The organism is Pseudomonas sp. IPO3774 (genome assembly GCF_013386835.1).
Taxonomy (GTDB): Bacteria; Pseudomonadota; Gammaproteobacteria; order Pseudomonadales; family Pseudomonadaceae; genus Aquipseudomonas.
This window is the reverse complement of sequence record NZ_JACAQY010000013.1, coordinates 461,381-516,798: the sequence shown is the minus strand read 5'-3', so window position 1 is coordinate 516,798 and position 55,418 is coordinate 461,381. Positions and strand designations below refer to the sequence as shown.

58 protein-coding genes (1 of these 58 cut by a window edge) are annotated in these 55,418 nt (G+C 60.5%); 21 read left to right on the top strand and 37 right to left on the bottom strand.

Features of this window, described 5'->3' with window-relative positions; all coding sequences use genetic code 11:
- Positions 1-44: 44 nt before the first annotated feature.
- The 5 genes from HYE77_RS08385 to HYE77_RS08365 all read right to left on the bottom strand — a co-directional run bounded on the left by HYE77_RS08385 (position 45) and on the right by HYE77_RS08365 (position 4,431).
- Positions 45-1,274 (bottom strand): nucleoside recognition domain-containing protein, encoded by a 1,230-nt coding sequence (locus tag HYE77_RS08385; RefSeq protein ID WP_003214785.1) that lies wholly within the window; start codon positions 1,272-1,274, stop codon positions 45-47.
- Positions 1,275-1,373: 99 nt separating this feature from the next.
- Complete coding sequence (gene gltP, locus HYE77_RS08380) at positions 1,374-2,705, bottom strand: glutamate/aspartate:proton symporter GltP (protein ID WP_003214787.1); 1,332 nt, start codon at positions 2,703-2,705, stop codon at positions 1,374-1,376.
- A gap of 729 nt (positions 2,706-3,434) precedes the next feature.
- Complete coding sequence (locus HYE77_RS08375) at positions 3,435-3,902, bottom strand: inhibitor of vertebrate lysozyme family protein (RefSeq protein WP_177022440.1); 468 nt, start codon at positions 3,900-3,902, stop codon at positions 3,435-3,437.
- A gap of 2 nt (positions 3,903-3,904) precedes the next feature.
- Positions 3,905-4,069, bottom strand: coding sequence for a DUF1328 domain-containing protein (locus HYE77_RS08370; RefSeq protein WP_003170804.1), 165 nt, complete (start codon positions 4,067-4,069; stop codon positions 3,905-3,907).
- A 77-nt stretch (positions 4,070-4,146) separates the two neighbouring features.
- The gene (locus HYE77_RS08365) at positions 4,147-4,431 is read right to left on the bottom strand and encodes a hypothetical protein (RefSeq protein ID WP_087694545.1); all 285 of its coding nucleotides are present in this window, start codon (positions 4,429-4,431) and stop codon (positions 4,147-4,149) included.
- 392 nt (positions 4,432-4,823) lie between these two features.
- Here HYE77_RS08365 and algB point away from each other — a divergent pair, with 392 nt between their 5' ends.
- Together algB and HYE77_RS08355 are read left to right on the top strand one after the other, a co-directional pair.
- The gene (algB, locus tag HYE77_RS08360; RefSeq protein WP_003214793.1) at positions 4,824-6,170 is read left to right on the top strand and encodes a sigma-54-dependent response regulator transcription factor AlgB; all 1,347 of its coding nucleotides are present in this window, start codon (positions 4,824-4,826) and stop codon (positions 6,168-6,170) included.
- 10 nt (positions 6,171-6,180) lie between these two features.
- Positions 6,181-7,968, top strand: a complete 1,788-nt coding sequence (locus HYE77_RS08355) for a KinB sensor domain-containing domain (RefSeq protein WP_008439641.1) — start codon at positions 6,181-6,183, stop codon at positions 7,966-7,968.
- 17 nt (positions 7,969-7,985) lie between these two features.
- On the opposite strand, the gene HYE77_RS08350 is transcribed toward HYE77_RS08355, so the two are convergent.
- The 6 genes from HYE77_RS08350 to HYE77_RS08325 all read right to left on the bottom strand — a co-directional run bounded on the left by HYE77_RS08350 (position 7,986) and on the right by HYE77_RS08325 (position 13,605).
- On the bottom strand, positions 7,986-8,762 hold the full coding sequence (locus tag HYE77_RS08350) for an N-acetylmuramoyl-L-alanine amidase (protein ID WP_003214798.1): 777 nt from the start codon (positions 8,760-8,762) through the stop codon (positions 7,986-7,988).
- Positions 8,763-8,864: 102 nt separating this feature from the next.
- Entirely contained in the window at positions 8,865-10,970 is a 2,106-nt protein-coding gene (locus HYE77_RS08345; protein ID WP_177068654.1) for a GGDEF domain-containing protein, read from the bottom strand.
- On the bottom strand, positions 10,967-11,845 hold the full coding sequence (locus HYE77_RS08340; RefSeq protein ID WP_003214803.1) for an endonuclease/exonuclease/phosphatase family protein: 879 nt from the start codon (positions 11,843-11,845) through the stop codon (positions 10,967-10,969). The genes HYE77_RS08345 and HYE77_RS08340 overlap by 4 nt, the downstream gene beginning before the upstream one ends.
- Positions 11,846-11,855: 10 nt before the next feature.
- Positions 11,856-12,494 carry a thiol:disulfide interchange protein DsbA/DsbL gene (locus tag HYE77_RS08335; protein WP_063033700.1) on the bottom strand — a complete coding sequence of 213 codons (639 nt, stop codon included), beginning with the start codon at positions 12,492-12,494 and terminating at the stop codon, positions 11,856-11,858.
- Positions 12,495-12,663: 169 nt separating this feature from the next.
- Complete coding sequence (locus tag HYE77_RS08330) at positions 12,664-13,269, bottom strand: cytochrome c4 (RefSeq protein ID WP_003214807.1); 606 nt, start codon at positions 13,267-13,269, stop codon at positions 12,664-12,666.
- Positions 13,270-13,302: 33 nt separating this feature from the next.
- Positions 13,303-13,605, bottom strand: coding sequence for a cytochrome c5 family protein (locus tag HYE77_RS08325; RefSeq protein ID WP_003214809.1), 303 nt, complete (start codon positions 13,603-13,605; stop codon positions 13,303-13,305).
- A 192-nt stretch (positions 13,606-13,797) separates the two neighbouring features.
- Between HYE77_RS08325 and yihA the strand changes: the two genes are divergently transcribed.
- Positions 13,798-14,439: a ribosome biogenesis GTP-binding protein YihA/YsxC gene (gene yihA, locus HYE77_RS08320; protein ID WP_003214811.1), complete on the top strand. Its 642-nt coding sequence runs from the start codon at positions 13,798-13,800 to the stop codon at positions 14,437-14,439.
- A gap of 266 nt (positions 14,440-14,705) precedes the next feature.
- Here yihA and polA read toward each other — a convergent pair whose 3' ends face one another.
- Positions 14,706-17,498, bottom strand: coding sequence for a DNA polymerase I (gene polA, locus HYE77_RS08315; RefSeq protein WP_177068653.1), 2,793 nt, complete (start codon positions 17,496-17,498; stop codon positions 14,706-14,708).
- Positions 17,499-17,572: 74 nt separating this feature from the next.
- Between polA and HYE77_RS08310 the strand changes: the two genes are divergently transcribed.
- Together HYE77_RS08310 and HYE77_RS08305 are read left to right on the top strand one after the other, a co-directional pair.
- The gene (locus tag HYE77_RS08310; protein ID WP_003214814.1) at positions 17,573-17,863 is read left to right on the top strand and encodes a DUF2782 domain-containing protein; all 291 of its coding nucleotides are present in this window, start codon (positions 17,573-17,575) and stop codon (positions 17,861-17,863) included.
- 56 nt (positions 17,864-17,919) lie between these two features.
- Positions 17,920-18,873, top strand: a complete 954-nt coding sequence (locus HYE77_RS08305) for a homoserine kinase (RefSeq protein ID WP_102367835.1) — start codon at positions 17,920-17,922, stop codon at positions 18,871-18,873.
- 127 nt (positions 18,874-19,000) lie between these two features.
- Here the strand turns inward: HYE77_RS08305 and HYE77_RS08300 are convergent, their stop codons facing one another.
- Positions 19,001-19,930 carry a zinc ABC transporter substrate-binding protein gene (locus HYE77_RS08300; protein WP_008439631.1) on the bottom strand — a complete coding sequence of 310 codons (930 nt, stop codon included), beginning with the start codon at positions 19,928-19,930 and terminating at the stop codon, positions 19,001-19,003.
- 58 nt (positions 19,931-19,988) lie between these two features.
- On the opposite strand from HYE77_RS08300, the gene HYE77_RS08295 reads away from it, so the two are divergent.
- The 4 genes from HYE77_RS08295 to HYE77_RS08280 are packed head-to-tail and all read left to right on the top strand — an operon-like array spanning position 19,989 to position 22,794.
- Positions 19,989-20,471, top strand: coding sequence for a Fur family transcriptional regulator (locus HYE77_RS08295; RefSeq protein WP_003214819.1), 483 nt, complete (start codon positions 19,989-19,991; stop codon positions 20,469-20,471).
- Complete coding sequence (znuC, locus tag HYE77_RS08290; RefSeq protein ID WP_008439630.1) at positions 20,471-21,256, top strand: zinc ABC transporter ATP-binding protein ZnuC; 786 nt, start codon at positions 20,471-20,473, stop codon at positions 21,254-21,256. Before HYE77_RS08295 ends, znuC begins: the two co-directional genes overlap by 1 nt.
- Positions 21,249-22,037 (top strand): zinc ABC transporter permease subunit ZnuB, encoded by a 789-nt coding sequence (gene znuB / locus HYE77_RS08285; RefSeq protein WP_003214823.1) that lies wholly within the window; start codon positions 21,249-21,251, stop codon positions 22,035-22,037. Before znuC ends, znuB begins: the two co-directional genes overlap by 8 nt.
- A gap of 37 nt (positions 22,038-22,074) precedes the next feature.
- Positions 22,075-22,794 (top strand): PA5502 family lipoprotein, encoded by a 720-nt coding sequence (locus tag HYE77_RS08280; protein WP_177068652.1) that lies wholly within the window; start codon positions 22,075-22,077, stop codon positions 22,792-22,794.
- 112 nt (positions 22,795-22,906) lie between these two features.
- Here the strand turns inward: HYE77_RS08280 and katE are convergent, their stop codons facing one another.
- The gene (gene katE, locus HYE77_RS08275) at positions 22,907-25,048 is read right to left on the bottom strand and encodes a catalase HPII (protein ID WP_177068651.1); all 2,142 of its coding nucleotides are present in this window, start codon (positions 25,046-25,048) and stop codon (positions 22,907-22,909) included.
- Positions 25,049-25,316: 268 nt separating this feature from the next.
- Here katE and HYE77_RS08270 point away from each other — a divergent pair, with 268 nt between their 5' ends.
- Genes HYE77_RS08270 through HYE77_RS08260 form a run of 3 tightly spaced genes read left to right on the top strand, consistent with a single transcriptional unit; the run spans position 25,317 to position 27,823 of the window.
- Positions 25,317-26,324 carry a methionine ABC transporter ATP-binding protein gene (locus HYE77_RS08270; RefSeq protein WP_003214829.1) on the top strand — a complete coding sequence of 336 codons (1,008 nt, stop codon included), beginning with the start codon at positions 25,317-25,319 and terminating at the stop codon, positions 26,322-26,324.
- A complete protein-coding gene (locus tag HYE77_RS08265) occupies positions 26,324-26,998 on the top strand; it encodes a methionine ABC transporter permease (RefSeq protein WP_003214831.1) in 675 nt (224 codons plus the stop codon). The genes HYE77_RS08270 and HYE77_RS08265 overlap by 1 nt, the downstream gene beginning before the upstream one ends.
- Positions 26,999-27,049: 51 nt before the next feature.
- Entirely contained in the window at positions 27,050-27,823 is a 774-nt protein-coding gene (locus tag HYE77_RS08260) for a MetQ/NlpA family ABC transporter substrate-binding protein (RefSeq protein WP_003214835.1), read from the top strand.
- 212 nt (positions 27,824-28,035) lie between these two features.
- Here the strand turns inward: HYE77_RS08260 and HYE77_RS08255 are convergent, their stop codons facing one another.
- The 5 genes from HYE77_RS08255 to HYE77_RS08235 are packed head-to-tail and all read right to left on the bottom strand — an operon-like array spanning position 28,036 to position 31,953.
- Entirely contained in the window at positions 28,036-28,671 is a 636-nt protein-coding gene (locus HYE77_RS08255) for an SCO family protein (protein ID WP_177068650.1), read from the bottom strand.
- Positions 28,668-29,567: a heme o synthase gene (gene cyoE, locus HYE77_RS08250; RefSeq protein WP_003214839.1), complete on the bottom strand. Its 900-nt coding sequence runs from the start codon at positions 29,565-29,567 to the stop codon at positions 28,668-28,670. The genes HYE77_RS08255 and cyoE overlap by 4 nt, the downstream gene beginning before the upstream one ends.
- A complete protein-coding gene (locus HYE77_RS08245) occupies positions 29,555-30,634 on the bottom strand; it encodes a heme A synthase (protein WP_177068649.1) in 1,080 nt (359 codons plus the stop codon). Before HYE77_RS08245 ends, cyoE begins: the two co-directional genes overlap by 13 nt.
- A 10-nt stretch (positions 30,635-30,644) precedes the next feature.
- Entirely contained in the window at positions 30,645-31,244 is a 600-nt protein-coding gene (locus HYE77_RS08240; protein ID WP_023659276.1) for a hypothetical protein, read from the bottom strand.
- Positions 31,210-31,953 (bottom strand): SURF1 family protein, encoded by a 744-nt coding sequence (locus tag HYE77_RS08235; RefSeq protein WP_023659275.1) that lies wholly within the window; start codon positions 31,951-31,953, stop codon positions 31,210-31,212. Before HYE77_RS08235 ends, HYE77_RS08240 begins: the two co-directional genes overlap by 35 nt.
- Positions 31,954-32,037: 84 nt before the next feature.
- Between HYE77_RS08235 and HYE77_RS08230 the strand changes: the two genes are divergently transcribed.
- Positions 32,038-32,241, top strand: coding sequence for a twin transmembrane helix small protein (locus HYE77_RS08230; RefSeq protein ID WP_010168612.1), 204 nt, complete (start codon positions 32,038-32,040; stop codon positions 32,239-32,241).
- A gap of 6 nt (positions 32,242-32,247) precedes the next feature.
- On the opposite strand, the gene HYE77_RS08225 is transcribed toward HYE77_RS08230, so the two are convergent.
- From HYE77_RS08225 to coxB, 4 genes are all read right to left on the bottom strand, one after another.
- Entirely contained in the window at positions 32,248-33,135 is an 888-nt protein-coding gene (locus tag HYE77_RS08225; RefSeq protein ID WP_003214849.1) for a cytochrome c oxidase subunit 3, read from the bottom strand.
- A 35-nt stretch (positions 33,136-33,170) separates the two neighbouring features.
- The gene (locus HYE77_RS08220) at positions 33,171-33,722 is read right to left on the bottom strand and encodes a cytochrome c oxidase assembly protein (RefSeq protein WP_008439615.1); all 552 of its coding nucleotides are present in this window, start codon (positions 33,720-33,722) and stop codon (positions 33,171-33,173) included.
- 141 nt (positions 33,723-33,863) lie between these two features.
- Entirely contained in the window at positions 33,864-35,453 is a 1,590-nt protein-coding gene (gene ctaD, locus HYE77_RS08215) for a cytochrome c oxidase subunit I (RefSeq protein ID WP_003214853.1), read from the bottom strand.
- A 58-nt stretch (positions 35,454-35,511) separates the two neighbouring features.
- Complete coding sequence (coxB, locus tag HYE77_RS08210) at positions 35,512-36,639, bottom strand: cytochrome c oxidase subunit II (RefSeq protein ID WP_003214854.1); 1,128 nt, start codon at positions 36,637-36,639, stop codon at positions 35,512-35,514.
- 368 nt (positions 36,640-37,007) lie between these two features.
- Between coxB and HYE77_RS08205 the strand changes: the two genes are divergently transcribed.
- Positions 37,008-37,655, top strand: a complete 648-nt coding sequence (locus HYE77_RS08205) for a hypothetical protein (RefSeq protein WP_177048221.1) — start codon at positions 37,008-37,010, stop codon at positions 37,653-37,655.
- Positions 37,656-37,787: 132 nt separating this feature from the next.
- Here the strand turns inward: HYE77_RS08205 and HYE77_RS08200 are convergent, their stop codons facing one another.
- From HYE77_RS08200 to HYE77_RS08190, 3 genes are all read right to left on the bottom strand, one after another.
- On the bottom strand, positions 37,788-39,335 hold the full coding sequence (locus HYE77_RS08200; protein WP_008439613.1) for a SulP family inorganic anion transporter: 1,548 nt from the start codon (positions 39,333-39,335) through the stop codon (positions 37,788-37,790).
- A gap of 85 nt (positions 39,336-39,420) precedes the next feature.
- On the bottom strand, positions 39,421-40,152 hold the full coding sequence (locus HYE77_RS08195) for a carbonic anhydrase (RefSeq protein ID WP_003214859.1): 732 nt from the start codon (positions 40,150-40,152) through the stop codon (positions 39,421-39,423).
- 196 nt (positions 40,153-40,348) lie between these two features.
- On the bottom strand, positions 40,349-41,407 hold the full coding sequence (locus HYE77_RS08190) for a PA0069 family radical SAM protein (RefSeq protein ID WP_177068648.1): 1,059 nt from the start codon (positions 41,405-41,407) through the stop codon (positions 40,349-40,351).
- Between the two features lie 287 nt (positions 41,408-41,694).
- On the opposite strand from HYE77_RS08190, the gene HYE77_RS08185 reads away from it, so the two are divergent.
- Positions 41,695-41,880, top strand: coding sequence for a hypothetical protein (locus HYE77_RS08185; RefSeq protein WP_177040934.1), 186 nt, complete (start codon positions 41,695-41,697; stop codon positions 41,878-41,880).
- A gap of 54 nt (positions 41,881-41,934) precedes the next feature.
- Here the strand turns inward: HYE77_RS08185 and HYE77_RS08180 are convergent, their stop codons facing one another.
- Genes HYE77_RS08180 through HYE77_RS08170 form a run of 3 tightly spaced genes read right to left on the bottom strand, consistent with a single transcriptional unit; the run spans position 41,935 to position 45,758 of the window.
- On the bottom strand, positions 41,935-43,218 hold the full coding sequence (locus tag HYE77_RS08180) for a cytochrome c (protein WP_177068647.1): 1,284 nt from the start codon (positions 43,216-43,218) through the stop codon (positions 41,935-41,937).
- Between the two features lie 12 nt (positions 43,219-43,230).
- Positions 43,231-45,015 carry a GMC family oxidoreductase gene (locus HYE77_RS08175; protein WP_003214867.1) on the bottom strand — a complete coding sequence of 595 codons (1,785 nt, stop codon included), beginning with the start codon at positions 45,013-45,015 and terminating at the stop codon, positions 43,231-43,233.
- 2 nt (positions 45,016-45,017) lie between these two features.
- The gene (locus HYE77_RS08170) at positions 45,018-45,758 is read right to left on the bottom strand and encodes a gluconate 2-dehydrogenase subunit 3 family protein (protein ID WP_102367824.1); all 741 of its coding nucleotides are present in this window, start codon (positions 45,756-45,758) and stop codon (positions 45,018-45,020) included.
- A gap of 284 nt (positions 45,759-46,042) precedes the next feature.
- Between HYE77_RS08170 and HYE77_RS08165 the strand changes: the two genes are divergently transcribed.
- Complete coding sequence (locus tag HYE77_RS08165) at positions 46,043-46,729, top strand: dual specificity protein phosphatase family protein (protein WP_102367823.1); 687 nt, start codon at positions 46,043-46,045, stop codon at positions 46,727-46,729.
- 27 nt (positions 46,730-46,756) lie between these two features.
- On the opposite strand, the gene HYE77_RS08160 is transcribed toward HYE77_RS08165, so the two are convergent.
- Entirely contained in the window at positions 46,757-47,029 is a 273-nt protein-coding gene (locus tag HYE77_RS08160; RefSeq protein ID WP_003214872.1) for a YheV family putative zinc ribbon protein, read from the bottom strand.
- Complete coding sequence (gene prlC, locus HYE77_RS08155) at positions 47,026-49,125, bottom strand: oligopeptidase A (RefSeq protein WP_173406107.1); 2,100 nt, start codon at positions 49,123-49,125, stop codon at positions 47,026-47,028. The genes HYE77_RS08160 and prlC overlap by 4 nt, the downstream gene beginning before the upstream one ends.
- Positions 49,126-49,179: 54 nt before the next feature.
- Between prlC and HYE77_RS08150 the strand changes: the two genes are divergently transcribed.
- Positions 49,180-49,722 (top strand): gamma carbonic anhydrase family protein, encoded by a 543-nt coding sequence (locus HYE77_RS08150; RefSeq protein WP_003214876.1) that lies wholly within the window; start codon positions 49,180-49,182, stop codon positions 49,720-49,722.
- A gap of 11 nt (positions 49,723-49,733) precedes the next feature.
- Positions 49,734-50,387: an HAD family hydrolase gene (locus HYE77_RS08145; RefSeq protein WP_177068646.1), complete on the top strand. Its 654-nt coding sequence runs from the start codon at positions 49,734-49,736 to the stop codon at positions 50,385-50,387.
- A gap of 96 nt (positions 50,388-50,483) precedes the next feature.
- Here HYE77_RS08145 and HYE77_RS08140 read toward each other — a convergent pair whose 3' ends face one another.
- Complete coding sequence (locus HYE77_RS08140) at positions 50,484-51,539, bottom strand: aminopeptidase (protein ID WP_177035387.1); 1,056 nt, start codon at positions 51,537-51,539, stop codon at positions 50,484-50,486.
- A gap of 142 nt (positions 51,540-51,681) precedes the next feature.
- On the opposite strand from HYE77_RS08140, the gene HYE77_RS08135 reads away from it, so the two are divergent.
- Positions 51,682-52,104, top strand: a complete 423-nt coding sequence (locus tag HYE77_RS08135) for a hypothetical protein (RefSeq protein ID WP_102367818.1) — start codon at positions 51,682-51,684, stop codon at positions 52,102-52,104.
- Here HYE77_RS08135 and HYE77_RS08130 read toward each other — a convergent pair whose 3' ends face one another.
- Positions 52,105-52,344 (bottom strand): DUF1161 domain-containing protein, encoded by a 240-nt coding sequence (locus HYE77_RS08130; protein ID WP_003214887.1) that lies wholly within the window; start codon positions 52,342-52,344, stop codon positions 52,105-52,107.
- A 113-nt stretch (positions 52,345-52,457) separates the two neighbouring features.
- Positions 52,458-52,889, bottom strand: a complete 432-nt coding sequence (locus HYE77_RS08125) for an OsmC family protein (RefSeq protein WP_008439587.1) — start codon at positions 52,887-52,889, stop codon at positions 52,458-52,460.
- Between the two features lie 217 nt (positions 52,890-53,106).
- Here HYE77_RS08125 and HYE77_RS08120 point away from each other — a divergent pair, with 217 nt between their 5' ends.
- Positions 53,107-54,108, top strand: a complete 1,002-nt coding sequence (locus HYE77_RS08120) for an LLM class flavin-dependent oxidoreductase (RefSeq protein ID WP_087694564.1) — start codon at positions 53,107-53,109, stop codon at positions 54,106-54,108.
- 118 nt (positions 54,109-54,226) lie between these two features.
- Here the strand turns inward: HYE77_RS08120 and HYE77_RS08115 are convergent, their stop codons facing one another.
- Entirely contained in the window at positions 54,227-54,454 is a 228-nt protein-coding gene (locus HYE77_RS08115; RefSeq protein WP_003214893.1) for a DUF1161 domain-containing protein, read from the bottom strand.
- A gap of 117 nt (positions 54,455-54,571) precedes the next feature.
- Positions 54,572-54,787, bottom strand: a complete 216-nt coding sequence (locus HYE77_RS08110; RefSeq protein WP_008439585.1) for a dodecin — start codon at positions 54,785-54,787, stop codon at positions 54,572-54,574.
- A 156-nt stretch (positions 54,788-54,943) separates the two neighbouring features.
- Here HYE77_RS08110 and HYE77_RS08105 point away from each other — a divergent pair, with 156 nt between their 5' ends.
- Positions 54,944-55,270: a YqjD family protein gene (locus tag HYE77_RS08105; protein ID WP_177068645.1), complete on the top strand. Its 327-nt coding sequence runs from the start codon at positions 54,944-54,946 to the stop codon at positions 55,268-55,270.
- Here the strand turns inward: HYE77_RS08105 and HYE77_RS08100 are convergent.
- A protein-coding gene (locus tag HYE77_RS08100; protein ID WP_177068644.1) for a LysR family transcriptional regulator crosses the window boundary here: on the bottom strand, positions 55,267-55,418 show its 3' end. Its footprint extends 745 nt past the window's final position; the window shows 152 of its 897 coding nt (coding positions 746-897); the start codon falls outside the window, past its right edge; its stop codon occupies positions 55,267-55,269. The genes HYE77_RS08105 and HYE77_RS08100 overlap by 4 nt on opposite strands.

Sequence of the window (55,418 nt, the reverse complement as noted above, 5' to 3'; positions counted from 1 at the left end):
GCGGCCCAACGGGAGCAAGCTCCCTCGCCACAGGGATTCAGGTCTTAGCCGAAGAACCAGTAGCACACCGCAATCGCCGCCACCACACCAGCAAACTCCGCCAACAACGCACACCCCACCGCATGCCGTGCCCGCTGGATTCCCACCGAGCCAAAGTACACCGCCAACACATAGAACGTGGTCTCGGTGCTGCCCTGAATCGTCGCCGCCACCAGCGCCGGGAAGCTGTCCACGCCCTGGGTCTGCATGGTCTCAATCAACATCGCCCGCGCCGCACTGCCGGAGAACGGCTTGACCATCGCGGTCGGCAGCGCATCGACAAAGCGCGTGTCCATGCCGGTCCAGGCCACCACGTGGCGAATGCCTTCCAGGCCGAAATCCAGCGCGCCGGACGCCCGCAACACGCCCACTGCACACAGCATCGCCACCAGGTACGGCAGCAGGTTCTTGGCAACGTCGAAGCCCTCTTTGGCGCCTTCGACAAACGCCTCGTAGACCTTCACCTTGCGCAGCGCGCCGATCACCAGGAACAACATGATCAGCCCGAACAGCGTGAGGTTGCCGAGGATCGACGACAGGCCCGCCAGCGCAGTGGCTGAGAGCGTCGCCAGCAAGGCCATGAAGCCACCCAGTACCAGCGCACCCGGAATCAGATACGCCAGCACCACCGGGTCCCACAGCCGCAGGCGTTGCATCACCGCCACCGACAACAGGCCCACCAGGGTCGAGGCGCTGGTGGCCAGCAGGATCGGCAGGAACACCAGCGTCGGGTCCGCCGCACCTTGCTGGGCGCGGTACATGAAGATGGTGACCGGCAGCAGGGTCAGGGAAGACGCGTTGAGTACCAGGAACAGGATCTGCGCGTTGCTGGCGGTATTGGGGATAGGGTTGAGCTCTTGCAGCGCCTTCATGGCCTTGAGGCCGATGGGCGTAGCGGCGTTATCGAGGCCCAGGCCGTTGGCGGCGAAGTTGAGCGTGATCAAGCCGATGGCCGGATGACCGGCAGGCACTTCCGGCATCAGGCGCCGGAACAGTGGCCCCAGGGCCTTGGCCAGCCAGTCGACGATCCCGGCTTTCTCGGCGATACGCAGGAAGCCCAGCCACAAGGTCAGGGTGCCGAACAGCAACACCATCACCTCGACCGACAGCTTGGCCATGGCGAAAATGCTTTCCACCATGGCCGCAAAGATCCCGGCATTCCCGCCGATCAGCCATTGCGCCAGCGCAGACACCATCGCCACGATGAAGAAGCCAAGCCACAGGCCATTGAGCATCAGTTGAATCCCCCGAAAGATGGGGCGAATGATAGCGGGGCTGGCAGAAACGACAAACCCCGGATTTTCCGGGGTTTGTGTAGGAGCCAGTCCTGGCGGTCAGCCGCGAGTGGTCTCGCCGGCCGGCAGTGCTTGCTTGGTGCGCCAGTGCGGCAGGGAGTTCCAGTAGCGCTCGCCCTTGGCATCGTCGTACATGCCTTCCCAACGGGAGATGACCAGTACGGCCAGGGCGTTGCCGATCACGTTCAGTGCGGTACGGGCCATGTCCATGATGCGGTCGACACCGGCGATGAACGCCAGGCCTTCCAGCGGAATGCCCACGCTGCCCAGGGTCGCCAGCAGTACCACGAACGACACACCCGGTACGCCGGCGATACCTTTGGAGGTGACCATCAGGGTCAGCACCAGCATCAGTTGCTGGCCAATCGACAGGTCGATGCCATACAGCTGGGCGATGAAGATCGCCGCGATGCTCTGGTACAGGGTCGAACCGTCGAGATTGAACGAGTAGCCGGTCGGTACCACGAAGCTGCAGATCGCCTTCGGCGCGCCGTAGGCTTCCATCTTCTCGATCACACGCGGCAGCACGGTTTCAGAGCTGGCAGTGGAGTAGGCCAGCACCAGCTCATCCTTGAAGATGCGCATCAGCTTGATCACCGAGAAGCCGAACAGGCGGGCGATCAGGCCCAGCACCACAAAAGCAAAGAACAGGATGGCGACGTAAACCAGGATCACCAGCTTGGCCAGCGGCAGCAGCGAGGCGAAGCCGAAGTTGGCGACGGTCACCGCGATCAGGGCAAATACACCGATCGGGGCGTATTTCATGATCATGTGGGTGACTTTGAACATGCTCTCGGACACGCCCTGGAACATGGTCACCAGGGGCTCGCGCAATTCAGGCTTGAGGCTCGACAAGCCGAGGCCGAACAACACCGAGAAGAAGATGATCGGCAGCATGTCGCCACGGGCCACGGCGGCGAAGATATTCGACGGGATCAGGTTGAGGATCGTCTCGATGAACGCGTGCTCGTGCTGGACCTCGGCGGCGGTGGCCGTGTATTTGGAAATGTCGACGGTACCCAGGGTACTCATGTCGATGCCGGTACCCGGATGGAACAGGTTGGCCAGCAACAGGCCGACCACAATGGCAATGGTGGTGACCACTTCGAAGTAAAGGATGGTTTTAACGCCGATCCGGCCGAGCTTTTTCGCATCGCCAACACCGGCGATTCCGACAATCAGCGACGAAATCACGATCGGGATAACGATCATCTTGATCAGGCGGATAAAGATATCGCCAGCGGGCTGCAACACGTTGCTGATCCACCAGGCCTTTTCAGCACTGAAATGGTTAAGCACCGCACCGATTGCAATCCCCAGCACCAGACCGATGAGGATCTGCCAGGCGAGGCTTAGCTTTGCCTTCTTCATGTCATTACCCTTACTTCAAGTGGACTCAGGCAGATGCGCCAGCAGCTGGAACGCTCGAGAGCGAAAAAGTGTGTGCATCTGCCCCCGTAGAAGGTCACCGCAGTTGGCCGATATGGCTCACTGGCAGGCGAAAAAAGGCGCAACTATTCCGATGCAAGGAGGCGACGTCTAATGCCGTAAACGCCTACCCTATGCCGAATCGGCATGAGTTTTTTTGAGTTTTTCTGTCTGAACGGTCAGTTCGAATACGACATTTCGGCAGGCATAAATGCCGCGAACCGGCCATTTCAGGCTCGCGCAGGGTTTTTTGAAAATCTACGGTCGCAGTTGAAAACCCCTGAAAATTCCTACGCATACCATCGAAAAACTCGTCTGGCAGGAGACAAACTTTCTCGATAGATGGTCACGCGGAAACACCAAGAAATGGTTGGGCGGACGCAAAAAGGAGAATTGCCGCTATGGGCGGCATGACAGAAGCGGGCATAGGAGCCGCAAGCCCGTCGCAAGTTCCACAAACCATCGGCTTGGGAACTTGCGTCGCAGCTTTTCACCTGACCCGGCCCTTGCGCAGGCACTCCCTGTCCCCGTAGGTCACGCCGATCCAAACGATCAGAGCAACCCGGCCCCTTGGTCATGCACCACCCTTGTCGGGCGATGCAAACAGAAAGAAGCACGGCGCTTCTTTCTATGGACGTTAAGCCGGTAGACGACAGCGTCGTCAGACCGAACCTAGTACCAATTCGGATCTTTCTTGAGCTGTTCCATCAGCAGCTTTTGCATGCCTTCGTCCGGCTTGCCAAGAAAACGGTAGTCGGCATGCCGCGTTGGCGATTTGTCCGCGGGCAGGCCCGCCGGGACTTCTACCAACATCGCGTAGGCATCTTCCTTGTCGAAGCTGAAGGCGACGATCAGGCGCTTGTTCAGGCATGTGTCTGCGGTCTCGCAGAGCGGCCCAACCAAGTACTTGTCGCCATCCTCTTCAACGGCATTCATTTGTTCAGCACTGCCCGACAGGTTCAACACCCATTCAGGCAGACGCTCTTCCTTCTTGACCACGCTCTGCCAGGTCTCGCGATACTGCGGGTTCGCGCTCAACAGTTCGTTGGCTCGGGACTGGCCATCATTGGCAGCCAGCACCAAGCCGCTGCCGCCCAACAACAGGGCGGCAGCCAGGGCTTTAAGGGACGAGTTGAACATGCTTAGCCTCGGCCACGACGGCCAAAGAAGAAGGAAGCGATGAACATCACCAGGAAGACCACAAACAGAATCTTGGCGATACCCGTGGCGGTGCCCGCGATACCACCGAAGCCCAGGACTGCAGCCACAATGGCGATGATCAGAAATGTGATTGCCCAACTCAACATGGTGATTCTCCTTACGCTTCTTTTAGGGGTAACAGCGGTAGTGCCTGCGGTCGCTCGATTCGAGGACCGTGTATTGCCTAGAACACCCAGCGTTCCTGCGATGGCAGGTCGCCGAGGGTGGAGTCCTGTTCAACCGCCGCCAATTGCGGGGTTGTCACATCGGCGGCAGTGCTGCCGACGGAGCGGAAATGGGTCTGGGTCATCATCGGACGTTCAAACTGCACGACTTGCTGCTGACTCTGCTGCCAATGCGCCAATTGCTGACCGCCAATCAAGGTCACCATAAGGGCCAGGCTGGCAAACAGCCCCTGTTGCAGGCGCAGTGGCGATACACGCAGTTGGGTCAGGCTTTGGCGAGTCATGCTGTATCTCTCCCGCATTCTGATTATTCGTAGATGAAACTCGTATGAGGTGTATTGCAGCCTGCGTGCCAGTTTTTTAACAAAATAAAACCCAATAAAATCAACAAGTTAAAAACAAAAGCGCTTTGACACCACGAGCATCCTGCACGATGCCCCTATCCTTGCCGTGCGAAATGCACGATGGTCACTGGTCGGATCAAGGGATAGGAAGGCAACGTTCGACTGCCGAAGTGGCAAGAGGGGGACAAAAACGCCTCTTGTGGGCGTCTTTGTAAGAAGAAGCGCAGATAGCTGCGCGGTGACGGCTTTAATCAATCAGAATAAACCATGCAACTTGCCCGATTATTCCGGGACTAAACAACATCATTCATTCTTAAGGGAGCGCGGGACAGATGGAATCAGCCAAGGAACTTCAAGGCCGCATTCTTTTAGTGGATGACGAATCCGCGATCCTTCGCACCTTCCGTTACTGCCTGGAAGATGAAGGCTACACCGTAGCCACCGCCAACAGCGCCGCCCAGGCCGATGCCTTGTTGCAACGCCAGGTGTTTGACCTGTGCTTCCTGGACCTGCGCCTGGGCGAAGACAACGGCCTGGATGTACTGGCGCAAATGCGTATCCAGGCGCCGTGGATGCGCGTGGTGATCGTCACGGCCCACTCGGCCGTCGACACCGCCGTGGATGCGATCCAGGCCGGCGCGGCCGACTACCTGGTAAAGCCTTGCAGCCCCGATCAATTGCGCCTGGCCACGGCCAAACAGCTGGAAGTGCGCCAGCTGTCGGCACGCCTGGAAGCCCTGGAAGGCGCAGTGCGCCAACCCAAGGACGGCCTCGACTCCCATAGCCCGGCGATGATGGTGGTGCTGGAAACCGCACGCCAGGTGGCGGGCACTGATGCCAACATCCTGATTCTCGGCGAATCCGGCACCGGTAAAGGTGAACTGGCCCGGGCGATCCACGGTTGGAGCAAACGCGCGAAAAAATCCTGCGTCACCATCAACTGCCCATCGCTGACGGCGGAACTGATGGAAAGCGAGTTGTTCGGTCATAGCCGTGGTGCGTTTACCGGCGCCAGCGAAAGCACCCTCGGCCGCGTCAACCAGGCCGATGGCGGCACCTTGTTTCTCGACGAGATCGGCGACTTTCCGCTTACTTTACAACCCAAGTTGCTGCGCTTTATCCAGGACAAGGAATACGAGCGCGTCGGCGACCCGGTGACGCGCCGTGCCGATGTGCGAATCCTCGCCGCTACCAACCTGAACCTGGAAGACATGGTTCGCGACGGCCGTTTCCGCGAAGACCTGCTGTATCGCCTGAATGTCATCACCTTGCACCTGCCGCCCCTGCGCGAACGCAGCGAAGACATCCTGACCCTGGCCGACCGCTTCCTGGCGCGTTTCGTGAAGGAATATGCGCGGCCGGCGCGCGGCTTCAGCGATGAAGCCCGTGAGGCACTGCTCAACTACCGCTGGCCGGGGAACATCCGCGAGCTGCGCAACGTGGTTGAGCGGGCCAGCATCATCTGCCCGCAGGAAAAAGTTGAGATCAGCCACCTCGGCATGGCCGAGCAGCCGACTAACAATGCCCCGCGTATCGGTGCGGCGTTGAGCCTGGATGAACTGGAAAAGGCGCATATCGGCGCCGTGCTGGCCACCAGCGACACCCTGGACCAGGCGGCCCGAACCCTTGGCATTGATGCGTCGACGCTGTACCGCAAACGCAAACAATACAACCTGTGAGCTGTAGCCTATGAAGCTTGCGATGACCCTGCGCACTCGGTTGTTCCTGAGTATTTCCGCGCTGATCACCGTCGCCCTGTTGGGGTTGCTGCTGGGGCTGGTGAGCGTCATGCAAATGGCCAAGACCCAGGAATCGTTGATTCGCAGCAACTTCATCACATTGGACCTGGGGCTCAAGCTTCGGCAGACCCTCGGCGACCAGTTGATGATCATGCTCAATGAACAGCCGAATACCGCTGCGCTGGAAGACTCCAAGCAACGCTATTTCGCCCTGTTGCAGCAAGGTATCGACCACGAACAAAAGGACGCGGTAACCAGCGGTTTTACCCAGGCCAAGACCAATTACCTGAGCTTTCTCGAGGCGTTCGATGAAAAGGAGAATGCTCCGCCGCAACTGCGCAACAACGACGAGCTCACCAAACGCTTCAACATCCTGCGCAACGGCCTGATCGCCGAGCACAAGAAAGCCCTGGATAACATCAACGATACCGAACACAAGTCCCGTGAACGTGCGCTGCTGATTGCCGGCCTGCTGGGCCTGGTCGGCCTGGCGGTGCTGATCATCGGTTTCGTTACCGCCCATGGTATCGCCCGACGCTTTGGCGGGCCGATCGAAGCGCTGGCCAAGGCCGCCGACAAGATCGGCCAGGGCAACTTCGAAGTCACGCTGCCCATTTCATCCGCAGCGGAAATGAACCTGCTGACCCGACGCTTCGGCATCATGGCCGAGGCGTTGCGCCAGCATCAGGCAACCAATGTCGACGAGCTACTCGCCGGGCAGCAACGCCTGCAAGCGGTGCTCGACAGCATCGACGACGGCCTGCTGATGATCGACCGCCAGGGTCGCCTGGAACACCTTAACCCGGTGGCACAACGTCAACTCGGCTGGGACGAGAATCGCCTGGGCCAAGGCCTTGGCGACGCCCTGGGCCGCCCGGAACTGGATGAACAACTGCAGCTGGTACTGCGCGGCGGCAATCTGGAGCGCGCACCTGAAGACCTGGAAGTAGAGGTTGAGGGTGAGCTGCGCCTGCTGACGTACAGCCTGACGCCGGTCAGCCATACCCAGGGGCACATTCTGGGCGCGGTGATGGTGCTGCATGACGTTACCGAGCAGCGTGCCTTTGAACGAGTGCGCAGTGAGTTTGTATTGCGCGCGTCCCATGAATTACGCACGCCGGTGACAGGCATGCACATGGCCTTCGGCTTGTTCCGGGAACGGGCGAAGTTTCCTGCGGAGTCGCGCGAAGCGGACCTGCTGGATACGGTCAACGAGGAAATGCAGCGCCTGATGCAGTTGATCAACGACTTGCTCAACTTCTCGCGCTACCAGAATGGCTTGCAGAAACTCACCCTGGGCCCGTGTGACATCAGCGACCTGCTCGAACATGCCCGCGCCCGCTTCGCGGAGCAGGCGAATGCGCAGAACATCGAGCTGCTGGTTGAGGAACAATCCCCGCTACCGAGGTTGCATGCCGATCGAGCGCAGCTGGAAAGAGTGCTCGACAATTTGCTGGGCAATGCCCTGCGGCACACAGCCGACGGTGGGCAGATCCGCTTGCAGGCGCGTCGTCATGGCGAACGGGTGATTGTCAGCGTTGAAGACAACGGTGAAGGCATTGCCTACGGCCAGCAGGGACGAATCTTCGAACCGTTTGTGCAGGTAGGCCGCAAGAAAGGCGGCGCCGGGCTGGGCCTGGCGCTGTGCAAGGAGATCGTGCAATTGCACGGTGGCCGCATGGGGGTGTATTCGCGGCCGGGGCAGGGGACGCAGTTCTACATGGCGTTGCCCCTGTAGGACCAACGCGCCAACCGTTATTGGTGATTCAACGCCCGCAGGATCGCAGCACTTTCGGCATCCGGTGTCCCGTCAAACAGCGACGCCCGGAAATGCATCTGGAACGCGGCCACCACATGCCGCGTCGCCACATCCAGCTCGCCCGTCTGCGGCGTCGGATAGCCCAGCTTCGCCAACTCTTCCTGGAACCAGGTAATGCTCGGCAGATCGGCTGCGTACTGCACCTGGTAACGGGCCACCGCCTTGGCGTCCGGCCACATGCCCAGCCCTTCATCCGCCAGGCGCTTCCAGGGGAACAACGGCCCCGGGTCCAGCTTGCGCAGCGGGGCAATGTCGCTATGGCCGATGATGTTTCGCGGGTCGATGCCGTTGCGCTTGCTGATGTCCTTGAGCAGCACCACCAGTGACTGCACCTGCGCTTCGGAATAGGGATACCAGACGCGGCCCGTCGGCAAATCCCGATAACCCGGGTTCACGATCTCGATCCCGATGGAGCTGGAGTTGAGCCAGGTGCGGCCCATCCATTCACTTTCTCCGGCATGCCAGGCGCGCTGGCTTTCATCCACGAGCTTATAGATGGTGGCCGAGGCGTCATCACCGATCAGGTAATGACTGCTGACCTGGCCATGGGTCAACAGCGCCAGGGAGCGCTCAAGGGACGCCGAGGTGTAGTGCACGACGACAAACTGCACACGATTGTCGTGGTTCACCGACGGATGACTGGTGTCCAGGCGAGGGCCGCTCGCGCAACCGGCGAGCAGGAGAAACAGAAAGGCAGAACACAGAAGTTTCATGGCAGCAAATAGTACGCTTAAGACGATAATGCAACAGTGTAACGTACCGTTTGCTGCCAGGCGGCCAAATGCGATGTTTTAAACAAAATGGAACATTTCCGGTCAGGCCGCCTGCACCTGGTTACGCCCCGCCGCCTTGGCACGATATAACGCCTCGTCAGCGCGCTTGAGCGCCAGGTCACTGCGTTCTCCCGGCTGAAACTGCGCCATGCCCATGGACACCGTAATCGTCACCGGCTCGCCCTTGAAGTGAAACGGGCAGGCTTGGATGGCTGCACGCAGGGTTTCACCCACCGCCAACGCATCGGACAGCGACGAGTTGGGCATCAGCAGTACAAACTCTTCACCGCCAAAACGCGCGATGAAGTCGTTCGGCCGCAGGCGTTTGCGAAGCACCGTGGCGATGATTTTCAGCACCTTGTCGCCCGCCAGATGACCATAGCCGTCGTTGATGCGCTTGAAGTGATCGAGGTCCAGCATGGCCAGTGACAGGTTATTTCCACGCTGGTGCCAGGCGTTGACCTCCTGCTCCAGGCGCTCGCTCCAGGCCGCCCGGTTGGGTAGTCCGGTGAGCGGATCGATCAGGGCTTTCTGGCGCTGAACCTCAAGGTGTTCACGGTAGCCCTGAGCCTCTTGCTCCATATTGGCGACCCGTTCGGCCAGGCCCTTGAGCCGTGCAGCCACTTCCTGTTCGCGCTGGTCACGCTGGTGGCGGTGTTCATCCATGGTGCCCAGCAACCCTTCGAGATGGCTCTCCAGCACGTGCTTGAGGCTGTCGAGGTCTGCGGCGTCCTGCATGCTGGTTTGCAAACCATCCACTTGTTCGCGGATCTGGGTATCCAGTTCCCTGGCCGCCGAGCGGCTGTCGGCGTGGCCGTCACTGGCGACCTGCAGGTGCCCCTGGAACGCCTCGAGACGGTCGTTGAGTTGCTTGAGGTAGGCTTCAAACTCGTGCTGGCCGCTGTCGGTGATCGCCAGCATCAACACCGCCAGGTCATCGAGGATCGGCAGCAATTCGTACCAGTTCAATCCGTGGGCCAGGCGTTCACGCATGGCTTCGGCCTGGGGCCGATGGCGCTCGGGCAGCGAGAGGTCTTCCAGTAAGCCGAGCAGGGTATCTTCGATGTGCTTGGCCACCGAACTGTAAGACGGCTCGGGGGTGTCGGGCAGGGCGTAGGCTTGATCCGCTTGCAGCTCGTCTGGGTTCAGCTCTGCCTGCTCGGGCGATTCTTGCGGTTCATCGGCCAGGACCGGGGGCAGGGAAAGACTGCCGATCTCTGTCCGCTCCGGCTCACGGGCCTGCACCTCTGGCACCTCGACCATGGCGGCAAGAGCGCTCTCAAGCTCAACCTCCGCTTCGATCGGTTGCTCGGGTTCTGGCGTTTCGATAATCGTAGCGGGTGCCTCGACGACGGACGGTGTGACCGCGACGGCCGGAACAACAGGCACTGCTTCGCTGACAGCGTCGGTAGCCTCTACTGGCGATACCGGCTCAGGGGGCGACTCGATGGGGGCCGGGACCTTCGGCTGCGGTGCAAAAGCCCGCAGCGCCTGGGCCAGTTCTGCCGATTGCGCCGGCGCTTCAACTTCACCCACCGGGCTAGGCTTTGGCGCAGCAGGCGCCGGAGAAGCCGGGCGGGATGGCGTGGGCGCTTCAACCTCCGGCGTGTCGATTGCGTCCTTGGTGCCAAACAGACGCTGCAACAGCCCCGGGCTCGAACGGCTGGTTTCGCCCTCCGGCTCCAGGTTACTCAGCGCCTGCCCCTGCAGGCCGCTCAGCTCGCTCAGCAACAGCGGGATCTCCCGCGCCTGGCCAACCCGACCGTCCAGCTGCTTGGCGAAAGCCTTCAGCGGGCGACTCACGTCCCGTGGCAAGGGCAGTTTCTGCAACTGAGTGACCAGGGCCGTCAACGCGCTGCCGATCTGGTCAACCCGGGTTTCGCGGCGCTGCTCCGAATCCAGCACGGCCTTTTCCAGGCGCGGCAGCAATGCAGCGAGGGCGGCGTCCATGTCGTCGGTGCGCACCACATCGCGCATTTCCTTCATGCATTGGTCAACCGCTCGGTCGGTCCCTTCTGCCGCCAGGGTGCTGCGCACCAGCCCTCGGCGCAGCAGGTCGAGGCGGGCGGCCCAGCGACGCTCGAGCTTTTCTTGTTGCTCGACGCTTTTAAGGTATTTCTCTTTCCAACGCTGGGCGTCGTCGCTCATGCAAGGGGTCCGCGAGGGCCGGGGCTCAACGCGGGCAATGCATCAGCCGTGAGCGAACCCGGCAGACGAATCTCTACCGCGACGGGCAGGTGATCGGAGATGGGCTGCGCCAGTACCTGCACACTTTCGAGTGTCAGGGTCGGGCTGAGCAGGATGTGATCAAGACAACGTTGCGGTCGCCAGCTGGGAAAGGTGGCTTCGACTTGCGGCGCCAGCAACCCAAGGTCGCGCAACGGGGAATTCTGTAGCAGGTCGCTGGCGTGGGTGTTCATGTCCCCCATCAGCACCTGGTGTTTGTAGTTGCCAATCAACTCGCGGATGTAGGCCAACTGCAGGGTGCGGGTTCGTGCCCCCAACGCGAGGTGCATCATCACCACGACCAACGCTTCCGGCCCTTCGCCGAACCTCACGAGAATCGCCCCGCGGCCTTTTGGACCGGGTAACGGGTGATCCTCGATCGCCCACGGCTTCAGGCGGCTGAGCACACCATTGCTGTGCTGGCCGAGTTTGCCGAGGTTGCGATTGAGTTGCTGATACCAGTAGGGAAAGGCACCGAGCTGGGCAAGGTGCTCGACCTGGTTGATGTAGCCGGAGCGCAGGCTGCCACCATCGGCCTCCTGCAGGGCTACCAGGTCGAAGTCACCCAACAGGTCGCCGATCTTTTGCAGATTGCCGGCACGCCCATTGTGGGGCAGCAGGTGCTGCCAGCCACGGGTCAGGTAATGCCGGTATTTCTCGGTACTGATACCCACCTGGATATTGAAACTGAGCAGGCGCAACCGACTGTCAGCCGGCAGGCCCGTGGATTCCAGGTGATGTTCGTTGACCTTCGGGTCATGCAGGCCAACGACACGTTCAGTACCCCAGCGACGCATGACGGGCCCCTTACTTGGCTGCGCGCTCTTTGGCGATCAATTGGTCGGCCACGTTCAGCGCCTGCTCTTCGCCGCCGGCACTGCCGATGTCAAAGCGGTATTTGCCGTTGACGATCAGCGTCGGTACGCCTTGCACGCCGTATTTCTGGGCCAGTTCCTTGTATTGGGCCATCTTGCCCTTCACAGCGAACGAGTTGAATGTCTCCAGGAACTTGGTTTTGTCGACGCCTTGAGTGGCGACGAAATCGGCCATGTCTTCAGGCTTCACAAGGCGCTTGCCTTCTTTCTGGATGGCATTGAACACAGCCGCGTGAACCTTGTGTTCTACACCCATGGTGTCCAGGGTAATGAACAGCTGGCCGTGGGCGTCCCATGGGCCGCCGAACAGGGCAGGAATACGTTTGAAGTTCACGTCCTGAGGCAGCTTATCGACCCACGGATTGATGACTGGCTCAAAAGCGTAGCAATGCGGGCAGCCATACCAGAACAGCTCCACCACTTCGATCTTGCCCGGTACGGAAACCGGCACAGGATTGGCCAGCTCAACGTAGGTTTTACCGGCTTCAAGCGGCACATTATCGGCAGCTTGTGCGGTCATGCCGAAAAGGCTGGCAGTGACGAGAGCGGCGCTGAGGATCAGATTACGCATGCTTTACTCCTGGACAAATAAAGTCGCCTCACGCGACCTTTGTTGTGACAGGTCTACGCGGGCATGAGTTCGTTAGTGTAACGGCACCGGCCACAAAAAAGGGCAGCCTGGGCCACCCTTTTTATGCTTGCATCGACGGATTAATCGAGCGTTAACGTAGCCGGGGCACTTAGTGCAGGCCCTGGATGTATTGGGACACGGCTTCGATGTCCTTGTTGCTGAGTTTCGCGGCGATGCTCTGCATGATCTTGGTATCGCCGTCATTGGTGCGATTGCCTTCGCGGAAGTCTGTCAGCTGTTTGCCGATGTACTGGGCATGCTGGCCGCTCAAGTGCGGGAAGCCAGCGGCAGCAAGGCCTGCGCCGTTAGGCGAGTGGCAGCCGAGGCAGGAAGGCATGCCTTTTTCCAGGTTGCCGCCGCGGAACAATTCTTCACCGCGGGCCACCAGTTTCGGATCAGCAGCTCCCACACTGCCTTTCTGGCTGGCAAAATACGCCGCGATATCCGCCAGGTCCTGATCGCTGAGGTTGGTCAACAAGCCGGTCATTTCCAGGACCGTACGCTTGCCATCCTTGATGTCGTGCATCTGCTTGGTCAGGTAACGCTCACCCTGGCCGGCCAGTTTTGGAAAGTTAGGCGCCGGGCTATTACCGTCCGGTCCATGGCAAGCACCACATACGGCGGCTTTCGCCTGGCCAGCAGTGGCGTCGCCTGCGGCATGGGCAACACCGGTGATGCCCAGGGTCAACAGCAGACTCACGATCAGTTTGTTCATCAGCTAATCCAACTACGGCTAAGGGTTAAAGAGTTATGGACCGGGTTCACTCACCATCAACTGAATGACGGCATGGTAATCCTCGGTACTGCAGTCCATGCACAAACCACGCGGCGGCATCGCCTTGAAACCCTGGGTCACGTGTTGCACCAGCGTGTCCATACCTTGAGCCAATCTTGGCTTCCAGGCTGCCTGGTCACCCCGTCCAGGGGCGTTGGGCAGCTGTCCGGCATGGCAGGCCCCGCAAAAGCGGTTGTACACAGCCTCCGGTTCCTGTGTAGCCTGCGCACTGTAAAGTGGCATCAAGAAACCGAAGGCCAGCAGCCACTTGGTCATACATCGACCTTTTCAGGGTTTGAGAGCGTTTTGCGTTCTAATGCGCAATAAAGGTCTATCGCTCCCGTGAACTTCATCCTTCGCTGGGACAAAGCACACACAAAATCTGCGGCATTATATACTGGCGCTACTGAAACGGAAACGACACCGCTTGCCGCACCTATTCCCGGCACCGCCCACATCGGAAAACTCATGCAACTCAAGAATCCCATCCTCGGCCTGTGCCAACAGTCCACCTTCATGCTCAGCGCCGCCAAAGTCGACCAATGCCCCGATGACGAAGGCTTCGAAGTCGCATTCGCCGGCCGCTCCAACGCCGGCAAGTCCAGCGCGCTGAACACCCTGACCCACGCCAGCCTGGCCCGCACCTCGAAAACCCCGGGGCGCACACAGCTCCTCAACTTCTTCAAGCTAGACGATGATCGGCGTCTGGTCGACCTGCCGGGCTACGGTTATGCAAAAGTACCTATCCCGCTGAAGCTGCACTGGCAGCGTCACCTCGAAGCGTATCTGGGTGGCCGGGAGAGTTTGAAGGGTTTGATTCTGATGATGGACATCCGTCATCCAATGACCGACTTCGACCTGTTGATGCTCGACTGGGCCGTCGCCAGCGGCATGCCGATGCACGTCCTGCTGACCAAGGCCGACAAATTGACCTACGGCGCAGCGAAAAACACCCTGCTCAAAGTGCAGGCAGAAATCCGTAAGGGTTGGGGTGATGCGGTGACTATCCAGTTGTTCTCGGCGCCAAAACGCATGGGCCTGGAAGATGCCTACACTGTATTGGCAGGTTGGATGGAACTGGCTGACAAGGGTTCGGAAGCCGCCGAGTAAAAACTCGGGGCAAAAAAAACCCCGGACTTCGTATGGGGAGGGGAAGTTCGGGGTCCAAGTTCCGGACCGCTAGGGCGGGGTCCAGATATCTGCCAACACTTAACACAACATAGGAGCATTGAAGGGCTTCACCACCCATTCAGTAACTCTGAGTAGCAATTCACGGGTTAAGTTCCGGCACGTTCAAAAAACTATTGGAAATAACCCGCCTCGTTTTCCGATCTAAAGCGCTGCCGCGGCATGATGCCGCGGCCCAGGCCCCAGGCTTAGTGCGCTTCGTCCCAGTTGTCGCCCACGCCGACGTCTACCACCAGCGGCACATCCAGCTTTGCCGCCTCGCTCATGTGTTCACGAATCCTCGCGCTGACTTCTGCCACCAGGTCCTCACGCACCTCCAGCACCAATTCATCGTGCACCTGAAGGATGACCTTGGCGTCCAGGCCCGATTCCGTCAGCCAGTTGTCGACCTTGACCATGGCCTTCTTGATGATATCGGCCGCAGTGCCCTGCATCGGCGCGTTGATTGCCGTACGCTCAGCGCCAGCACGCTCCTGAGGCTTGTTGGAATTGATCTCCGGCAGGTACAGGCGGCGCCCGAACAGGGTTTCCACATAACCCTGATCAGCCGCCTGGGCACGGGTGCGCTCCATGTACTCGCGCACCCCCGGATAGCGGGCGAAGTACACATCGATGTAAGCCTTGGCGGTCTTGGTGTCGACGCCGATGTCCTTGCCCAGCTTCTGGGCGCCCATGCCGTAGATCAGGCCAAAGTTGATCGCCTTGGCACTGCGACGCTGATTGGACGTGACCTCGGTCAACTCAACCTTGAACACTTCGGCCGCCGTGGCGGTGTGCACGTCCAGGTCGTCGCGGAACGCATTCAGCAAGCCTTCGTCCTTGGACAAATGCGCCATGATGCGCAGCTCGATCTGCGAGTAGTCCGCCGCCAGCAGCTTGTAGCCCTTGGGCGCGACAAATGCCTGGCGGATACGCCGGCCTTCAGCGGTACGCACCGGAATGTTCTGCAGGTTTGGATCGCTGGATGACAGGCGCCCGGTTGCTGCTACGGCCTGGTGATAGGAAGTGTGCACGCGACCGGTGCGCGGGTTGATCTGCTCCGGCAAACGGTCGGTGTAGGTGCTTTTCAACTTGCTCATGCTGCGGTACTGCATCAGCACTTTCGGCAGTGGATAGTCATCTTCAGCCAATTTGGCCAAGACTTCCTCGGCCGTCGAGGCCTGGCCTTTGCCGGTCTTCTTCAACACCGGCAGCCCGAGTTTCTCGTAGAGAATCGCACCCAACTGCTTGGGCGAGCCCAGGTTGAATTCCTCGCCGGCGATTTCATACGCCTGGCGCTCGAGGTCGACCATCTTGTTGCCCAGCTCGATGCTCTGGATGCCCAGCAAGGCGGCATCCACCAGGGCGCCCTGGCGCTCAATGCGCGCCAGCACGGGCACCAGCGGCATCTCGATGTCGGACAATACGCTGGCCAGGGTAGGAATAGCGGCAAGCTGCTTGTGCAGTTCCTGGTGCAAACGCAGGGTCACATCCGCGTCTTCCGCCGCGTAAGGGCCGGCTTGCTCCAGGGCAATCTGGTCAAAGGTCAGCTGCTTGGCGCCTTTGCCGGCGATGTCCTGGAAGCTGACGGTGTCGTGGTCCAGGTACTTCTTCGCCAGGCTGTCCATGTCGTGGCGCGTCGCCACGGAGTTCAGCACATAGGATTCAAGCATGGTGTCGAAGGCAATGCCGCGCACGGTGATGCCGTGTGCCGGGTCACCACCGATGGCGCAGTTGGCCAGGATGTTCATGTCGAACTTGGCGTGCTGGCCGACCTTGAGTTTTTCCGGGTCTTCGAGCAACGGCTTCAGGGCCAGCAGCACGGTGTCCCGATCCAGCTGTTCCGGCGCGCCGATGTAGGAGTGGGTCAGCGGAATGTAGGCTGCTTCATGGGCCTGCACGGCAAACGACACACCCACCAGTTGCGCTATCTGGGCGTCGATCCCGGTGGTCTCGGTATCAAAGGCGAACAGCTTGGCGTCGTTGAGCTTCTTCAGCCAGACATCGAACTGGGCCTGGGTGAGGATGGTTTCGTACACCGGCTCCACAGAAACCGGCGCGACCACCTCAACCGCTTCCTCGGCGACCGCGGCCGAAGGAGCAGCGCTCAACTCGACGCGCTTGGCATCGCGTTGAATCTCGTCAATCCAGCTCTTGAACTCCAGCAGCGTATACAGCTCCAGCAGCTTCTCGCGATCCGGCTCGATCAGGTGCAAATCATCCAGGCCCACATCCAGCGGCACGTCGATCTTGATCGTCGCCAGCTCGTAGGACAGGAACGCACTCGCCTTATGCTCTTCCAGTTTGGCGACCAGGGTCTTGGCACCACGAATCGGCAAGGTCGGCACGATATCGAGCTGCTCGTAGAGCTCTTTCAAACCGCCGTTGACGCCTACCAGCAAGCCGGACGCTGTCTTCGGACCAATGCCGGGAACGCCCGGGATGTTGTCGGACGAGTCGCCCATCAACGCCAGGTAATCGATGATCTGCTCGGGAGCGACACCGAATTTCTCCTTCACGCCCTCAACGTCCATGGCGCTACCGGTCATGGTGTTGACCAAGGTAATGTGCCCGTCGACCAGCTGCGCCATGTCCTTGTCGCCGGTGGAAATCACCACCGGACGGTCGGCGGCCGCGCTGCTGCGGGCCAGGGTGCCGATCACGTCGTCCGCTTCGACGCCTTCGACGCACAGCAGCGGGAAGCCCAGGGCGATCACGCTCTGGTGCAGCGGCTCGATCTGCACGCGCATGTCATCGGGCATGCTTGCGCGGTTGGCCTTGTATTCGGCGTACAGCTCATCGCGAAATGTCCCGCCCTTGGCGTCGAACACTACCGCGAACGGGCTGTTCGGGTATTGCCTGCGCAGGCTTTTGAGCATGTTCAACACGCCCTTGACCGCGCCGGTAGGCAGGCCTTTGGAAGTGGTGAGCGGCGGCAGCGCGTGAAAGGCGCGGTACAGGTAAGAAGAACCGTCCACCAGGACGAGGGGGGCTTGGCTCATGAGCAGGATCAACCTTTTCGGCGGGTCAGGCGCTAGAATAGCCGGACCAATGACGACAAAGGGACAAGGTTATCATGCGTACAGTAAATCGCCTGTTGTTGACCGGCTTGATTGCACTCACTCCGATGGTGGCCATGGCGGCAGATACTGCCCCTTCGGGCGACCCGGAAGTCACCATTCGCACGGAAGGCGACAAAACCATCCAGGAATACCGCCAGAATGGTTTCCTGTACGCGATCAAGGTGACCCAGAAAGGCTTTCCGCCTTACTTCCTGGTGCGCGCGGACGGAACCGATGCGAACTTCATCCGCTCTGACCAGCCGGATATGCTGATCCCGTCATGGAAGATCTTCGAATGGAAATGATTTCTTAACTTTAATCGGCGCTGCTCCCCGCAGCGCCCGTAACGGCAGTTTTAACCATGTCTGTGTTCACCCCCCTGGCTCGGCCCGAGCTGGAAACCTTTCTTGCCCCTTACGGGCTCGGCCGCCTGCTTGATTTCCAGGGGATTGCCGCTGGTAGTGAAAACACCAATTTCTTCATCAGCCTGGAACAGGGCGAATTTGTCCTGACCCTGGTCGAGCGCGGCCCCGTGCAGGAAATGCCGTTCTTCATCGAACTGCTGGACGTGCTCCACGACGCTGATTTGCCAGTGCCTTACGCCCTGCGTACCACCGACGGCGTGGCCTTGCGCGAGTTGGCGGGCAAACCGGCGCTGCTGCAACCGCGCCTGGCGGGCAAGCACATCAAGGACGCCAACGCCCAGCATTGCGTGCAAGTGGGCGAATTGCTCGGGCACCTGCACCTGGCCACCCAAGGCGAGAAGGTGCTGGAACGCAAGACCGATCGCGGGCTGGACTGGATGCTCAGCGAAGGCGCGCAACTGATTTCGCACCTCGACGCGGAACAACGCGGCCTGTTGCAAGCGGCGCTGGATGAGATCGAGGCGCACAAGGCGCAGATCCTCGCGCTGCCCCGGGCAAACATCCACGCCGACCTGTTTCGCGACAACGCGATGTTCGAAGGCACGCACCTGACCGGGCTGATCGACTTCTACAACGCCTGCTCGGGGCCGATGCTGTACGACGTGGCGATCGCCCTGAACGACTGGTGCTCGGACGCCGACGGCGTGATCGACGGCCAACGGGCGCGGGCGTTGCTGGGGGCTTATGCGGGCTTGCGACCGTTTACCGCCAAGGAAGCGGAGCTGTGGCCGACCATGCTGCGTGTGGCCTGTGTGCGGTTCTGGCTGTCACGCCTGATTGCGGCGGAATCGTTCGCCGGGCAGGACGTGCTGATTCACGACCCGCGCGAGTTTCAGGTGCGCCTGGCGCAACGCCAGCAGGTCAAGACCCCGCTGCCGTTCGCGCTGTAAAGATTGTACGCGATCAAAATGTGGGAGCGGGCTTGCTCGCGAATGTGGAGTTTCAGTCACCAGATGCGCTGACTGATGCACCGCATTCGCGAGCAAGCCCGCTCCCACAGTGGTTATGCGGCGTCTGTCAGAGCGACTCCAGGCACCCAGCCAGGTCATTCCCCAGCTTCTCCAGCACCTGCTCATACCCCTGGGCGGAGGCCGGCGTGTAGCCGCCCAACGCATCCAGCTCCGCCAGCTTCACCGGCAAACCCGCCACCAGCGTTTCCGCAAGGCGCGGGCGCAACGGCGGCTCGCTGAACACACAAGTCTTGCCCACTTCCTGCAAACGCGTACGCATCGCTGCCACATGCTGGGCACCCGGCTGCACTTCTGCGGCCACACTGAACACCCCGGTGTGCTTGAGCCCGTAGGCATCTTCGAAGTAATCGAAGGCTTCATGGAACACGAAGTACGGCTTGCCGGCGACGTCCGCCATACGTGCCTTCAAGCGCGCGTCCAGTGCATCCATACGGCCATCAAAGGCCTTCACGTTGCTCTGGTAACGCTCGGCGTTCGCCGGGTCGGCAGCGCTGAGGTCCGCCGCCATGCGGTTCGCAATCACCCGGGCGTTGACCGTCGACAGCCACAAATGCGCATCCAGGCTGCCCGGGCGATGGTCATGATCATGTTCGTCGGCATCTTCAGCATGGGAGTGGCTATCTTCGGCGAACCGACGCAGTTTCATTCCCGGAAGGTCCTGCACCGCCACCGTCGGCAAGCTACGGCCTTTCAAGACACGCGGCAGAAAGCTTTCCATGTCCGGGCCGATCCAATACAGCAGGTCCACCGACTGCACGCGCCGTACGTCGGAAGGGCGCAACGCATAGTTATGCGGCGAAGCGCCCGGCGGCAGCAATACCTCGGGAATCGCCACGCCATCCTGCACAGCAGCAGCAATCAGTTGTAACGGTTTGATACTGGTCAGCACCCGAACCTCCGCCTGAGCGGCACCGGCAAGCAGCAAACTGGTGACAAATACGACAAAAACGGGAAAAAGTCTGGACACGATGACCACTCAAGGAGGCAGGAACAGGTAACATAATAACGTCTCTCACAAATATCTGTCGCCGCTCATGCCTAAAACACCGCTTGCCAGCCGTCCCCATGACCACTCTCACTGCGTGCACAGCGCACTGTCAGAGGCCGACGCACTGTGCGCGCGCCAAGGGCTGCGCCTGACCGCCCTGCGTCGCCGGGTGCTGGAGCTGGTGTGGCAAAGCCACAAGCCGCTGGGTGCCTACGACATCCTCGGCGTGCTCAGCGAGCAGGACGGCCGCCGCGCCGCGCCGCCCACGGTGTACCGCGCGCTGGATTTCCTGCTGGACAACGGCCTGGTGCACCGCATCTCGTCGCTCAACGCCTTTGTCGGCTGCAACCACCCGGAACACGCGCACCAGGGCCAGTTCCTGATTTGCCGCGAATGCCACGCCGCCATCGAACTTGAGCAAAAAAGCATCAGCGACAGCATCATCAAGAGCGCCGGCGACGTCGGCTTCAAGGTCGAAGGGCAAACCGTCGAAGTCGTCGGTGTGTGCTCGGGCTGCCAGGGGGCTTGATGAGCACTGCGTTAATCCGCCTGGAGCAGGTCGGGGTCACGTTCGCCGGGCAAAACGTGCTGGACAACATCGCCCTGAGCGTCGAGCCAGGTCAGATCGTCACGCTGATCGGCCCCAACGGTGCCGGCAAGACCACCCTGGTGCGCGCCGTACTCGGCCTGCTCAAGCCCGACAGCGGCAGCGTGTGGCGCAAGCCGAGGCTGCGGGTCGGCTACATGCCGCAGAAGCTGCATGTGGACCCGACCTTGCCCCTCTCGGTGCTGCGCTTCCTGCGCCTGGTGCCCGGTGTCGACCGTGCCCGCGCACAGTCCGCCCTCAAGGAAGTGGGCGCCGAACAGGTGATCGACAGCCCGGTGCAAAGCATCTCCGGCGGCGAAATGCAGCGAGTGCTGCTGGCCCGCGCCCTGCTGCGCGAGCCGGAATTGCTGGTACTGGATGAACCCGTACAGGGCGTCGACGTCGCCGGCCAGGCCGAGCTGTACAGCCTGATCACCCGCCTGCGGGACCGCCATGGTTGCGGCGTGCTGATGGTCTCCCATGACCTGCACCTGGTGATGAGCACCACCGACCAGGTGGTGTGCCTCAATCGCCACGTGTGCTGCTCCGGCCACCCGGAACAGGTCAGCGGTGACCCGGCCTTCGTCGAACTGTTTGGCAAGAACGCCCAGAGCCTGGCGATTTATCACCACCATCACGACCACGCCCATGATCTGCATGGCGCCGTAGTCGATGACTCCACCGCATCCCACACCCACGTTCATGGAGATAGCTGCAAGCATGGCTGATTTTCTGCTCTACGCCCTGCTGGCAGGCTTGGCTCTGGCGCTGGTGGCGGGCCCACTGGGCTCGTTCGTGGTCTGGCGGCGCATGGCCTATTTTGGCGACACCCTGTCCCACGCCGCGCTGCTGGGCGTGGCCATGGGATTTCTGCTGGATGTGAGCCCGACCATTGCCGTCACCGTCGGCTGCCTGCTGCTGGCTGTGCTGCTGGTGACCCTGCAACAGCGCCAGCCGCTGGCCTCCGATACCCTGCTGGGCATCCTGGCCCCAAGCACCTTGTCCTTGGGCCTGGTGGTGCTGAGCTTCATGCATGAAGTGCGTATCGACCTGATGGCCTACCTGTTCGGCGACCTGCTGGCTATCAGCCCCACCGACCTGGCGTGGATTCTAGGCGGCAGCGCGGCAGTGCTGGTGCTGCTGGTGACGCTGTGGCGCCCGCTGCTGGCGATCACCGTTCACGAAGAACTGGCCACCGTCGAAGGCTTGCCCGTGGCGGCACTGCGCATGACCCTGATGCTGCTGATCGCCGTGGTGATCGCTGTCGCGATGAAGATTGTCGGCGTATTGTTGATCACATCGCTGCTGATCATCCCAGCTGCTGCGGCCCAGCGTCACGCCCGCTCGCCGGAGCAAATGGCGCTCGGCGCCAGCCTTCTGGGGATGCTCGCGGTGTGTGGTGGCCTGGCGCTGTCCTGGTTCAAGGACACCCCGGCCGGGCCGTCGATTGTGGTCACGGCGGCCGCCCTGTTTCTGCTGAGTTTTGTCCTGCCCCGTCGTGGGGTGTAGACTTGCTCGCTTTTTGCGCAATTAGAGAGTCGCAGGAATGAAGCTGTTCAACGCCCGTTATCTGCTCCTTGCCGCATTTTCCTTGCTGCTGGGCGCCTGCCAAAGCACCCCGCCCGCCGTCCCCCAGGCGCCGGACGCACGTGCTGCGGCCATCGCACAGCTGGAGCAAAACCTCGCCAGCAGTGAACTGGCCACCGCCGAAGACGAGCTGGCCGCCTTGCAGGCCCAGTCGCCCAACGACCCGGCGCTGGAGCCTTATCAGCGCCAACTGGCCGAAGCCTATTTGCAGCGCAGCCAGATCGTCCTGCAAAAGGGTGATGTCAACGCTGCCGCGACGGCCCTGAGCCGCGCACGGGCATTGATGCCCAAGGCTCCGGCGCTGACCGGTGGCGTCAACAGTGCGATCGCCCATGCCCGTAAAGTCGAACTGGACAAAGCCGAGGCCGCCCTGAAAGCCGCCGAAGCCAAGCCGCCGGCCAAGGTCATCGACCCGGCAGCGCCAAGCACTACGGTTGCGCTGAACCTCACCGATATCGAGGCGCTGCGCCATCAACTGGATGAGATCGCCACCGATGTGGTGAATTACCAGTGCGATGTGAGCATCCAGGCACCACGCACCGAAGATTACCCATGGCTGGCCACGTTGCTGACCAAACGGGTGAAGCGCATCGATTCGGGGTATGACCTGAAGATTCACCGGCAGATCCTGAAGAAGGTTCCGGCGCAGGTCGTGCTGATTCCGCGTAAGACTGAATAACGCCATTCGCGAGCAAGCCCGCTCCCACATTTAACCGAGTTCCAACTTTGGAATGCGGTCAAATGTGGGAGCGGGCTTGCTCGCGAAGGCGATCTGACAAACGACCGATACCTTAAGCCGGAACAGCTTTAGCCTTCGGCTCCCGATCCCAGACCCGATGCTGAGCAATCGCCGCAAAGAACGCCTTAAACGCCTTCGCGTCGCCGCCCACAATCAAGCCCGCATCCGCCTCAAGCTTCAGCACATCCAGCAACTGCTTCGCCTCACCGGCCAGGGCAATTGCTTTCAAGTGCTTGTAGGCCTCCAGCAGGTAATGCAACGCCACACCATCAGCGCTCAACGCCTGAACCGACTTGGCGCCACCCGGCACAAACACCGCATCGAACGCCACCGAAGGCAAGCCTTCCATGGAAGCATCCACCGACAGGCTCTTGCCATCCGCCGTCGTTACCGGCGCCGAGGTAGGCCCCAGCAACTTCGCATGCGCACCTGCGGCCTCAAGCGCCTTCTTCAAGGCATCAATCGCCGCACCATCAACACCGTTCGCCGCCAGAATCGCCACCTTGCGGGTCTTGATATCACCCGACAGCAAATTGGCCTGGCTCAACGCTGGCGAGCGTTCCGGAGACGTCTTGCGCTCTGGCACCGTACCTTTAGTCGGTGCTGGCAAGCCCAGGTTCTGCGCCACACGCTTGGCCAGTTCCAAGTCGATGTTGGCGAGGATCTCGTTCACCTGGCGAGCGCGAATAAACTCACGCTCCACCTTGCCCAGTTCAAAACTGTAGGCGGCGATGATGTGCTCCTGCTCGTGCTTGCTCATGCTGCGGAAAAACAGGCGCGCCTGGGAGAAGTGATCACCGAACGACTCGCTGCGCTCACGGATCTTGTGGGCATCAATACGCTCCGGATACGTCTCAAAACCACCGTCCTGCGCCGCAGGCGGAGTTTCTTTCGGCCAGCCGCCATCAATCGAGTTCGGCTCGTAGGACGCGCGGCCCTTGTCTATGGTGGTGCGGTGCATGGCATCGCGCTGGCCGTTATGGAACGGCGCTACCGGACGGTTGATCGGCAACTCGTGAAAGTTCGGCCCGCCCAGTCGGCTGATCTGCGTATCGGTGTAGGAAAACAGACGGCCTTGCAGCAGCGGGTCATTGGAAAAGTCGATGCCCGGCACGATATGCCCCGGGCAGAACGCCACTTGCTCGGTCTCGGCAAAGTAGTTGTCGGGGTTGCGGTTGAGCACCATCTTGCCCAGCGGCGTGATCGGCACCAGCTCTTCGGGGATCAGCTTGGTCGGGTCGAGAATATCGAAGTCGAACTTATGCTCGTCTTCTTCGGCGATGATCTGCACGCCCAATTCCCATTCCGGGTAATCGCCACTTTCAATGGATTCCCACAGGTCACGACGGTGGAAGTCGGTGTCTTTGCCCGCCAGCTTCTGCGCCTCGTCCCACACCAGGGAGCAGGTGCCGACGGTAGGCCGCCAGTGGAATTTGACGAAGTTGGATTTGCCCTCGGCGTTCACCAGGCGGAAGGTGTGCACGCCAAAACCCTGCATGGTTCGCAGGCTTTTCGGGATCGCCCGGTCAGACATGGCCCAGATCACCATGTGCGCCGACTCCGGCTGCAGCGAGACAAAATCCCAGAACGTATCGTGGGCCGAGCCGCCGGTAGGAATCTCGTTGTGGGGCTCAGGCTTTACCGCATGCACGAAGTCAGGAAACTTGATCGCATCCTGAATGAAAAACACCGGCATGTTGTTGCCCACCAGGTCGAAGTTGCCTTCGTCGGTGAAGAACTTCACGGCAAAACCACGCACGTCACGCACGGTATCACCCGAGCCGCGAGGGCCCTGCACCGTAGAGAAACGCGCAAATACCGGGGTTTTGTGTTCGGGGTTACGCAGGAATCCGGCCTTGGTCAGCGCCGAGTGGTTTTCGTAGGTCTGGAAATAACCATGGGCACCGGTACCCCGAGCATGAACGATACGTTCCGGGATCCGCTCATGGTCAAAGTGCGTGATTTTTTCACGCATGATGAAGTCTTCCAGCAGCGATGGGCCACGGGAGCCGACCTTCAAGCTGTTCTGGTTATCGGAAACCTTCACGCCCTGGTTGGTGCGCAGCGCCTGGCCCGTCGCGTCGGAGCGGAATGTTTCCAGGCTTTGCAGCTTGGCGTTGGTGTTGCCACGGTCCAGAGTGTCGGTGCCCGCAAGTTCGCTCTTGGGCGGGGTAACTGGCTTCTTAGTACTCATCAGACAAAAACTCCTCGTTTGCGTAGGCCAGAGCGATCCCCGGCTCTTCTTGAGCAAAACCCCAGGCACGGCACCTGGGAGTTTCGAGTTGCTTATGTAGTGACTGACACGGTTTTGTACCGTTCCTTTTTTATGACCTTTGATCGCGTTATTGCCAAATCGCTGGTCGGATGAGAAATAAATGCTAAGAAACGCTATACGGACAGGCTAAAATGCGCGCCCGGCTAACCGCTGATCCCTTTTTAATGCGCCCCACAAGGTTCGCTACGTGATCGAGTTTCATAACGTCCATAAAACCTACCGGGTCGCCGGTAAGGATATCCCCGCACTGCATCCCACCAACCTGCGCGTCGAAAATGGCCAGGTGTTTGGTCTGATCGGCCATTCCGGTGCGGGAAAAAGTACTTTGCTGCGTCTGATCAACCGCCTGGAGCAACCCAGCGGCGGCCAGATCAAGGTCGATGACGAAGAAGTCACCGCCCTCGACGCCAACGGCCTGCGCCGTTTCCGGCAACAGGTCGGGATGATCTTCCAGCACTTCAACCTGCTGGCATCCAAGACCGTTGCCGACAACGTGGCGCTGCCGCTGACCCTCGCGGGCGAACTTTCCCGCAAGGAAATCGACCTGCGCGTGGCCGAATTGCTGGCGCGGGTCGGCCTGTCCGACCATGCCAAGAAGTACCCGGCGCAGTTGTCTGGCGGCCAGAAGCAGCGCGTCGGCATCGCCCGCGCCCTGGCCACCAAGCCGAAAATCCTGCTGTGCGACGAAGCCACCAGCGCCCTCGACCCGCAGACCACGGCCTCGGTCCTGCAACTGCTGGCCGAGATCAACCGCGAGCTGAAGCTGACTATCGTGCTGATCACTCATGAAATGGACGTGATCCGCCGCGTGTGCGACCACGTGGCCGTGATGGACGCCGGCGTGATCGTCGAGCAAGGCACCGTCGCCGACGTATTCCTGCACCCCAAGCACCCGACCACCAAGCGCTTCGTGCAGGAATCCGAGCAAGTCGACGAAGGCGAACAGCGTGATGACTTCGCCCATGTACCGGGGCGCATCGTGCGCCTGACGTTCCAGGGCGAAGCGACCTACGCGCCGCTGCTGGGTACCGTCGCCCGCGACACGGGTGTGGACTACAGCATCCTCGCCGGTCGTATCGACCGCATCAAAGACATTCCCTACGGGCAACTGACCCTCGCCGTCACCGGCGGTGACATGGAGGCCGCCTTCGCCGCCTTCACCGCGGCAGACGTCCATATGGAGGTGCTGCGCTAATGGAAATCCTCTTGAGCTTTTTCTCGAACATCGACTGGTCGGAAATCCTGCTCGCCACCGGCGACACCATGACCATGCTGTTCGGCTCGCTGCTGTTCACCGTATTGCTGGGCTTGCCGTTGGGCGTGCTGCTGTTCCTGTGCAGCCCGCGTCAGCTGTTCGAACAAAAGAATGTTTATGCGCTGTTGTCGCTGGTGGTGAACATCCTGCGTTCGCTGCCGTTCATTATCCTGTTGATCGTAATGATCCCGTTCACGGTGCTGATCACCGGCACCTCGCTGGGTGTTGCCGGTGCAATTCCACCGCTGGTGGTGGGTGCCACGCCGTTCTTTGCGCGCCTGGTGGAAACGGCGCTGCGTGAAGTGGACCGCGGGATTATCGAAGCGACCCAGGCCATGGGCGCGACCACTCGCCAGATCATTACCAACGCGTTGCTGCCCGAAGCCCGCCCCGGCATCTTCGCGGCAATTACGGTGACGGCGATTACACTGGTTTCCTACACGGCCATGGCCGGCGTAGTGGGTGCCGGTGGCCTGGGTGACTTGGCGATCCGCTTCGGTTATCAGCGCTTCCAGACCGACGTGATGGTGGTCACCGTGGTGCTGCTGCTGATCCTGGTACAAATTCTGCAAACCGTCGGCGACAAGCTGGTGGTGCACTTTTCTCGAAAATAACGGCTATTGCCGGCGTTAAGCCGGCCAATTCCCGAACAAGGAGCTTGTTGAATGAAAAAACTACTGGTTGCTTTCGCCGCCGTTGCCGCGTTCTCCGCCCACGCCGCCGAAACCCTCACCGTGGCCGCGTCCCCGGTGCCGCACGCTGAAATCCTCGAATTCGTGAAGCCGGCTCTGGCCAAGGAAGGCGTGGACCTGCAGGTCAAAGTCTTCACCGACTACGTTCAGCCAAACGTACAGGTAGCCGAAAAGCGCCTGGACGCCAACTTCTTCCAGCACCAGCCGTACCTGGATGAGTTCAACAAAGCCAAGGGCACTCATCTGGTGAGCGTTGGCGCTGTGCACCTGGAGCCTCTGGGCGCCTACTCCAGCAAGTACAAGAAGCTGGAAGACCTGCCAAGCGGCGCCAACGTCGTGATCCCGAACGACGCCACCAACGGCGGCCGTGCGCTGTTGCTGCTGGCCAAGCACAACCTGATCACCCTGAAGGACCCGACCAACATCCTGTCGACCATCAAGGACATCACTGAAAACCCGAAAGGCCTGAAATTCCGCGAACTGGAAGCCGCCACCCTGCCGCGCGTGCTGACCCAGGTCGACCTGGCGCTGATCAACACCAACTACGCCCTGGAAGCCAAGCTGGACCCGTCCAAGGACGCACTGGTGATCGAAGGCAACGACTCGCCTTACGTGAACATCCTGGTGACCCGCGAAGACAACAAGGATTCGGACGCGGTGAAGAAGCTGGTAGCAGCCCTGCACACCCCGGAAGTGAAAGCGTTCATTCTTGAGAAGTACAAAGGCGCGATCCTGCCGGCGTTCTGATCCAAGGCCGAAACCCCGATCGAAAAAGCGGACGCAGAGCGTCCAGTGGGGCATTCCCACGCAGAGCGTGGGAACGATCCAAACCAATGTGGGAGCGGGCTTGCTCGCGAAGGCGGTGGTTCAGTCGATACATCTGTTGACTGACACACCGCCTTCGCGAGCAAGCCCGCTCCCACATTTGATTTGTGTCGCTCAGAAAATGGTCGGCAGGCTTATTTACGCTGCAACAACCCCGGGAACTGCGCCACCAGCTTCTGGTTGTTCAACGGCGCCCGGATAAACCCGCGTTGCGTTCCATCCGGACCGATCAGCGCGAGGTTGCCGCTGTGGTCGACGGTGTAGTTGGGCTTGCTGGTGTCTGCCGGAATAAACGGAATGCTCACCGCATTCGAAACCTTCTGCACATCGTCCACATTCGCACCGGTCAAGCCCTCGAACTGTGGATCGAAGTAGCCCAGGTACTGCTTGAGCTGCGCCGGTGTATCGCGGTTCGGGTCAACGCTGACCAAAATCACCTGCAACTTATCCACAACGTCTTTGGGCAGCTCGCTCTTGATCTGCCGCAGCTGGGCGAGGGTGGTCGGACAGATGTCCGGGCAGAAGGTGTAGCCGAAGAACAGCACGCCCCACTTGCCTTTCAGCTCGTTGACCACCACCGGCTGGCCGTCCTGGTTGGTCATGGTCACCGGTGGCAACTGGCGGCTTTGCGGCAGCAGGATGATGCCCGCATCGATCAAGGCCGTTGGGTCGCCCTGGCCTTTGCCACTCAGTACTTTGTTGACGGTCAGGCCCATGATCAACGCGACAATGGCCACCAGAATGAAGACAGTTTTTTGAGTTCGAGTCATAGGTTCAACAATAGGTAATGGTCTACGAGCAGGGCGATAAACAGCATGAACAGGTACCCGATAGAGTACTTGAAGGTGTTGATCGCCGCGTGCGGCCGACTGCCACGGTACAGCACCCAGGCCCATTGCAGAAAGCGCCCGCCCAGAACCAGTGCGCACACCAGGTACAGCATGCCGCTCATGTGGATGACGTAGGGCATCAGGCTGACCGCCAGCAAGGCGAAGGTGTAGAGCAGGATATGCACCTTGGTGTAGTGCTCGCCGTGAGTCACGGGCAGCATCGGGATGTCGGCCTTGGCGTATTCCTCCTTGCGGTGAATCGCCAGGGCCCAGAAGTGCGGCGGGGTCCAGGCGAAGATGATCAGCACCAGCAGCAACGGCTCGGCGCTGACGTGGCCAGTGACGGCAACCCAACCCAGCAACGGCGGCGCGGCGCCAGCCAGCCCACCGATGACGATGTTCTGCGGCGTCGCACGCTTGAGAAAACCGGTGTAGATCACGGCATAACCCAACAGCGAGGCCAGGGTCAGCCAGGCGGCCAGCGGATTGGTAAACGCCAGCAGCAGCGCCAGCCCGGCAACCGCCAGCACCATCGCAAAAACAAGTGCCGCCACAGGCGATACGCGCCCTTCCGCCAGCGGGCGTTTATGGGTGCGCGCCATCAAAGCATCGATGCGCCGGTCCACCACATGGTTGACCGCCGCCGCGCCGCCGGCACACAGCGCGATCCCCAGGTTGCCGAAAATCAGCACCGGCCACGGCACCCCGGCGCGGGTGGCGAGGAACATGCCCACCAGCGAGGTGATGAGCATCAGCACCACCACTTTTGGCTTGGTCAGCTCCAGATAGTCACGCCAGATCGCCTGGCTGTGACGCTCGCTGATCAAGGTCGCCATGGCATCTCTCCTTTGATGGTTATGAGGCCCGACACGTGTTTACGCGGGCTGAAGCGCCAGCCGAATGGCAACTGATGTCGCACCCGAACCAGGCTGGTGCGGGCGTGGTAATTGACCAGCACCAGCGTCAGCAGCAACGCCGCGCCGCCGGCGTTATGCGCGACCGCAACCGGCAGCGGCAGGTGGAAGTACACGTTGCTCAGGCCCAGGCAGAGTTGCGCCGCCAGGGCGATCAGCAACAGGCCCGCCAGGCGGGTCATGCCGACCACCTTGAGCTGCCAGGCCAGGCCCAGCAACACGACAGTGACCAGCAGCGCGCCAATCCGGTGGGTGAGGTGAATCGCCGTGCGCGCATCACTGTCCAGTTGCCCGCCGAGGTAATTGGGGCCGATATGCTGGGTCAGGTGAAAGCCATTGGCGAAATCCGCCGCCGGCCACCATTGCCCGTGACAGGTCGGCAGGTCGATACACGCCACGGCTGCGTAGTTGGAGCTGACCCATCCACCCAGCGCGATCTGGCCGATCACCAGCACCAGCCCGGCCGTCGCCCAATACTGCAAACGCCTGGGCACGATCAGCGCCGGCAATACGCCGGACAATCGCAGCGTCAGCAAGAACAGCAGGCTCAACGTCGCAAACCCGCCCAATAAATGCCCGGTGACCACTTGCGGCCAGAGCTTCAGCGTCACCGTCCACATGCCAAACGCTGCCTGGGCGAACACCACCGCCAACAGGAACAACGGCAGTTTCAACGGCTGGCCCGGATGATGCCGATGGGTCCAGGCGCGCGCCGCCAGCAGCACGATCAACAGCCCGAGGGTGCCGGCGAAGTAACGGTGGGTCATCTCGTTCCAGCCCTTGTCCGCCTCGACCGGCGTGTCCGGGCAATGCAGTTCGGCATGGGCCAGCTGGGCTTCGCTTTTCGGCACGCTGATAAAGCCATAGCAACCCGGCCAGTCCGGGCAACCAAGACCCGCGTGGGTGAGGCGGGTATAGGCGCCCAGCAGCACCACGATCAGGGCCAGCAGGGTGGCAAACAGCGCGAGGCGAAATCCAGGTTTGGCCATGACGGTGTCCTTATCCGATGTTCGACAGTTTCAGCAGCAGGCGCAGGTCGTTGAGCAGGTCCTTGCCCTTGACCCGGGCGTCGTAGCGCAGCACCAGGTTGCCGTGGGGGTCGACGATCCACAGCTGGGCATCGCCGCTGCCTTGGGCGGCGGCGTCTTTGTTGAAGGTCGACAGGTCCAGGGAATAGCGTTGCAGTTGCGGGTATTCGGCCTTGAGTTTGGCGTCATACGCGGTGCTGACCGGCTGCGCACTGGCCAGGGCGTGGCTGGCGCGGGAGGCATCACGGCCCAGGCCGATCTGGAGTTGGCGTGCGAGGTACACCAGTTGCTGGCAGTCGGCGGCGCAGGCGGTGGGCGCGGTGACCAGCAGTTGCCAGCGGTCTTCGTCAGCCTGCACGCCAATGTCGGCACGGGTCTGGCCATTGCCGATCATCTCGCCGTGGTAACTGCGGCTGTCCGGCACCCAGAACTGCAATTTGTACATAAAGGTGGCGAGCACCATCGGGCCGACCACCATCAGCAGGATCAGGATCAGTTGCCAACGGCCCTTGCGCCGATTGGGCGCTGCCGGCGTGTCAGACATGTTGAGTGGATTCATGGCCGCTCCCATGGCGCTTCTCCTTTTTTGTGTTGTGCCATCCGAGGTAGAGGTAAAGGCCGAACAGCGCCACCGCCATGGCGAACCACTGCACGGCGTAGCCCAGGTGTTTTTCCGGGCCCATGGCGACCACGGGCCAGCTGGTTTCGTAGGTGGCCGGGCCCGCTTCAGCCCGCACTTCATAGGCGAATCCGCTGCGACCCAACTCGGCCCACAACGCCTCGGGATGCAGCGCGGTCAGCAATCGTGGCCACTGTGCGCCCGCCGGATCGGCATGCAACTGGAAGGTCTCGCCAGGCGCCACATAGACCCAGGCGTCGAGATTCAACAGTTGTTCGGGAGTGGTGAAAACCGGCGGTGCACGGCGGTCCGGCCAGGGCAGCCAGCCACGATTGAGCAACAGCCACTCGCCGCTGGCCTGATCATGGAAAGGTTGCAGTAGCTCCACACCGACCTTGCCGTCGCGAAAGCGGTTATCCAGCAACACGCTGTGCTCGGCATCGAACTGCCCGCGCAAATGCACACGACGGAACGCCGGATCTTCGGTGGCCTGCAGTTGCGTACTGCTCATGGGCTCGGCAGCGCGGCGCTCGGCGTAAGTGTCCAGCAGCGCCTGTTTTTCGTGACCGCGAGACAGCTGCCAAAAGCCGAGAAATACCAGTAACGGCAGCAGCACGAGTACCACCAGCGTCGGCGCAATACCGGGGCGAAAGGGTTTCATGGCATTGCCGCAGAGGTCGGTGCTGCGCTGGCTATACTGAATCTCATTGCTCGCCCCCTCCAAAAAAGAGCCCCGGAGCCCACCATGCTCAAAGCAGCCATTGCCCTGATGCTGATTGCTACCGTCGTGAGCCTGTTCAGTGGCTTGTTCTTCCTGGTCAAGGACGAGGGCAACTCCAACCGCCTCGTCACTGCCTTGACCGTGCGTGTGGTGCTGGCCGTGATCACCCTGGGGTTGATCACCTGGGGTTTCTTCAGCGGCCAACTGGTATCTCATGCGCCCTGGTGAAACACCTCAAAGCACGTAAACGAAGAAAAACAGCCCGATCCACACCACGTCCACAAAGTGCCAATACCAACTGGCCGCCTCGAACCCGAACTGGTGTTCGTTGTTGAAATGCCCCTTCAGGATGCGCATCAGCATCACAAACAAAATGATCGTGCCGATGGTCACGTGGGCACCGTGGAAGCCGGTGAGCATGAAGAAGGTCGCGCCGTACACGCCGGAACCCAGGGTCAGGCCCAACTCCTTATAGGCATGGATGTATTCCTCGGCCTGGAACCCGAGAAACGCCCAACCCAGCAACACGGTGATCGCCAGCCAGATCTTCAGTGCGCCGCGATGGCCTTTGCGCAAGGCATGGTGGGCGATAGTGATGGTCACGCTGGAGCTGACCAGCAAGATCGTGTTGATCAGCGGCAAGCCCCACGGGCTGATGGTGCCCTTGGGCGCCGGAAACATTTTCGGGTCGGGATTGTTCAGCAGCGGCCAGGCAAATTCGAAGTTCGGCCACAGCATGTGCGCGATGCCCTTGTGGCCTTCGCCCGCCAACCACGGCGCCGACATGTGCCGCACATAAAACAGCGCACCGAAAAAAGCGATGAAGAACATCACTTCGGAAAAGATGAACCAGGTCATGCCCCAGCGAAAGGAGCGGTCCATCTGCGAACTGTACAAACCGGCGCGACTTTCCTTGATCACCGCGCCGAACCAGCCAAACATCATGTAGGCCAGCAGCAAGCCACCGACGAAAAAGATCAGCGGGCCGTGGGATTCCGGGCGTGCGGCCTTCAAATCGTTGAACCAGGTCGCTAATCCGAACACCGTGATCAGCATCCCCAACGTAGCAATTATTGGCCATTTGCTTTGCGCTGGTACGTAGTACGTATCATGAGTCGACATGTATTCGTTCTCCTAATCGAGCCCGCAAGCAACGCCTAGCCGCCGGTATGGACAGCCACGGGCGGTTGGCGCGCGGTGATATCGAACAGCGTGTACGCCAGGGTCAAATGCTTCACATCCTTGGGCATGTCGCGGTCGACAATGAAGCGCACCGGCATCTCTATGCGCTGACCTGGCTGTAGCACTTGCTGGGTGAAGCAAAAACACTCGGTCTTGTGGAAGTACATCGCCGCCTCGGCCGGCGAAATGCTCGGCACCGCCTGGGCGGTCATCGGCTTGTCGGTGGGGTTGTAGGCCACGAACAGCATCTCGGTGACTGCGCCGGGATTGACCACCACCTCGTCGGCCTTGGAGTGGAATTCCCAGACCATATCGATGGCATTGGTGGACAGGAACTGCACCCGCACCTGCCGCGTCGGGTCCACCACCTGCTCGCCTTCGTACTGCCCGGCGGTCTTGCCATTGATGCCGAACGCCTTGCACATCACGTCGTAGATCGGCACCAGGGCAAACCCGAAGGCGAACATCGCCACCACCAGGATCAGCAGGCGCGTGACCAGCCGCTTGATAGGCACGGACTCAAGCATGGCGGCCACCTGCGAATGAATGTTCTGCGAATGGCCTTTCTGTGGGCGCTGGCTTGCCTGCGATGCTGGCAACTCGGTCTTTCAGGTACACCGAAGTGATGCCATCGCAGCCAAGCCAGCTCCCACAGGATAGGGAGGTGTTCATTTGACCTCCGGTGGCGTGGTGAAGGTGTGGTACGGCGCGGGCGAAGGAATGCTCCACTCCAGCCCTTCGGCGCCATCCCACGGCTTGGCCGGCGCAGGCGGGCCGCCACGGATGCACTTGATGACGATGAACAGGAAGAAGATCTGCGTCGCGCCAAAGGTGAAGGCACCGATGGAGGAGACCATGTTGAAGTCGGCGAACTGCAGGTTGTAGTCCGGCACCCGACGCGGCATGCCGGCAAGCCCTACGAAGTGCATCGGGAAGAACGCCATGTTCATCCCCACGAACGACAGCCAGAAGTGCAGCTTGCCCAGGGTTTCGTCGTACATGTGGCCGGTCCATTTCGGCAGCCAGTAGTAGGCCGAGGCGAAGATCCCGAAGATCGCCCCAGGCACCAGTACGTAATGGAAGTGCGCCACCACGAAGTAGGTGTCGTGGTACTGGAAATCCGCCGGGGCGATGGCCAGCATCAGCCCGGAGAAACCGCCGATGGTGAATAGAATCACGAAGGCCACCGCGAACAGCATCGGCGTCTCGAAGGTCAGCGAGCCTTGCCACATGGTGCTGACCCAGTTGAACACTTTCACGCCCGTGGGCACCGCGATCAGCAGCGTGGCGTACATGAAGAACAGCTCGCCCACCAGCGGGATGCCCACCACGAACATGTGGTGCGCCCACACGATGAACGACAGGAACGCGATGCTCGCCGTGGCGTACACCATCGAGGTGTAGCCGAACAGCGGCTTGCGCGAGAAGGTCGGGATGATCGAGCTGACGGCACCGAACGCCGGCAGGATCATGATGTACACCTCGGGGTGGCCGAAGAACCAGAACACATGCTGGAACAACACCGGGTCACCGCCACCAGCGGCACTGAAGAAGCTGGTGCCGAAGTGGATGTCCATCAGCATCATGGTCACGCAGCCCGCCAGCACCGGCATCACCGCGATCAGCAGGAAGGCTGTGATCAGCCAGGTCCAGACGAACAGCGGCATTTTCATCAACGTCATGCCGGGAGCGCGCAGGTTGAGGATGGTGGCGATGACGTTGATCGCGCCCATGATCGAACTGATGCCCATCAAGTGGATCGCGAAGATGAAGAACGTCACGCTTTCCGGCGCGTAGGTGGTGGAGAGCGGGGCGTAGAAGGTCCAGCCGAAGTTCGGCCCGCCGCCGGGCATGAACAGGGTGGAAACCAGCATCAGGAACGCCGCCGGCAACAGCCAGAAACTGAAGTTGTTCATGCGCGGCAGGGCCATGTCGGGCGCGCCGATCATCAACGGAATCATCCAGTTGGCCAGGCCGACAAACGCTGGCATCACCGCACCGAACACCATCACCAGGCCGTGCATGGTGGTCATCTGATTGAAGAACGCCGGCTCGACGATCTGCAAACCCGGCTGGAACAGCTCGGCACGGATCACCATGGCAAACGAGCCACCAAGCAGGAACATGCAGAAGCTGAACCACAGGTACATCGTGCCGATGTCTTTGTGGTTGGTGGTCAGTACCCAACGCATCAGGCCCTTGGCGGGGCCGTGAGCGTGGTCACCGGCATGACCGTGGTCATCGATCACAGCGCTCATGGCCTTTCTCCTGCGAACGAGTGGGCGGGACGGTTCAGGGAATATGCAATGAAGGAAGTCATTTGCTTTCCGCCTGTTTCAGAGCCAGCACGTCTTTAGGTGTGACCATGTCGCCTTTGTTGTTGCCCCAGGCGTTACGTTCATAGGTCACGACCGCCGCGATATCGACTTCCGACAGTTGCTTGCCGAACGCCGCCATGGCGGTGCCGGGCTTGCCGAAGTACACGCGGTGCAGGTGGTCTTCCTTGGGCCCGGTGGCAATCGGCGAGCCCTTGAGCGCCGGGAACATCGGCGGCAGGCCCTGGCCTTCGGCCTGGTGACAGGCGACGCAGGTGGTGTGGTAGATCTTGTCGCCACGGGCCACCAGCTCATCCAGGGTCCATTCCTTGGAGGTCAGCTCCTTGAGCTTGGCCGCCTCTTCCTTACGCTCGCCGAGCCAGGTGTCGTAGTCGGCCTTGGATTTGACCTCCACCACGATGGGCATGAAGCCGTGGTCCTTGCCGCACAGTTCGGCGCACTGGCCGCGATAGATGCCGGGCTTTTCGATGCGGGTCCAGGCCTCGTTGACGAAGCCGGGAATCGCATCACGCTTCACCGCAAACGCCGGCACCCACCAGGAGTGAATCACGTCCGCAGCGGTCACCAGGAAACGCACCTTGGCACCCACCGGCAGCACCAGCGGCTGGTCGACTTCCAACAGGTAATGCTCGCCTTTGACGGCCTGGTTATGGATCTGCTCGGCGGGCGTGGCCAGGTTGCTGAAGAACTCGACATCCTGGCCCAGGTATTTGTAATGCCACTTCCACTGGTAGCCGGTGACCTGGATATCGATATCCGACTCAGTGCTGTCGTAGATATTGATCAGCGTCTTGGTGGCCGGAATGGCCATCGCCACCAGGATCAGCAAGGGCACCACGGTCCAGAGAATCTCCACCGTCGTACTCTCGTGGAACTTGGCTGCCACCTGTCCCGTGGAGCGCCGGTGAACGATCATCGACCAGAACATCGCGCCAAACACGACGATGCCAATCGCCACACAAATCCAGAAAATGGTCATGTGCAGGTCAAACACGGCGTGACTGACTTCAGTGGCCCCTGGCGCCATATTCGTTGTCCAGGCGGCTTGCGCCTGGCCGAATACTGACCACAACAGGAGGCCCATCCAAACATGTGGATGTCGCGTCATTGCGGGTTCCCCTTATCATTCTTGTTATCCCGCCGGTTTGCACCTGCGGCCAAGGGAGCGGCTTCCATACTGCTTACAACCGCCAGGCCTTGCCTGCTCATGCAGTCGGGCGTCATCAGCTAATTGCGTACAAAATCGAGTATAGACAGCGACCGCCACCCCGCAATGTGATCGGGCAAATGAACGAAAATGAGGAAACGGACCACACAACAGGACCGGTGGCGCGCGTTATCCGACGAACGATGGCAATTTGATATAACGCCAGCGCATAACCATGAAATAATTATGACAAATGCGTCTTAGGCTCTCGTATAAACGAGCTACCTTATGCTCTCCCTATTTCCTACGCCTGCATCACTGGAGCTTTCATGAACACCGCCGCATTGCGCGAGCAGATTTCCCGTGCCCATCAACACGAATCCAGCACTGGCCAGCTTGCTCAGCAGCTGGAAGTTCAGTTACCGCACCTGCACCCGGCGATTTCCGTGCCTGACGTTGACGCCAAGGGCGTGATGACGCGTTTTGTAAGCGCCTACATCGACCAGGTCCCCGATCTACTGGACGCGGCCAACGATGTTGCACGCGAAGCCGGTATTGAAAGCCAGATCAAACCGGTGCTGAAAATCGCCGAGCATTTCTTCCTGCAGCCGCCGGCGATCCTGGCCGGGCATGAAGGCCTGGACGGTTTGCTGGATGAGGCTTACCTGGCGCATCGCCTGGTGGAAGAGGTCAACGATCTGTATATCAAGCACTTCGGCCAGCCGTTGATTCCGCTGGATACCACCGTGGCGAACGTGATTGCCCACCAGTTGATCGGCGAGACGTTTGCCAATCAGCTGGATGAGGCGGTGCACCACGCGGTAGATGAGATGCTTAACGAAGAGAGTTTTGCGCTGGAGTCGGTCGAAGCCTACCGCGACAAGCTCAAGAGCCCGGACACGGAAGCGGCGTGGAAGCGCTGGCCGTGCCTGTCGCGGCAGTTGGGCGTGGGTCTTGAGCTGGACCAGCCAGCTTAGATTTGCCGGCTTCTTGCAAAGATCCAATGTGGGAGCGGGCTTGCTCGCGAAAGCGGTGTATCAGAAACACATTCAGTGACTGACACTGCGCCTTCGCGAGCAAGCCCGCTCCCACATTTTGATCCGGTTTCGTCAGCCAACAGACGGCGCCGAGCCTATTCCGGTCGTCGTTCTTACCCGTCCTTCCAACCTGCGCTTCAACCCCCGCGCCTCGATCATCAGCTTCGAGCCCTTGGCCGCATTGGCCCGACCCCATTCCTCCAATAGCTCAAGGCAGGAGTGGTCGATATAACTCAGGTTACTGAGCGGCACATGCAAGGTGGTCCCGGCGGGTACCGTCGACAGCACCTGGGTCAATGCAGGCACCTTGAGAAAGGTCCCGGCCCCCGTCAATCGCAGCTCCATCTCGCCCTCCTGCGGCAGGTCGATCAGGCTTATTTTCAAGCGTGAGGCCTTGAACGCCAACTTCACCAGCGTCAACCCGAAGCCCACCAACACACCCGTCAGCAGGTCGGTAAAGATGATCGCCAGCGCCGTCGCCGCGTAGGTAAACATCGGCATTCGCCCGTAGCGCGCCAGGCCACGAAACGCCTTCATGTCCACGAGCTTGATCCCGGTGTACACCAGCACACCCGCCAGGCTTGCCACCGGAATGCTTTGCAGCACACTGGACAGCAACAGCACGAACGCCAGCAGCCACAAGCCGTGGAACATCGCCGACAAACGCGTGGTAGCGCCGGCCTGGACGTTGGCCGAACTGCGCACGATCACACCGGTCATCGGCAGGGCGCCGACCAGGCCACACAGCATGTTGCCCACGCCTTGTGCCGACAATTCCTTGTCGAAGTCGGAACGCTGGCCACTGTGCATACGGTCGACTGCCGCCGCCGAAAGCAGCGTTTCAGCGCTGGCGATAAATGCCACGGCGAAGGCCGCGATCAACAGATTGGGATCCGCCAGGTTAAGCAGGTCGCTGGGGCGCAGCCAATCGATGGCATCCGCGAGATTTTCCGGCACCTCCACCCGCTTGACCTGCAACGCCAGCACCAGGCTGGTGACTGTCGCCAAACCCACGCCGAGCAGGGCGCCGGGGACGAAGCGCAGCTTTTGCGGGCGGAACTTGTCCCACAGCCACATCACCATAATCGTCGACAGCCCGAGCAAACCGGCCTGCCAGCCGAGCCCGCCGCCCAATGTGGGGATCGCCTGGATCAGTGCCGCAGGAAAGCCGGCGAGGTTATCCAGCCCCGAGGGCTTTGGCACACCGTCGAGCATCACGTGTACTTGCGACAGGACAATCAGCACCCCGATCCCTGCCAACATCCCGTACACCACTGCAGGCGCAGTCACGCGGAACCAGCAGCCCAGGCGCAAACGCCCGGCTACCAATTGCAGGAAGCCCGCCAGCAACAGGATCGGCCCGAGCATGGCCATGCCATGCTGGCGAACCAGTTCAAACACCAACACCGCCAAACCTGCCGCCGGACCGCTGACTTGCAACGGCGACCCCGCCAGCCAACCGACCACCAGGCCACCGATGATCCCGGTGATCAAGCCTTTGGCCGGAGGCATTCCGGACGCGATGGCGATCCCCATGCACAGCGGCAGGGCGACCAGAAACACAACCACGGAAGCCAGCAGCTCCCGTGGCAGCACAGCTTTCAATTGAGCAGCACGCATGATGACTCTCCCGAGGCATTCGCCGGGCGTGGCAAGGCCTGGTTGCTCGAATGGCAGCCATCGCGTTACCCGACAGGGGATTGTTTTAGAAGCGCGCTTTAGGCGTCGCGGATGGAATCGGCTGGGTACCGTTCAAGGGCAGGAACGCTGCCTGATCCGCATCGTAGGCCCTGATTTCGCTGGTCTCGATGTCGTAGACCCAGCCATGGATAAACAAATGCCCGTTGGCCATGCGCGAGGCCACGGAGGGATGAGTGCGCAGGTGCTGCAGTTGGGCGATCACGTTTTCTTCGGTCAGCACGTGCATGCTTTCGTGTTCGTTGGCGCAATCGCAGTTGTCCTGGACCATGGTCTTGGCAACCTCGGCGTGGCGCAGCCAGGCCTTTACCGTGGGCATTTTTTCCAGGCTTTGGGGGTTGAGCACCGCGCGCATGGCGCCGCAGTCGGAGTGGCCGCAAATGATGATGTGCTGCACACCAAGGGCCAATACCGCGTACTCGATAGCCGTTGAAACACCGCCGTTCATCTGCCCATAAGGCGGCACGACGTTACCGACGTTACGGGTCACGAACAAATCCCCAGGGGAGCTATGGGTGATCAGCTCGGGAACGATGCGCGAGTCGGCGCAGGTAATGAACATCGCCCGCGGGCTCTGGGCCGTGGCGAGTTTTTTGAAGAGCTCTTCCTGCTGGGGGAAGATCTCGTTATGGAAATGCAAAAAGCCTTCAACGATGTGCTGCAGCGCTGCATCGGCGGATTCCGCCTCGTGAGGGGCTGAAGCCGACGCAGCCAACGGCTGTTTATCCTTGTCACTCATAATTCATCCTCTTGGTTGGAGCAGGGGAGTTTTCCAGTGCGGCCGGCGCCCAAACTGAAGCGCCGACTCATTAGTCACTCGATGAACAAGGTACCCGCCGAAACTTAACTCAAACTGAATGAGCCGCTCTAGATCGGGGCTTTCAGTGATATCAAAACGCGACTATTCCTACAGAAAAGTACGCTTATCCAGCAGTTTACAATAATGCCATCTGTCTGCCCGGCGGACAAAACGCCGTGCAATCCAGATTAAACCCTTCCCGCCGGTTGAGCCCCAATCGTTTGATCGCCTTGGCGAAACGTTGCGCCAGCAAATCGGCAAACGGCCCTTCGCCACGCATGCGTACACCGAATCGGCTGTCGTAGACCTCACCGCCGCGCACCTGCCGCACCAGGCTCATCACATGGGCCGCGCGCTGCGGGTAATGGGCCGCCAGCCATTCCTCAAACAGCGGCGCCACCTCCAGAGGCAAACGCAGCATCATGTACGCCGCGCTTTGTGCCCCCGCGGCATGAGCTTCGGCCAGCAGGCTTTCCAGCTCGCTGTCGTTGATCATCGGGATCATCGGCGAACACAGCACGCCCACCGGGATCCCCGCCTCACGCATCACCCGGATCGCCCGCAGCCGGGCCTTGGGTGCAGCCGTGCGCGGTTCGAGGATGCGCTTGAGTTCATCGTCCAGGCTGGTGAGGCTGATCATCACCGCCACCAGCCGCTGCTGCGCCAGCTCGGTCAGCAGGTCGAGGTCCCGCAGGATCAGCGAGCCCTTGGTAATGATCGTCACCGGATGACGGTAGCGCAGCAGCACTTCGAGGGTTTGCCGGGTGATCTTGTACTCGCGCTCGATGGGCTGGTACGGGTCGGTGTTGGAGCCCAGGTTGATCGGCGCGCAGATGTAGCCCGGTTTCGACAGTTGCTGCTCAAGCACGTCGGCGGCGTTGGTCTTGGCGATCAGCTTGGTTTCGAAGTCCAGCCCCGGCGACAGGTCCCAATACGCGTGGCTGGGCCGCGCATAGCAGTAGATACAACCATGCTCGCAGCCGCGATACGGGTTGATCGCCCGGTCAAACGGGATATCCGGCGAGCTGTTGCGGGTAATGATGGTTTTCGCGGTTTCGATACGGACTTCGGTGCCCTGGGTCTGTGGCACTTCCTGATACCAACCGTCGTCTTCCGCCACGCTGACGGTGGGCGCAAAACGGTTGTGCAGGTTGGTGGCCGTGCCGCGCCCGCGAGGCGGCAAAGGGACATTCATAGTCAGACCTCATAAACTGTATCCATATACAGTATTCGAGAAGATCGCTTTTCACCAGCACCACTGGGCGGCGCGGTCTAGCATCGACCTTCGCACGAACGGAATGACACCTTCCTACATGTAACCAAACAAGAAATAAATCGCGACATATGTGACATGGATAAAGTTATTAACACATCGCTATGATCACAACTTAACTCATTACCACCTACAGGATATTTATGTCTCAGGATGAACTACGCTTTACATGCGAAGACTTTGAAAAAGATAACAGCCCGGAAGTATTAATGGAGCGCTTTACCGACGGTAAACTGTCCTACGCCATGTATGCCTCTTCCTCCAACAGGGACGGGCACTACGACACCACTTCCTCCACCACCGACCTGGATAACGACGGCGACTTCGATGAACAGGACAAGACCATCTTCCTGAACATGGCGAATAGCTTTGTAAAAACCTGCGCCCCTCGATAATTAATCGGCTAGTTGCCAGGCTTATATATAAAACTATAAACCTGGCAACTGACACTACTTCTCTGAAGTTTGATCAGCTTCGGTAGTTACTGCATCTTTTCGCAAGTCTTTCACTTGCGAAGCCTTTACAGTCTCTCCCTTATTACCCCAACTGTCCCGAACGAAACTGACGACATCCGCCACCTCCTGATCCGACAGCCGCCAGGCAAACGCCGGCATGGTGAAGGTCGAAGGTGCCGTATGCGTCGCCGGCAACGTGCCGCCGTTCAACACGATGTTGATCAGCGACGTCGCATCCGCCGTCTGCAATACCGGGTTGCCCGCCAGCGCCGGGAACACGCGGGTGTAGCCGTGGCCGTCGGTACGGTGGCACGCCGCGCAGTTGTCGATGTACACCGAGGCACCCGGCTTGCTGTCATCACCCTTCCACAGCGCGTCGGCGACCTGCTTGTCGTACTGGTGCGGCTGATCCTTGGGATCCACCGCCGGCAAGCTCTTGAGGTAACGGGCGATAGCCGTCAGATCCTCTTCCGACATGTACTGCATGCTGTGGACCACAACGTCGCTCATGCCGCCAAACACCGCGCTGCGATCACTGCGCCCGGTCTTGAGGAATTGCACCAGTTGCTCCTCGCTCCAGCTACCCAGGCCGTCCTTGTGGTCGCCCCGCAGGCTCTTGGCAATCCAGCCTTCCAGCGGCGCACTGCCGGACAGGAAAGCGCTGCCATCCGACGCACTCAGGGATTTTTCCTGCATAGTCAGGGCCCGTGGCGTATGGCAGGCACCGCAGTGGCCAAGGCCCTCTACCAGATAAGCGCCACGGCTGATCACCGGATCGGCGCCCGCCTGGGCCTGGTAGTCCTCGACCTTGGGCGCAAACATCCAGCGCCATCCGGCCAACGGCCAGCGCATGCTCAACGGCCAGGGAATGTCGCTGTCCTTGTTCACCTGCGCCACCGGCTCCACGCCCTTCATGAAGTACGCGTACAACGCCTGCATGTCGCTTTCGGTGACCCGCGCGTAAGACGGGTAGGGCATCGCCGGGTAAAGCGTACTACCGTTCTTGGCGACGCCATGGCGCACGGCCTGGTCGAAGTCTTCGAAGCTGTAGTCGCCCAGGCCGGTTTTATCCGGGGTGATGTTGGTGGAGTAGATGGTGCCGATCGGGGTTTCCATCGGCAGGCCACCGGCGAACGGTTTGCCGCCCTTGGCGGTGTGGCAGGCCACGCAGTCACCGGCGCGCGCCAGGTATTCACCTTGTTTGACCAGATCGGTTTCAGCCGCACTCACCGAGCAGCTGCTGAACAAAGCCAGGGACGCGATAACAAATGCTTTCATGGTCATCGCTCCTTATGCCTGAACCAGTGGGCCGGGGTTTTTCAGGTACTGCTCGCGAATTGCCCGCGCCGACCAGTAGGTCAATGCCGCCACCAGGCCCGTAGGGTTGTAGCCCAAGCCTTGTGGGAACGCGGAAGCGCCCGGGACAAACACGTTGTGTACGTCCCAGCACTGCAGGTAGCGGTTCAAGGCACTGGTTTTCGGGTCGGTGCCCATGATCGCGCCACCGTTGAGGTGGGTGGTCTGGTAAGACGCGGTGTTGAAGTGCTCGCCCACCTTTTTGCCCAGCAAGGCAATCGCCTTGGGGTTCATCGCTTCGGCGATCTTGCTCATTTTTTCGACCATGAAGCGGTTCATCTTGATGTCGTTTTCCTGCCAGTCGAAGGTCATGCGCAGCAGCGGCAGGCCGTAGGCATCGCGGTAAACCGGGTCCAGGTCGAGGTAGTTGCCACGGTAGGATTGGTGGGCGCCATGGGCATCCATCGACACCTGGTGGGTGTAGTAATCAGCCGTGGCGCGCTTCCACGCGCTGCCCCAGGCCGGCGTGCCCGGCGGGTTGGAGGTACCCGCAATCGGCCGGCTGCCCGCCTGGTTGACCCACATCGGCGAGCCGCCCACAAAGCCGTGAGGCCCATGGTCGAAGTTGTCGGCGTTGAAGTCATCGACCGCCACGCCATTGCCGCCGGCACCGATGAAGTTGTTGGTGTGCACGTCCTTGTCGAAGAACGCCTTGATGGTGGCCATGTTCTGGTAGGCGAAGTTGCGGCCCACCACGCCCTCACCGGAGATCGGGTCGTAGGGTTTGCCGATGCCCGACAGCAGCATCAGGCGCACGTTGTTGAACTGGAAGGAACCGAGGATCACCAGGTCCGCCGGCTGCTCGCATTCCCGCCCCTGGGCGTCGACATACGTCACGCCGGTCGCCTTGCTCCTGGTGCTGTCGAGATTGACCTTCAGCACGTGGGAGTTGGGCCGCAGTTCGAACTTGGGTTCCTGGCGCAAGGCCGGCAGGATGTTCACGTTCGGCGAAGCCTTGGAATACATGTAGCAGACATAACCGCTGCAGAAGCCGCAGAAGTTGCACGGGCCCATCTGGGCGCCGTAAGGGTTGGTGTACGGCCCCGATGTATTCGCGGAAGGCAGGTTGTAGGGCTTGTACCCCACGGCCGTGGCGGCCTTCTGGAACAGCTGTGCAGAGACGGTGTTCTTCTGCGATTCCAGCGGGAAGTGATTGGAGCGATCCGGTGCGTAAGGGTTGCCGCCCTTGCCTTCGCCCACCAACTGGCCCTTCACCGTCCAGGCTTGCCCGGAGGTGCCGAAGACTTTTTCGGCATAGTCGAAGAATGGTTCCAGCTCTTCATAGCTGACGCCGAAATCCTGGATGGTCATGTCCTTGGGAATGAAGTTTTTCCCGTAGCGCTCTTCGTAATGGCTGCGCATGCGCAACTCGATCGGGTCCACCCGAAAGTGCACGCCGGACCAGTGCAGGCCTGCACCGCCGACACCGTTGCCAGGCAGGAAAGCGCCCAGTTGGCGGTTGGGCATCGCCACGTCATTCACGCTATGGCGAATGGTCACGGTTTCCTTGGAGATGTCCTGGAAGAGCTTTTTACGCACGCTGTAGGTCAGTTCGTCGATGACCTGGGGATAGTTGCCGTCCGGGTAGGTGTCCTGCATCGGGCCGCGCTCCAGCGCTACCACGTTGAGGCCTGCTTCCGTCAGCTCCTTGGCCATGATCGCGCCGGTCCAGCCAAAGCCGACAATCACTGCATCCACTTTCTTCATGATGGTCGCCACGTTTACGCCCTCTCGCCACGGATCGAAACAGCCGGGAAGGGGTATTGCTCGTTGCGTTCAACCCAATCCATGAAATCGGCGCGGGCGCCGGGGAAGCCGATCATGGTCCAGCCGACCATGCCTTTGTTGCCACCGTGGACCGGGTCGCAAAAGAACCCTTCCTTGGTGTTTTGCAGCAACAGATTGAAGAAAATCTTCGGCGGGACGCTGTCGAATTGCGCGTCGCCGGCCTCCAGGCGCTGCAACAATTTGTCCTGGGTAGCGCTGTCTTGCTCGGCAAATAACTTACCGTTCATCGCTTTCGACCAGGCGTCCGTGTCAGCAATGCCCAGGCGATAGATCTCCTTGGGCACCAATTTGCTCTGCCAGCCCATTTCAGGCGGCGCGTCGGCATTGAACGGGCCTTGCATGAACCACAGGGCGCCAGCCGCGTACGGCGTGTTCATCTGACGGTCGATGTATTCCGGCGCACCGGCTTCCAGGGCGCCTGGGCCCTGGTCGTCCGCCGGGATCAGGCGCGCAACGGCCGCGTTGATAAAGGCCCATTCCTCGCCAGTGAAATAGCTCGGCTCATAGGCCTTGCTGCTGACGGGCGCCTTCTCCGGGCTGGCTTGAGCCGGTTCGGGAACCGCCATCAGCATCGAACCGCCCAGGCCCGTGCTGGCGACAGTGACCACGGGGATCAAGGTCAAGGATTTGCGTAAAAACTCACGCCGGGGGTTGTCTTGATCTTGATCAGACATGGTGGCACCTCATCATGTGGTCACGGATTTATCAGCCGCTTCGAGGAACGACTTATAGTTTTGGCAGTAAATGGGATCCAAAGGACCCAAGGGGATAGAACACAGCAGCAATCAATAGTTACAAAGGATAGCAGGCTAAGGATTGGGGAAAATCGTTTCAGCGCGAAAAAATCTGCCCGGAGCCGGCTTATTCACGATTCTTTGACGAGTACCTCACACGGCATTGACCCCCTGTAGGCGAATCTGGGCCCCATTAACCCCTTCCCTATTCGGTTACATCGCGCATGTTCAAGAATCAATTGCTGCCTGCCCTCAGCCTCGTGTTCATGGCGTTGTTCACCACCGCACCGTCCCAGGCCGAAGAGCTCACGCCCATCCGTTCATCGGAATGGGCCCAGCCGGTGGGCAATCAATACAACCTGTATCAAATGACGCCCACGCTCTATCGCAGCGCGCTGCCGGATAGCGGCGCTGTCCCTGTATTGGAAAAGCTCAAGATCGGTACGGTGATCAACTTTCTGCCCGAGTCCGATGCCAACTGGCTGAAATCACCCGGTATCAATCAGGTGCAATTGTCCTATCGCACCAACCATGTCGATGACGCCGATGTGCTCGCAGCGTTGCGTGCGATTCAGGATGCCGAAGCCAACGGCCCGGTGCTGATGCACTGCAAACACGGCTCCGACCGTACTGGCCTGGTGGCGGCGATGTATCGGGTGGTGATTCAGGGATGGAGCAAGGAAGACGCGCTGAACGAAATGACCTTGGGCGGCTTTGGCGCCAGTAGCGGCTTCAAGGACGGTGTTCGCTACATGATGAGGGCCGATGTCGACAAGTTACGCACCGCACTGGTCAACGGCGAATGCAGCACCAGCGCCTTTGCACTGTGCTCGATGAAAAGCTGGCTGAATACCGCGGACAACGCCAAAGACCCGGCCGAGGAAAAAACCGCCTGGGTGGTCGCTCCCTGAGCCATCAACCCAGGGAGCGCTTCACGATCAGTCTTTCTTCAGCTTCGGATTAGGGAAGAACTGCACCGCCTGCACCTTGGGGTCCGGTGCTTTCAACGCCGACGTATTGACCCGCGTACCCAATTCCTTGGGCACTGACAGACCTTGTTCATTCAGCGTGTCGGAATAGCCGCAAGCCACGCATTCGCGGTGCGGAACATCGTCCTCGCTCCACATCATCAACTTGTCCGGCTCGCTGCACGCCGGGCAGACTGCCCCGGCGATAAAGCGTTTTTTGGTTTTCACAGGTGCTTCACTCATGCTGCCGCGTCCTCACTCAGGCCGCTGTGGCGCAAGAGTGCGTCAATCGACGGCGCCCGTCCGCGGAAATCGACGAACAGCACCATCGGTGCCTGGGAACCGCCACGGGCCAGGATCGCCTCGCGGAACGCCCGGCCAGTCTCGGCATTGAGCACGCCATCTTCTTCGAACTTGGAGAAGGCATCGGCCGACAGCACTTCCGCCCACTTGTAGCTGTAGTAACCCGCGGCGTAACCGCCAGCGAAGATATGCGCGAAGCTGTTGGGGAAGCGGTTGTAGGCGGGCGGACGCATCACCGACACCTCATCACGCACACCTTCAAGCACCTGCAGCACGCTGCGGCCATCGCCGTGGGTAGCGTGCAGCTCGAAGTCGAACAGCGAGAACTCCAACTGGCGAACCATCATCAGGCCGGACTGGAAGTTCTTCGCCGCGAGCATTTTTTCCAGCAGGTCCTGAGGCAGCGGCTCACCGGTTTCATAGTGACCGGAAATCAGCGCCAGGCCTTCCGGCTCCCAGCACCAGTTTTCCATGAACTGGCTCGGCAACTCCACCGCATCCCAGGCCACGCCGTTGATGCCGGACACGCCGGCGTGCTCGACACGGGTCAACAGGTGGTGCAGGCCGTGGCCGAATTCGTGGAACAGCGTGGTCACTTCATTGTGGGTCAGCAGGGCAGGCTTGCCGCTGTCGGCCGGGGTGAAGTTGCACACCAGGTTGGCCACCGGGCTTTGCAGCACGCCATCAACCGTGCGGCGACGGTCTCGGGCGCCGTCCATCCAGGCACCCCCACGCTTATTGGCGCGGGCATACAGGTCGAAAAAGAAGCGGCCGACGTGCTGGCCGTTTTCCTTGATTTCGAACAGGCGAACATCCGGGTGCCAGGTGTCGAAGCCTTTCTGCTCGGCGATCTCGATGCCATACAGGCGTTGCACGATGGCGAACAGGCCGCTGAGTACCTTGTCGATCGGGAAGTAGGCGCGCAGGGCTTCCTGGGAAACGCTGTAACGCTGCTCACGCAGTTTTTCGCCGTAGAAACCGCTGTCCCAGCTTTGCAGGTCCGCGCAGCCTTGTTCGGCGGCATAGGCCTTGAGCTGTTGCAGGTCCTGGGTGGCAAACGGCTTGCTGCGCTTGGCCAGGTCACGCAGGAAGCTCAGCACCTGGTCGCTGGACTCGGCCATTTTGGTGGCCAGGCTCAGCTCGGAGAACGAGGCGAAGCCCAGCAGTTGCGCCAGCTCCTGACGCAGGTCGAGGATCTGTTCCATGACCGGGCCGTTATCGTTCTGACCGGCATTCGGGCCTTGGTCCGACGCGCGGGTGCAGTAGGCTGCGTAGATTTCTTCACGCAGGGCGCGGTCGTGGGCGTAGGTCATCACCGCGTAGTAGCTTGGGAATTCCAGGGTGATCAGCCAGCCGTCGAGGCCCTTGGCCTGGGCAGCCGCAGCCATTTGCGCCTTGGAGGAATCGGTCAGGCCGGCAAGGGTTGCTTCGTCAGTGACGTGCTTGGTCCAGGCCTGGGTGGCATCGAGCAATTGGTTGGAGAACTTGCTGCCCAGTTCGGAGAGCTTGCTCTGCACTTCGGCATAACGCTTTTGCTGCTCAGGCGGCAAATCGATACCCGACAGACGGAAGTCCCGCAGGGAGTGTTCCAGAATCGTTTTTTGCGCCACGTCGAAGCCGGCGGCTTCCGGGCTGTTGGCCAGGGCGTCGAAGGCCTGGAACAACTCGCGGTTCTGGCCCATCTCGGTGGAGTAGGCGCTCAGTGCCGGCAGGCACGCCTCGTAGGCTTCTCGCAGTTCGGCGCTGTTGCACACGGCATTCAGGTGGCTGACCGGGCTCCAGGCGGCACCCAGGCGGTCATTGAGTTCGTCCATGGCCAGGACCAGCCCGGCCCAGGTCGGATTTTTACCCTGGCTTTGCAGGATGCCTTCGATGGCGACGCGGTTGTCGGCGAGGATCTGTTCAATGGCCGGCTGTACGTGCTCGGCACGGATCGCCGAGAACGGCGGCAGGTCGTAGGACTGCAGAAGAGGGTTGTTCGCGCTCACGGTTGGCACCTTGGCTGAAGAAACATGTAAGAACAAAGATGGGGCCATCTTAATTACAATCAACGCCCACCGCAGCTATCAGCAGAAGAGAGAGAGCCTATCGTGACCCTTCGCACCTACCAGAATCACACGCCGGCCCTGGCCGCCGGGGCTTTCGTCGATGCATCGGCGGTGGTGATCGGCGACGTCGAAATCGGCACCGACAGCTCGGTATGGCCGCTGACGGTGATCCGCGGCGACATGCACCGCATCCGCATCGGTGCGCGCACCAGCGTGCAGGACGGCTGCGTGCTGCACATTACCCACGCAGGCCCCTTCAATCCTGATGGTTTCCCGCTGCTGATCGGCGACGATGTGACCATTGCCCACAAGGTCATGCTGCATGGCTGCACGGTAGGCAGCCGGATCCTGATCGGCATGGGCAGCATTGTGATGGACGGCGCCGTGGTGGAAGACGAGGTGATCATCGGCGCCGGCAGCTTGGTGCCGCCGGGCAAGAAACTTGAGAGCGGTTTTTTGTATGTTGGCAGCCCGGTTAAACAAATCCGCCCGCTGACTGACAAGGAACGGGCATTTTTCACCTACAGCGCCGCGAACTACGTAAAGCTCAAAGACCTGCACCTGGCCGAAGGCTTCGACCAATGACAAGGACACCCATGCATTACCAGACCGTTTTGTTCGACCTCGATGGCACCCTCACCGACCCGCGCGAAGGCATCACCCGCTCGATCCAGTACGCCCTCGCCAAACTGGGGATCGATGAGCCGGACCTGACCAAACTTGAGCACTTTATCGGCCCGCCGCTGCTGCAAGCGTTCATGCAGTTTTATGGTTTCGACGAAGCCAAGGCCTGGGAAGCGGTGAACTTCTACCGCGAGCGCTTCAAGGTCACCGGCCTGTACGAAAACCTCGTGTTCGACGGCGTGATGCCGCTGCTTGAGGAATTGAATGGCCAGGGCCGCCAGCTGTATGTAGCCACGTCCAAGCCTTGGGTATTTGCCCGGGAAATCGCCCGGCATTTTGATTTCGCCAAGCACTTCAAGGTGATCTACGGCAGCGAGCTGGACGGCACGCGCACCAACAAGGTCGAGTTGATCGCCCACCTGATGGCGCAAGAAAGCCTGGACCCGGCCAGCACCTTGATGATTGGCGACCGCAAGCACGACCTGATCGGGGCCCGCAGCAATGGGCTGGATTCGGCGGCGGTGGGTTATGGGTTTGGCAGCCATGAAGAGCTGAGTGCCGAGGCGCCGACCTGGCATTTCGAAACGTTGGCCGAGATGCATCAGGCGTTTTTGCAACGGCCTTGAATGCGCTATCGCAGGCAAGCCAGCTCCCACATTTGATCACGGTCGGCCAAGACAACTCAGTCAAATGTGGGAGCCGGGCTTGCCCGCGATGAGGCCCTACCGGCCAACCACTTGCCCGGATCCCTCCAACGCCCTCAGGGCCGCCTTGCGCTGATCCACCGGCAACCCGCCCAGCTTCTCCACCGCCGCAAAGAACTTCGGCCAATCCCCGCCTTCCTGCCGGAACAACGCGACGAACGCCGGCACCCACTGGTCATACAGCCCAAACGGCAGCAACCTTGCGTTGTTCATCGGTAGGTTGACCCAGGCGTCATAACGCTTGTCGCCACCCCACTGGCTATCGCGCATGTGCCGGTAGTCACTGCGCAGGCGCTCGAATTCAGCGGCCTTGGCCTGGCGCATGGCATCTGCCGTCAGCGGCTGCGCATACAACTGCTCCAGGCGTTTGCGGGTATCGAGCACCAGCCGGGTGAACTGGTCGCGCTGTTTCAACGCTGACTCGCTGGCAGGCGGCAAGCCTTGGGCGGCGCGCCATTGCCGGGTACCTTCCTGCTCGACGAAGGTGGCGTACGACTCGTTGAACTCGGTGTCGTCCTTCACATAAAACCGCTGGTGCGCCAGCTCATGAAAAATCAGCGTGGCCAGGCGCTCGTCCCCCCAGCTCATCATCGAACTCATGATCGGGTCGTTGAACCAGCCGAGGGTGGAATAGGCCTCCACGCCGCCAATCGACACATCCATCCCTTGCTGCTTCAACAAAGCCGCCTGGCCGCGTGCGGCGCCCTGGTTGTAGTAGCCGCGATAGGCCACGCAACCGGCAATCGGGAAGCAGTGGGTTTGCGGGGACAGGGAAAATTCAGGCGTGGCGAACACGTTCCAGACCACGTAAGGGCGGCCGATATCGGCATACAGCCGGTAACTCTGGTTATCCGGCAGGTGCAGGTGTTCGCTGGCGAAGGTGCGGGCTTTCTGCGATTGCGCCAAGTGCTCGCGCAGCACCTGTGGCCGGGACGGGTCGGCGACGACCGCGGAGACCGGCTCCCGGGCACGCAGCAATTGCCATTGGCCGTCTGCCAGTTGGCTGTAATAACTGACGCTGGAACAGCCGCTGAGCAACAGCAGCATCAAGCCGGGAAGCAAACGCCTGACCATTCAAACCTCTCGCCGGTAACCATCCCGCCAGACTATCTCGCCTGTGGGGAATTTTTCCATGGCGTGGCGTGTTTATACTCATAGGGAGCGTGCTGCCGAACGCAGCCGTTCAAAAAACCATTCCTACAGTTGAGTGCTTAACATGCGTCAGCTACTGCTTCCCGTCGCCGCGATTTTTCTCAGTGCCTGTGCGTCGACGCCACTACCGCCGGTTGATCCACTCCAAGCCTGGGTCGACTTCGCTACCCCGACACCCGGCGCCAAGCTGGTAATGGCGCAACGCCTGGACGGGAAAAACCTGAACGACGGGCGCTTCTTCCAAATGCCGCCTGGCAGCCATGAGCTGATGGTACGTTTTGATTTCGAGGTGCCTACCGGCGGCAGTTTCGGCGGGTTTGGCCAAACCACTGACCGTACCTGCTTCATGACCCTGCAATACGACCGTTTCGAGGCGGGCCAGCGCTATCGCCTGGAAGGGCGCTCACTGGGCTACAACCCGAATATCCGGCTGTACAACAAAGCGGGTCAATTGCTGGCCGAAGAACGTAGCGTCAACTGCATCTGATCAGTCGTTGTTCTTCTGGTAGACGATGGCTTTGGTGCCATTCTCACAGCTGCCGACAACCATGGCGCTGTCGTGCTTGTCAGCTTCTTCCTTGGTGACGATTTCGAGGGTGTAGGACGGAACGGCATTCGCCTGGATTTTGACCTCGATCTCCTTCCTGAGCTCTTCACAATCTTTTGGCGCCGCCAGCGCCGACGTGGCCAGTGCACAGCAGATAACCGCCAAGGCAATACGTTTCATGTGTGAAGCTCCCTGAATGCACGCGCACGGGTGTGCGCTGAGTCTGCAATCGGCTATTCGACCACATTTGCACCTGCAGGGGCGAGCAAGCTCACCCCTGCAAGGGGGTTGCATCAACTAACCAGCGTGCCATCCAGGGTAATGGTTGCATTCAGTACCTTGGACACGGGGCATCCTTCCTTGGCCTTTTTGCTCAGCTCATCGAACTGCGCCTGGCTGGCGCCCGGGATCTTTGCCTTGAGGGTCAGGTGCACGGCAGTAATCGCAAAGCCACCGTCCACTTGGTCCAGGGTCACTTCGGCCTGGGTGTCGATGCTGTCGGCCTTGAGCCCGGCATCGCCGAGAATCATGGAAAACGCCATGGAGAAACAACCGGCATGGGCTGCGCCGATCAGTTCTTCAGGGTTGGTGCCCTTGCCACCTTCGAAACGGGCCTTGAAGCCGTAAGGCGCTTCACGCAGAACGCCGGTTTCGGTGGAAATGGAACCCAGGCCAGTCTTCAGGTCGCCTTCCCAATGCGCGGATGCTTTTTTAACAATACTCATAGCGGTCTCCTCGAACGGTGGTTTTGCGTCAGTAAGGGTTCTGAGGATAGACGCCACGGCAAAGTTCATCTTGTCGGAGAAACCTAGCGATTAAGTAGGAAATTTCACCATCGCTATTGAATCTCGGGTATATGCCCTCATTGCATAGGACATGCACATGAAGCGGCAGGTTTTGGTTCGTCTAAGAAGCCTGCGCCCCCATTGGAGAAGCAGGCTTATGAAATCGCTGTCCGACGTAAAGTTCTCGACCCTCGACCTCGTGCCCGTGCGCGCCAACGGCAGCCCGGCGCAGTCGCTGCGCAATTCCCTGGACCTGGCCCAGCACGTGGAAAAATTCGGCTACAACCGTTTCTGGGTCGCCGAACACCACAATATGGACGGCATCGCCAGCTCGGCGACCTCGGTATTGCTGGGTTACCTGGCCGGCGGCACCTCGACGATCCGTGTCGGTTCCGGTGGCGTGATGCTGCCCAACCACGCGCCGTTGGTGATCGCCGAGCAGTTCGGCACCCTGGAAAGCCTGTACCCGGGCCGCATCGACCTGGGCCTTGGCCGCGCACCAGGCTCCGACCAGATGACCGCCCGCGCGCTGCGTCGTGAACGCTCCGGCAGCGCCGATGATTTCCCGGAAGACGTGGCAGAACTGATGGCCTACCTCGGCCCGCGCACCCCGGACCAGCGCGTGATCGCTGTACCCGGCACGGGCACCAATGTGCCTGTGTGGCTGCTGGGCTCAAGCCTGTTCAGTGCACAACTGGCGGGCGAGCGCGGTTTGCCTTACGCCTTTGCCTCGCATTTCGCACCGCGCCTGATGCATGAAGCGATTCGCGTCTATCGCAACCACTTCAAGCCTTCGGCCGTGCTGGACAAGCCCTATGTGATGCTCGGCATCCCGCTGGTGGCCGCCGACACCGATGAGCAAGCCGACTACCTGGCCACCTCGGTGTACCAGCGAATTCTCGCGCTGATGCGTGGGCAAAGCCTGGTGCAGCGCCCGCCGGTCAAGACCATGGACGGCCTGTGGCTGCCCCATGAAAAAGACGCGGTCGGCAGTTTCCTCGGCCTGGCCATGGTGGGCAGCCCGCAGAAGATCCGCGCCAAGCTGGAGGTGCTGGTGGAGCAGACCGGCGCTGATGAGCTGATCTTTACCTGTGACCTGTACGAGCACGCCGACCGGATTCATTCCTACGAGCTGCTGGCGCAGGTCATGAAGGGCTGAATCCAGGAGTGAGGGGGGACGCAGAGCATCCCAGGCTACATTCCCACGCGGAGCGAGGGATCGCAGGCATAAAAAAACCGACGCACTTGCGTCGGTTTTTTACGTCTGCAACACGGGATCACCCGCGCTTGTAGGCGATTTCCTTGGTACCGGCTTCACAGCTGCCGACAACCGTGTGGTCACTAGGTGCAGCACCTTTGTCCACGATTTCCAGGGAGTAGCCCGAAGCGCCTTTAGCGTCGATTTTCGCCGCAATCTCGCTTTTCAGCTCTTCACAAGGCTTGCCCGCCGCCAGGGCCGTGCCCGCAATGCTCAACAAACCTACCGCCAACAAAAAGTTCTTCATCCGTCACTTCCTTGGGTTGATCGAAAGGAAGCACGTCGCCGCTCGTCACGTCGACGTGCCTAAAGGTTGTAGCGGAGTTTATGGCAATCGGCCAGCGCGCAAGTTCAACCGGCTCAATCAACTACTGGCAATTCGGAACCCCACCTTGAGGGTCACCTGGAAATGCGCGGCCTTGCCGTCCTTGATATGACCGCGGGTTTCGGTCACTTCAAACCACTCCAAGTGCTTGATGCTCTTGCTGGCTTCAGCCAGGGCATTGTTGATGGCCTCCTCGATGCTGGTCGCGGAAGAGCCCACCAGTTCGACTTTCTTGTAGGTGTGATGATCACTCATAAGTTTTTCTCCTGGGGTCGTTAATCAAGACTAGCAGTGAATTCTCGTACTGCTTCTGGCGGCTATTGCGATGTGAAAGTTCAGATTTACTGCACTTTCTGAAACCGCCGCAGTCGGAAACAACACACGCCACTCAATCACTCCAGGAGAGCCCACATGGCCAACACCTCTTTACGCAAAGCGTCATTGGAAAGCATGGAAGCCGAGATTTCGAGCCTGCTCAAATCTTTGGAAAGCCTCAAGGACGATGCGTCTGACGAGTCGCGCAAAACCCTGAAGGCCCTGAAAAACAATGCCGAGAACGCCCTCAAGCATTCCCGCCACCTGATCAGCGATGCCTACGAAGAAAGCAAAGTCAAAATCCGCGAAACCGGTGTTGCAACACGGGACTACGCGCAAGAGCATCCATGGACTACCGCCGGTGTCGCCGTCGGCGCGCTGGGTTTGCTGGCGGCTTACTTGCTGTGCAAACGCGGCGACTAAACGTCCTGGCGCGCAAGCTCAGCCTTGAGCCACTGCGCCAGTTGCCCGGCGCGCCCATCCGCGGCGCGCTTGGGTAGCCACAACGCCAGTTGCGCCGGGGTTTCACTGAAACCCCACGGCGCAACCAGGCGACCCGCTCGCAGGTCCT

Coding starts and splice junctions, on each gene's coding strand:
- HYE77_RS08385 (WP_003214785.1), bottom strand. CDS start 1,274: ATGCTCAATGGCCTGTGGCTTGGCTTCTTCATCGTGGCGATGGTGTCT.
- gltP (WP_003214787.1), bottom strand. CDS start 2,705: ATGAAGAAGGCAAAGCTAAGCCTCGCCTGGCAGATCCTCATCGGTCTG.
- HYE77_RS08375 (WP_177022440.1), bottom strand. CDS start 3,902: ATGTTCAACTCGTCCCTTAAAGCCCTGGCTGCCGCCCTGTTGTTGGGC.
- HYE77_RS08370 (WP_003170804.1), bottom strand. CDS start 4,069: ATGTTGAGTTGGGCAATCACATTTCTGATCATCGCCATTGTGGCTGCA.
- HYE77_RS08365 (WP_087694545.1), bottom strand. CDS start 4,431: ATGACTCGCCAAAGCCTGACCCAACTGCGTGTATCGCCACTGCGCCTG.
- algB (WP_003214793.1), top strand. CDS start 4,824: ATGGAATCAGCCAAGGAACTTCAAGGCCGCATTCTTTTAGTGGATGAC.
- HYE77_RS08355 (WP_008439641.1), top strand. CDS start 6,181: ATGAAGCTTGCGATGACCCTGCGCACTCGGTTGTTCCTGAGTATTTCC.
- HYE77_RS08350 (WP_003214798.1), bottom strand. CDS start 8,762: ATGAAACTTCTGTGTTCTGCCTTTCTGTTTCTCCTGCTCGCCGGTTGC.
- HYE77_RS08345 (WP_177068654.1), bottom strand. CDS start 10,970: ATGAGCGACGACGCCCAGCGTTGGAAAGAGAAATACCTTAAAAGCGTC.
- HYE77_RS08340 (WP_003214803.1), bottom strand. CDS start 11,845: ATGCGTCGCTGGGGTACTGAACGTGTCGTTGGCCTGCATGACCCGAAG.
- HYE77_RS08335 (WP_063033700.1), bottom strand. CDS start 12,494: ATGCGTAATCTGATCCTCAGCGCCGCTCTCGTCACTGCCAGCCTTTTC.
- HYE77_RS08330 (WP_003214807.1), bottom strand. CDS start 13,269: ATGAACAAACTGATCGTGAGTCTGCTGTTGACCCTGGGCATCACCGGT.
- HYE77_RS08325 (WP_003214809.1), bottom strand. CDS start 13,605: ATGACCAAGTGGCTGCTGGCCTTCGGTTTCTTGATGCCACTTTACAGT.
- yihA (WP_003214811.1), top strand. CDS start 13,798: ATGCAACTCAAGAATCCCATCCTCGGCCTGTGCCAACAGTCCACCTTC.
- polA (WP_177068653.1), bottom strand. CDS start 17,498: ATGAGCCAAGCCCCCCTCGTCCTGGTGGACGGTTCTTCTTACCTGTAC.
- HYE77_RS08310 (WP_003214814.1), top strand. CDS start 17,573: ATGCGTACAGTAAATCGCCTGTTGTTGACCGGCTTGATTGCACTCACT.
- HYE77_RS08305 (WP_102367835.1), top strand. CDS start 17,920: ATGTCTGTGTTCACCCCCCTGGCTCGGCCCGAGCTGGAAACCTTTCTT.
- HYE77_RS08295 (WP_003214819.1), top strand. CDS start 19,989: ATGCCTAAAACACCGCTTGCCAGCCGTCCCCATGACCACTCTCACTGC.
- znuC (WP_008439630.1), top strand. CDS start 20,471: ATGAGCACTGCGTTAATCCGCCTGGAGCAGGTCGGGGTCACGTTCGCC.
- znuB (WP_003214823.1), top strand. CDS start 21,249: ATGGCTGATTTTCTGCTCTACGCCCTGCTGGCAGGCTTGGCTCTGGCG.
- HYE77_RS08280 (WP_177068652.1), top strand. CDS start 22,075: ATGAAGCTGTTCAACGCCCGTTATCTGCTCCTTGCCGCATTTTCCTTG.
- katE (WP_177068651.1), bottom strand. CDS start 25,048: ATGAGTACTAAGAAGCCAGTTACCCCGCCCAAGAGCGAACTTGCGGGC.
- HYE77_RS08265 (WP_003214831.1), top strand. CDS start 26,324: ATGGAAATCCTCTTGAGCTTTTTCTCGAACATCGACTGGTCGGAAATC.
- HYE77_RS08260 (WP_003214835.1), top strand. CDS start 27,050: ATGAAAAAACTACTGGTTGCTTTCGCCGCCGTTGCCGCGTTCTCCGCC.
- HYE77_RS08255 (WP_177068650.1), bottom strand. CDS start 28,671: ATGACTCGAACTCAAAAAACTGTCTTCATTCTGGTGGCCATTGTCGCG.
- cyoE (WP_003214839.1), bottom strand. CDS start 29,567: ATGGCGACCTTGATCAGCGAGCGTCACAGCCAGGCGATCTGGCGTGAC.
- HYE77_RS08245 (WP_177068649.1), bottom strand. CDS start 30,634: ATGGCCAAACCTGGATTTCGCCTCGCGCTGTTTGCCACCCTGCTGGCC.
- HYE77_RS08240 (WP_023659276.1), bottom strand. CDS start 31,244: ATGGGAGCGGCCATGAATCCACTCAACATGTCTGACACGCCGGCAGCG.
- HYE77_RS08235 (WP_023659275.1), bottom strand. CDS start 31,953: ATGAAACCCTTTCGCCCCGGTATTGCGCCGACGCTGGTGGTACTCGTG.
- HYE77_RS08230 (WP_010168612.1), top strand. CDS start 32,038: ATGCTCAAAGCAGCCATTGCCCTGATGCTGATTGCTACCGTCGTGAGC.
- HYE77_RS08225 (WP_003214849.1), bottom strand. CDS start 33,135: ATGTCGACTCATGATACGTACTACGTACCAGCGCAAAGCAAATGGCCA.
- HYE77_RS08220 (WP_008439615.1), bottom strand. CDS start 33,722: ATGCTTGAGTCCGTGCCTATCAAGCGGCTGGTCACGCGCCTGCTGATC.
- ctaD (WP_003214853.1), bottom strand. CDS start 35,453: ATGAGCGCTGTGATCGATGACCACGGTCATGCCGGTGACCACGCTCAC.
- coxB (WP_003214854.1), bottom strand. CDS start 36,639: ATGACGCGACATCCACATGTTTGGATGGGCCTCCTGTTGTGGTCAGTA.
- HYE77_RS08205 (WP_177048221.1), top strand. CDS start 37,008: ATGAACACCGCCGCATTGCGCGAGCAGATTTCCCGTGCCCATCAACAC.
- HYE77_RS08200 (WP_008439613.1), bottom strand. CDS start 39,335: ATGCGTGCTGCTCAATTGAAAGCTGTGCTGCCACGGGAGCTGCTGGCT.
- HYE77_RS08195 (WP_003214859.1), bottom strand. CDS start 40,152: ATGAGTGACAAGGATAAACAGCCGTTGGCTGCGTCGGCTTCAGCCCCT.
- HYE77_RS08190 (WP_177068648.1), bottom strand. CDS start 41,407: ATGAATGTCCCTTTGCCGCCTCGCGGGCGCGGCACGGCCACCAACCTG.
- HYE77_RS08185 (WP_177040934.1), top strand. CDS start 41,695: ATGGAGCGCTTTACCGACGGTAAACTGTCCTACGCCATGTATGCCTCT.
- HYE77_RS08180 (WP_177068647.1), bottom strand. CDS start 43,218: ATGAAAGCATTTGTTATCGCGTCCCTGGCTTTGTTCAGCAGCTGCTCG.
- HYE77_RS08170 (WP_102367824.1), bottom strand. CDS start 45,758: ATGTCTGATCAAGATCAAGACAACCCCCGGCGTGAGTTTTTACGCAAA.
- HYE77_RS08165 (WP_102367823.1), top strand. CDS start 46,043: ATGTTCAAGAATCAATTGCTGCCTGCCCTCAGCCTCGTGTTCATGGCG.
- HYE77_RS08160 (WP_003214872.1), bottom strand. CDS start 47,029: ATGAGTGAAGCACCTGTGAAAACCAAAAAACGCTTTATCGCCGGGGCA.
- prlC (WP_173406107.1), bottom strand. CDS start 49,125: ATGGCCCCATCTTTGTTCTTACATGTTTCTTCAGCCAAGGTGCCAACC.
- HYE77_RS08145 (WP_177068646.1), top strand. CDS start 49,734: ATGCATTACCAGACCGTTTTGTTCGACCTCGATGGCACCCTCACCGAC.
- HYE77_RS08140 (WP_177035387.1), bottom strand. CDS start 51,539: ATGGTCAGGCGTTTGCTTCCCGGCTTGATGCTGCTGTTGCTCAGCGGC.
- HYE77_RS08135 (WP_102367818.1), top strand. CDS start 51,682: ATGCGTCAGCTACTGCTTCCCGTCGCCGCGATTTTTCTCAGTGCCTGT.
- HYE77_RS08130 (WP_003214887.1), bottom strand. CDS start 52,344: ATGAAACGTATTGCCTTGGCGGTTATCTGCTGTGCACTGGCCACGTCG.
- HYE77_RS08125 (WP_008439587.1), bottom strand. CDS start 52,889: ATGAGTATTGTTAAAAAAGCATCCGCGCATTGGGAAGGCGACCTGAAG.
- HYE77_RS08120 (WP_087694564.1), top strand. CDS start 53,107: ATGAAATCGCTGTCCGACGTAAAGTTCTCGACCCTCGACCTCGTGCCC.
- HYE77_RS08115 (WP_003214893.1), bottom strand. CDS start 54,454: ATGAAGAACTTTTTGTTGGCGGTAGGTTTGTTGAGCATTGCGGGCACG.
- HYE77_RS08110 (WP_008439585.1), bottom strand. CDS start 54,787: ATGAGTGATCATCACACCTACAAGAAAGTCGAACTGGTGGGCTCTTCC.
- HYE77_RS08105 (WP_177068645.1), top strand. CDS start 54,944: ATGGCCAACACCTCTTTACGCAAAGCGTCATTGGAAAGCATGGAAGCC.